Origin of the sequence: Pseudomonas sp. NFIX28, from assembly GCF_900107395.1 — a bacterium.
Classification (GTDB): Bacteria; Pseudomonadota; Gammaproteobacteria; order Pseudomonadales; family Pseudomonadaceae; genus Aquipseudomonas.
Map to the genome: position 1 here is coordinate 10,029 of NZ_FNPW01000020.1, position 54,593 is coordinate 64,621.

General features: G+C 63.9%; 57 protein-coding genes and 2 tRNA genes (1 of these 59 only partly in view). 17 read left to right on the top strand and 42 right to left on the bottom strand.

Annotated features, from left to right (window positions below):
• Nucleotides 1–177: 177 nt before the first annotated feature.
• The 3 genes from BLV20_RS27720 to BLV20_RS27730 all read right to left on the bottom strand — a co-directional run bounded on the left by BLV20_RS27720 (nucleotide 178) and on the right by BLV20_RS27730 (nucleotide 3,763).
• Complete coding sequence (locus BLV20_RS27720) at nucleotides 178–675, bottom strand: GNAT family N-acetyltransferase (protein WP_092305649.1); 498 nt, start codon at nucleotides 673–675, stop codon at nucleotides 178–180.
• A gap of 175 nt (nucleotides 676–850) precedes the next feature.
• Nucleotides 851–2,689, bottom strand: coding sequence for a gamma-glutamyltransferase (ggt, locus tag BLV20_RS27725; RefSeq protein ID WP_092305567.1), 1,839 nt, complete (start codon nucleotides 2,687–2,689; stop codon nucleotides 851–853).
• A gap of 111 nt (nucleotides 2,690–2,800) precedes the next feature.
• Nucleotides 2,801–3,763, bottom strand: a complete 963-nt coding sequence (locus BLV20_RS27730; RefSeq protein ID WP_092305568.1) for a GlxA family transcriptional regulator — start codon at nucleotides 3,761–3,763, stop codon at nucleotides 2,801–2,803.
• Between the two features lie 96 nt (nucleotides 3,764–3,859).
• Here BLV20_RS27730 and BLV20_RS27735 point away from each other — a divergent pair, with 96 nt between their 5' ends.
• Nucleotides 3,860–4,318, top strand: a complete 459-nt coding sequence (locus BLV20_RS27735; RefSeq protein WP_092305569.1) for a tautomerase family protein — start codon at nucleotides 3,860–3,862, stop codon at nucleotides 4,316–4,318.
• A 65-nt stretch (nucleotides 4,319–4,383) separates the two neighbouring features.
• Here the strand turns inward: BLV20_RS27735 and BLV20_RS27740 are convergent.
• From BLV20_RS27740 to BLV20_RS27765, 6 genes are all read right to left on the bottom strand, one after another.
• A tRNA-Met gene (locus BLV20_RS27740) sits at nucleotides 4,384–4,460 on the bottom strand.
• 78 nt (nucleotides 4,461–4,538) lie between these two features.
• Nucleotides 4,539–6,002, bottom strand: a complete 1,464-nt coding sequence (locus BLV20_RS27745) for an amidase (protein WP_092305570.1) — start codon at nucleotides 6,000–6,002, stop codon at nucleotides 4,539–4,541.
• 60 nt (nucleotides 6,003–6,062) lie between these two features.
• Nucleotides 6,063–7,097: an ABC transporter substrate-binding protein gene (locus tag BLV20_RS27750; RefSeq protein WP_092305571.1), complete on the bottom strand. Its 1,035-nt coding sequence runs from the start codon at nucleotides 7,095–7,097 to the stop codon at nucleotides 6,063–6,065.
• A 27-nt stretch (nucleotides 7,098–7,124) separates the two neighbouring features.
• The gene (locus BLV20_RS27755; protein ID WP_175540275.1) at nucleotides 7,125–7,934 is read right to left on the bottom strand and encodes an ABC transporter permease; all 810 of its coding nucleotides are present in this window, start codon (nucleotides 7,932–7,934) and stop codon (nucleotides 7,125–7,127) included.
• On the bottom strand, nucleotides 7,931–8,851 hold the full coding sequence (locus BLV20_RS27760; protein ID WP_092305573.1) for an ABC transporter permease: 921 nt from the start codon (nucleotides 8,849–8,851) through the stop codon (nucleotides 7,931–7,933). The genes BLV20_RS27755 and BLV20_RS27760 overlap by 4 nt, the downstream gene beginning before the upstream one ends.
• Nucleotides 8,852–8,866: 15 nt before the next feature.
• Entirely contained in the window at nucleotides 8,867–9,985 is a 1,119-nt protein-coding gene (locus tag BLV20_RS27765; RefSeq protein WP_092305574.1) for an ABC transporter ATP-binding protein, read from the bottom strand.
• Nucleotides 9,986–10,224: 239 nt separating this feature from the next.
• On the opposite strand from BLV20_RS27765, the gene BLV20_RS27770 reads away from it, so the two are divergent.
• Both BLV20_RS27770 and BLV20_RS27775 read left to right on the top strand, forming a co-directional pair.
• Nucleotides 10,225–11,130, top strand: coding sequence for a LysR substrate-binding domain-containing protein (locus BLV20_RS27770; protein WP_092305575.1), 906 nt, complete (start codon nucleotides 10,225–10,227; stop codon nucleotides 11,128–11,130).
• 224 nt (nucleotides 11,131–11,354) lie between these two features.
• Nucleotides 11,355–12,572 (top strand): MFS transporter, encoded by a 1,218-nt coding sequence (locus BLV20_RS27775; protein WP_092305576.1) that lies wholly within the window; start codon nucleotides 11,355–11,357, stop codon nucleotides 12,570–12,572.
• A gap of 76 nt (nucleotides 12,573–12,648) precedes the next feature.
• On the opposite strand, the gene BLV20_RS27780 is transcribed toward BLV20_RS27775, so the two are convergent.
• On the bottom strand, nucleotides 12,649–12,927 hold the full coding sequence (locus BLV20_RS27780; protein WP_092305577.1) for a Rho-binding antiterminator: 279 nt from the start codon (nucleotides 12,925–12,927) through the stop codon (nucleotides 12,649–12,651).
• Nucleotides 12,928–12,997: 70 nt separating this feature from the next.
• Nucleotides 12,998–13,228: a thioredoxin domain-containing protein gene (locus BLV20_RS27785; RefSeq protein ID WP_092305578.1), complete on the bottom strand. Its 231-nt coding sequence runs from the start codon at nucleotides 13,226–13,228 to the stop codon at nucleotides 12,998–13,000.
• 125 nt (nucleotides 13,229–13,353) lie between these two features.
• Between BLV20_RS27785 and BLV20_RS27790 the strand changes: the two genes are divergently transcribed.
• Nucleotides 13,354–13,914 (top strand): MarR family winged helix-turn-helix transcriptional regulator, encoded by a 561-nt coding sequence (locus BLV20_RS27790; protein WP_092305579.1) that lies wholly within the window; start codon nucleotides 13,354–13,356, stop codon nucleotides 13,912–13,914.
• A 4-nt stretch (nucleotides 13,915–13,918) separates the two neighbouring features.
• Nucleotides 13,919–14,635 carry an MOSC domain-containing protein gene (locus BLV20_RS27795; protein WP_092305580.1) on the top strand — a complete coding sequence of 239 codons (717 nt, stop codon included), beginning with the start codon at nucleotides 13,919–13,921 and terminating at the stop codon, nucleotides 14,633–14,635.
• Nucleotides 14,636–14,660: 25 nt separating this feature from the next.
• Here BLV20_RS27795 and gspM read toward each other — a convergent pair whose 3' ends face one another.
• From gspM to BLV20_RS27910, 23 genes are all read right to left on the bottom strand, one after another.
• Complete coding sequence (gene gspM / locus BLV20_RS27800) at nucleotides 14,661–15,131, bottom strand: type II secretion system protein GspM (RefSeq protein WP_092305581.1); 471 nt, start codon at nucleotides 15,129–15,131, stop codon at nucleotides 14,661–14,663.
• On the bottom strand, nucleotides 15,128–16,216 hold the full coding sequence (gene gspL, locus BLV20_RS27805; RefSeq protein ID WP_092305582.1) for a type II secretion system protein GspL: 1,089 nt from the start codon (nucleotides 16,214–16,216) through the stop codon (nucleotides 15,128–15,130). The genes gspM and gspL overlap by 4 nt, the downstream gene beginning before the upstream one ends.
• A 4-nt stretch (nucleotides 16,217–16,220) precedes the next feature.
• Nucleotides 16,221–17,093 carry a type II secretion system minor pseudopilin GspK gene (gspK, locus tag BLV20_RS27810; protein WP_092305583.1) on the bottom strand — a complete coding sequence of 291 codons (873 nt, stop codon included), beginning with the start codon at nucleotides 17,091–17,093 and terminating at the stop codon, nucleotides 16,221–16,223.
• Nucleotides 17,086–17,688, bottom strand: a complete 603-nt coding sequence (gene gspJ / locus BLV20_RS27815; RefSeq protein ID WP_092305584.1) for a type II secretion system minor pseudopilin GspJ — start codon at nucleotides 17,686–17,688, stop codon at nucleotides 17,086–17,088. The genes gspK and gspJ overlap by 8 nt, the downstream gene beginning before the upstream one ends.
• Nucleotides 17,685–18,059 (bottom strand): type II secretion system minor pseudopilin GspI, encoded by a 375-nt coding sequence (gene gspI / locus BLV20_RS27820; RefSeq protein WP_092305585.1) that lies wholly within the window; start codon nucleotides 18,057–18,059, stop codon nucleotides 17,685–17,687. The genes gspJ and gspI overlap by 4 nt, the downstream gene beginning before the upstream one ends.
• Entirely contained in the window at nucleotides 18,043–18,513 is a 471-nt protein-coding gene (gene gspH / locus BLV20_RS27825; RefSeq protein WP_092305586.1) for a type II secretion system minor pseudopilin GspH, read from the bottom strand. The genes gspI and gspH overlap by 17 nt, the downstream gene beginning before the upstream one ends.
• Nucleotide 18,514: 1 nt before the next feature.
• Nucleotides 18,515–18,949, bottom strand: coding sequence for a type II secretion system major pseudopilin GspG (gspG, locus tag BLV20_RS27830; protein WP_092305587.1), 435 nt, complete (start codon nucleotides 18,947–18,949; stop codon nucleotides 18,515–18,517).
• A 12-nt stretch (nucleotides 18,950–18,961) separates the two neighbouring features.
• Nucleotides 18,962–20,176: a type II secretion system inner membrane protein GspF gene (gspF, locus tag BLV20_RS27835; protein ID WP_092305588.1), complete on the bottom strand. Its 1,215-nt coding sequence runs from the start codon at nucleotides 20,174–20,176 to the stop codon at nucleotides 18,962–18,964.
• Between the two features lie 2 nt (nucleotides 20,177–20,178).
• The gene (gene gspE / locus BLV20_RS27840; RefSeq protein ID WP_092305589.1) at nucleotides 20,179–21,663 is read right to left on the bottom strand and encodes a type II secretion system ATPase GspE; all 1,485 of its coding nucleotides are present in this window, start codon (nucleotides 21,661–21,663) and stop codon (nucleotides 20,179–20,181) included.
• Nucleotides 21,660–23,564 carry a type II secretion system secretin GspD gene (gene gspD / locus BLV20_RS27845; protein ID WP_092305590.1) on the bottom strand — a complete coding sequence of 635 codons (1,905 nt, stop codon included), beginning with the start codon at nucleotides 23,562–23,564 and terminating at the stop codon, nucleotides 21,660–21,662. Before gspD ends, gspE begins: the two co-directional genes overlap by 4 nt.
• Nucleotides 23,561–24,112 carry a type II secretion system protein N gene (locus BLV20_RS27850; protein WP_092305591.1) on the bottom strand — a complete coding sequence of 184 codons (552 nt, stop codon included), beginning with the start codon at nucleotides 24,110–24,112 and terminating at the stop codon, nucleotides 23,561–23,563. The genes gspD and BLV20_RS27850 overlap by 4 nt, the downstream gene beginning before the upstream one ends.
• On the bottom strand, nucleotides 24,109–24,630 hold the full coding sequence (locus BLV20_RS27855; RefSeq protein WP_092305592.1) for a cytochrome b: 522 nt from the start codon (nucleotides 24,628–24,630) through the stop codon (nucleotides 24,109–24,111). The genes BLV20_RS27850 and BLV20_RS27855 overlap by 4 nt, the downstream gene beginning before the upstream one ends.
• Before the next feature lie 63 nt (nucleotides 24,631–24,693).
• Nucleotides 24,694–26,184, bottom strand: coding sequence for an N-acetylglucosamine-binding protein GbpA (gene gbpA / locus BLV20_RS27860; RefSeq protein ID WP_092305593.1), 1,491 nt, complete (start codon nucleotides 26,182–26,184; stop codon nucleotides 24,694–24,696).
• A 256-nt stretch (nucleotides 26,185–26,440) separates the two neighbouring features.
• Nucleotides 26,441–30,043, bottom strand: coding sequence for an ATP-binding protein (locus BLV20_RS27865; protein ID WP_092305594.1), 3,603 nt, complete (start codon nucleotides 30,041–30,043; stop codon nucleotides 26,441–26,443).
• A gap of 4 nt (nucleotides 30,044–30,047) precedes the next feature.
• On the bottom strand, nucleotides 30,048–30,674 hold the full coding sequence (locus BLV20_RS27870; RefSeq protein WP_092305595.1) for a response regulator: 627 nt from the start codon (nucleotides 30,672–30,674) through the stop codon (nucleotides 30,048–30,050).
• Between the two features lie 281 nt (nucleotides 30,675–30,955).
• Nucleotides 30,956–32,056 (bottom strand): redox-regulated ATPase YchF, encoded by a 1,101-nt coding sequence (gene ychF / locus BLV20_RS27875; protein ID WP_092305596.1) that lies wholly within the window; start codon nucleotides 32,054–32,056, stop codon nucleotides 30,956–30,958.
• Nucleotides 32,057–32,078: 22 nt separating this feature from the next.
• Entirely contained in the window at nucleotides 32,079–32,663 is a 585-nt protein-coding gene (gene pth, locus BLV20_RS27880; RefSeq protein WP_007928340.1) for an aminoacyl-tRNA hydrolase, read from the bottom strand.
• 168 nt (nucleotides 32,664–32,831) lie between these two features.
• Nucleotides 32,832–33,431 (bottom strand): 50S ribosomal protein L25/general stress protein Ctc, encoded by a 600-nt coding sequence (locus tag BLV20_RS27885; protein WP_092305597.1) that lies wholly within the window; start codon nucleotides 33,429–33,431, stop codon nucleotides 32,832–32,834.
• 140 nt (nucleotides 33,432–33,571) lie between these two features.
• Nucleotides 33,572–34,513, bottom strand: coding sequence for a ribose-phosphate pyrophosphokinase (locus BLV20_RS27890; protein WP_003171603.1), 942 nt, complete (start codon nucleotides 34,511–34,513; stop codon nucleotides 33,572–33,574).
• Nucleotides 34,514–34,561: 48 nt separating this feature from the next.
• Nucleotides 34,562–34,636: transfer RNA gene (locus BLV20_RS27895), tRNA-Gln, on the bottom strand.
• A 37-nt stretch (nucleotides 34,637–34,673) separates the two neighbouring features.
• Nucleotides 34,674–35,525, bottom strand: coding sequence for a 4-(cytidine 5'-diphospho)-2-C-methyl-D-erythritol kinase (gene ispE, locus BLV20_RS27900; protein WP_092305598.1), 852 nt, complete (start codon nucleotides 35,523–35,525; stop codon nucleotides 34,674–34,676).
• Between the two features lie 2 nt (nucleotides 35,526–35,527).
• Nucleotides 35,528–36,145 carry a lipoprotein insertase outer membrane protein LolB gene (gene lolB / locus BLV20_RS27905; protein ID WP_092305599.1) on the bottom strand — a complete coding sequence of 206 codons (618 nt, stop codon included), beginning with the start codon at nucleotides 36,143–36,145 and terminating at the stop codon, nucleotides 35,528–35,530.
• A 4-nt stretch (nucleotides 36,146–36,149) separates the two neighbouring features.
• Nucleotides 36,150–37,874 (bottom strand): tetratricopeptide repeat protein, encoded by a 1,725-nt coding sequence (locus BLV20_RS27910; RefSeq protein ID WP_092305600.1) that lies wholly within the window; start codon nucleotides 37,872–37,874, stop codon nucleotides 36,150–36,152.
• A 182-nt stretch (nucleotides 37,875–38,056) separates the two neighbouring features.
• Between BLV20_RS27910 and hemA the strand changes: the two genes are divergently transcribed.
• The 6 genes from hemA (at nucleotide 38,057) to BLV20_RS27940 (ending at nucleotide 43,427) form a co-directional block, all read left to right on the top strand.
• On the top strand, nucleotides 38,057–39,343 hold the full coding sequence (gene hemA / locus BLV20_RS27915; RefSeq protein WP_092305601.1) for a glutamyl-tRNA reductase: 1,287 nt from the start codon (nucleotides 38,057–38,059) through the stop codon (nucleotides 39,341–39,343).
• Complete coding sequence (gene prfA / locus BLV20_RS27920; protein WP_007928353.1) at nucleotides 39,340–40,422, top strand: peptide chain release factor 1; 1,083 nt, start codon at nucleotides 39,340–39,342, stop codon at nucleotides 40,420–40,422. The genes hemA and prfA overlap by 4 nt, the downstream gene beginning before the upstream one ends.
• Nucleotides 40,423–40,427: 5 nt before the next feature.
• Nucleotides 40,428–41,258, top strand: coding sequence for a peptide chain release factor N(5)-glutamine methyltransferase (prmC, locus tag BLV20_RS27925; protein ID WP_092305602.1), 831 nt, complete (start codon nucleotides 40,428–40,430; stop codon nucleotides 41,256–41,258).
• Nucleotides 41,252–42,007 (top strand): molybdopterin-synthase adenylyltransferase MoeB, encoded by a 756-nt coding sequence (locus BLV20_RS27930; protein ID WP_092305603.1) that lies wholly within the window; start codon nucleotides 41,252–41,254, stop codon nucleotides 42,005–42,007. Before prmC ends, BLV20_RS27930 begins: the two co-directional genes overlap by 7 nt.
• The gene (gene murI / locus BLV20_RS27935) at nucleotides 42,000–42,791 is read left to right on the top strand and encodes a glutamate racemase (RefSeq protein ID WP_092305604.1); all 792 of its coding nucleotides are present in this window, start codon (nucleotides 42,000–42,002) and stop codon (nucleotides 42,789–42,791) included. The genes BLV20_RS27930 and murI overlap by 8 nt, the downstream gene beginning before the upstream one ends.
• A 117-nt stretch (nucleotides 42,792–42,908) precedes the next feature.
• Entirely contained in the window at nucleotides 42,909–43,427 is a 519-nt protein-coding gene (locus tag BLV20_RS27940; protein ID WP_092305605.1) for an acyloxyacyl hydrolase, read from the top strand.
• A gap of 7 nt (nucleotides 43,428–43,434) precedes the next feature.
• Here the strand turns inward: BLV20_RS27940 and BLV20_RS27945 are convergent, their stop codons facing one another.
• The 6 genes from BLV20_RS27945 to BLV20_RS27965 form a co-directional block, all read right to left on the bottom strand.
• Nucleotides 43,435–43,740 carry a YkgJ family cysteine cluster protein gene (locus tag BLV20_RS27945; protein ID WP_092305606.1) on the bottom strand — a complete coding sequence of 102 codons (306 nt, stop codon included), beginning with the start codon at nucleotides 43,738–43,740 and terminating at the stop codon, nucleotides 43,435–43,437.
• Nucleotides 43,741–43,803: 63 nt separating this feature from the next.
• On the bottom strand, nucleotides 43,804–45,249 hold the full coding sequence (phrB, locus tag BLV20_RS27950) for a deoxyribodipyrimidine photo-lyase (protein WP_092305607.1): 1,446 nt from the start codon (nucleotides 45,247–45,249) through the stop codon (nucleotides 43,804–43,806).
• 13 nt (nucleotides 45,250–45,262) lie between these two features.
• A complete protein-coding gene (locus tag BLV20_RS27955) occupies nucleotides 45,263–46,198 on the bottom strand; it encodes a MerR family transcriptional regulator (protein ID WP_092305608.1) in 936 nt (311 codons plus the stop codon).
• Between the two features lie 10 nt (nucleotides 46,199–46,208).
• Nucleotides 46,209–47,177, bottom strand: a complete 969-nt coding sequence (locus BLV20_RS27960) for a DUF523 and DUF1722 domain-containing protein (protein WP_092305609.1) — start codon at nucleotides 47,175–47,177, stop codon at nucleotides 46,209–46,211.
• A 64-nt stretch (nucleotides 47,178–47,241) separates the two neighbouring features.
• Nucleotides 47,242–47,460: a hypothetical protein gene (locus tag BLV20_RS31195; protein ID WP_139192754.1), complete on the bottom strand. Its 219-nt coding sequence runs from the start codon at nucleotides 47,458–47,460 to the stop codon at nucleotides 47,242–47,244.
• Between the two features lie 20 nt (nucleotides 47,461–47,480).
• Nucleotides 47,481–48,464 (bottom strand): NAD(P)/FAD-dependent oxidoreductase, encoded by a 984-nt coding sequence (locus tag BLV20_RS27965; RefSeq protein WP_092305610.1) that lies wholly within the window; start codon nucleotides 48,462–48,464, stop codon nucleotides 47,481–47,483.
• Between the two features lie 197 nt (nucleotides 48,465–48,661).
• On the opposite strand from BLV20_RS27965, the gene BLV20_RS27970 reads away from it, so the two are divergent.
• A complete protein-coding gene (locus tag BLV20_RS27970; RefSeq protein WP_092305611.1) occupies nucleotides 48,662–49,564 on the top strand; it encodes a TIGR01777 family oxidoreductase in 903 nt (300 codons plus the stop codon).
• Between the two features lie 13 nt (nucleotides 49,565–49,577).
• On the top strand, nucleotides 49,578–50,594 hold the full coding sequence (gene hemH, locus BLV20_RS27975) for a ferrochelatase (protein WP_092305612.1): 1,017 nt from the start codon (nucleotides 49,578–49,580) through the stop codon (nucleotides 50,592–50,594).
• Nucleotides 50,595–50,681: 87 nt separating this feature from the next.
• Here hemH and BLV20_RS27980 read toward each other — a convergent pair whose 3' ends face one another.
• Complete coding sequence (locus BLV20_RS27980; protein ID WP_092305613.1) at nucleotides 50,682–51,956, bottom strand: uracil-xanthine permease family protein; 1,275 nt, start codon at nucleotides 51,954–51,956, stop codon at nucleotides 50,682–50,684.
• Between the two features lie 2 nt (nucleotides 51,957–51,958).
• A complete protein-coding gene (gene upp, locus BLV20_RS27985; protein WP_075121638.1) occupies nucleotides 51,959–52,597 on the bottom strand; it encodes a uracil phosphoribosyltransferase in 639 nt (212 codons plus the stop codon).
• Between the two features lie 166 nt (nucleotides 52,598–52,763).
• On the opposite strand from upp, the gene BLV20_RS27990 reads away from it, so the two are divergent.
• From BLV20_RS27990 to BLV20_RS28005, 4 genes are all read left to right on the top strand, one after another.
• Nucleotides 52,764–53,321: a hypoxanthine-guanine phosphoribosyltransferase gene (locus BLV20_RS27990; RefSeq protein ID WP_092305614.1), complete on the top strand. Its 558-nt coding sequence runs from the start codon at nucleotides 52,764–52,766 to the stop codon at nucleotides 53,319–53,321.
• A gap of 3 nt (nucleotides 53,322–53,324) precedes the next feature.
• Nucleotides 53,325–53,798, top strand: a complete 474-nt coding sequence (locus tag BLV20_RS27995) for a WbuC family cupin fold metalloprotein (protein WP_092305615.1) — start codon at nucleotides 53,325–53,327, stop codon at nucleotides 53,796–53,798.
• 84 nt (nucleotides 53,799–53,882) lie between these two features.
• Entirely contained in the window at nucleotides 53,883–54,368 is a 486-nt protein-coding gene (locus BLV20_RS28000) for a hypothetical protein (RefSeq protein ID WP_092305616.1), read from the top strand.
• A gap of 63 nt (nucleotides 54,369–54,431) precedes the next feature.
• Nucleotides 54,432–54,593, top strand: partial view of a PA4642 family protein gene (locus tag BLV20_RS28005; RefSeq protein ID WP_092305617.1) — the 5' portion only. Its footprint extends 126 nt past the window's final position; only the first 162 of its 288 coding nucleotides appear in the window; it begins with the start codon at nucleotides 54,432–54,434; its stop codon lies off the right edge, out of view.

Genomic DNA, 54,593 nt, shown 5'->3' on the forward strand with positions numbered 1-54,593 from the left:
CTTCGGCAGCGGCTACCCAAAAGGCCTAACGCATTAGCCGAAAGCCAATTGGCCCCTGTAGCCGCTGCCGAAGGCTGCGATAGGACCGAAGGTCCTCCAGCGGTCGCAAGATCCCTGCGCCCCCTGCGGGGTCGTTCGCAGCCTCGCGGGCTCGGCAGCGGCTACAGGAATCCGTGTTCAGGCGCCTTCCAGCACCTTGGCCATTTCCGCGGTGGCCGCCCAACCCAAGCCGGCATACACCGGCTTGCCCACCTCGGTCGCATGCAGCACGGCGAAGCTCAGCCCGCGCTGGATGAATTCGGCTTCTGCGAGCTTCATCAGGGCCGAGGCCAGCCCCCGGCGCCGGTAGGCGGGTTCGACGTATACGTTGAGCACATAACCGCGCTGGTCCTGGGTCGGATGGGCCGGGTGGGGCGGCCATTCGATGCTCATCAGGCCAATGGCCGCCACCGGTTGCTCGCCGTCCAGCAGGGCAAAGCCGTAGTAGCGGCCATCGGCCAAGCGCTCGCGCAGCCAGGGGCGGAAGTGTTCGGTCATCGCTTGCAGGGCCGCGGGGTCGCCTCCCGCTTCGAGGAACATCGCCTCGCGGTGCCGGCAGACCCGTTCGAGGTCGTCGGCCACCAGCCGGCGCACCGCCAGGCCTGAAAAATCGATACCACCGGGAATCTGCTTCATCGCCTGCACCTCGGCCAAAAAACCTGATGCTAGAAGCGATCAAAGGACGGCGTCAGACACAGAGGGCAGGAAAAATCGGCATACAGCATTGGTCACGCCGGCCCGTGCTGTTGTGGCGCGAAAAATAAAAAGGGCCCACCTCGCGGCAAGCCCTTTGAGTTTTCCCGGGTTGGCCTCAATCCCCCAGCGCGGCCCCTTCACGCCGTGGATCGGCGCCACCGGCCCAGGAGGTTTTACCCTGGGCATCGCGTACCCGCACGATTGCCTGGGTGCCGCTGGTCATGTCGATGTCGGTCACCTCGTGCCCCTTGGCTTTCAGCGCTGCTTTCAACCCTGGGGTGAACTGGCCTTGCTCCAGTTCGGTCGGGCCGTTGCGGCTGCCGAAGTTGGGCAGGCTGATGGCGGCTTGCGGGTCGAGGTTCCAGTCGAGCATGCCGATCACCGACTTGGCCACGTACTCGATGATCTGCGAGCCGCCCGGCGAGCCGACGGTGGCCAGCAGTTCACCACTGTTGCGGTCGAAGACCAGGGTCGGCGCCATGGATGAGCGCGGCCGCTTGCCCGGCTGCACGCGGTTGGCCACCGGCTGGCCGTTCTCTTCGGGAACGAAGGAGAAGTCGGTCATCTGGTTATTGAGCATGAAGCCCTGGACCATCAGGTGCGAGCCGAAGGCGGCTTCCACGGTGGTGGTCATGGACACGGCGCCGCCCTGGTCATCCACCGCCACCACTTGCGAGGTGGAGATGCGCATCGGCGAGCGGTCCGGGGCATAGGCCACCTGGATGCCCTGGGGCTTGCCGGGCTCGGCCTTGACCATGCTGCGTTCGCCGATCAAGGCGGCGCGCTGGGCCAGGTATTGCGGGGCGACCAGGCCGGCGATGGGTACCGGGGCGAAGTCCGAGTCCGCCACGTACAGCGCGCGGTCGGCATAGGCCAGGCGCTCGGCCTCGGCGATCAGGTGCACGGCTTCGGGTGCCGGTTCCAGGCCGGCCGGCAAATCGGTCTTGAGCGGTTTCAACGGCGGCAGCGCATAACGCGGGTCGCGGGCTTCGAGCGCTTGCAGGGTGCCGAGGATCTGCGCCACGGCGATGCCGCCCGACGAAGGCGGCGGCATGCCGCAGACCTGCCAGCGCTTGTAGTCGGTGCACAGCGGTTCGCGCTCCTTGGCGCGGTAGCCTTGCAGGTCGTTGAGCGACAGGCTGCCCGGGTTGGCATGGCCTTGCACCTTGGCGACGATTTCCCGGGCGACCGGGCCTTGGTACAAGGCGTTCGGGCCCTCTTTGGCGATGCGTTCGAGCACGGCGGCCAGCTGCGGGTTTTTCAGCAGGGTGCCGACGGCTTTCGGCGTGCCATCGGCATTGAGGAAGTAGGCGGCCATGTCCGGCGATTTCGCCAGGTATGGGTCGGCGACGATCATGCCGTGCAGGCGCGGGGAGATCGGGAAGCCCTGGTCGGCCAGGCGGATTGCCGGCTCGAACAGCTGCGCCCATGGCAGGCGGCCGTGTTTTTCATGGGCCAGTTCCAGGGCCCGCAGCACGCCAGGGGTGCCCACCGAGCGCCCGCCGATCTGCGCCTGGGGAAACGGCATCGGTTTGCCGTCGGCCTGCAGGAACAGCTTTTCGGTGGCCCCGGCCGGTGCGGTTTCGCGACCGTCATACGTGCGCACTGCCTTGCCGTCCCAGAGCACGATCAAGGCACCGCCGCCGATGCCCGACGACTGCGGCTCCACCAGGGTCAGCACCGCTTGCATGGCAATCGCCGCGTCGATGGCCGAACCGCCCTTGCGCAGCATCTCGCGCCCGGCTTCGGCCGCCAACGGGTTGGCCGCGGCCGCCATATGCCGGTCGGCGTGCTGCACTTGCAGGTCGGTGCGATAGCCCGAGGCGATTTCCGGGGCGGGGGGCAGGGCGGTGTGGGAAGGGGCGGAAGCGTTGCAGGCGGCGAGGCTTAAGGCCACGGCGAGCAGCGAGAAACTGGCAAGCCGGCGGTGACGCGGATTGAGGGTCGAGAACACGCGTTGAACTCCGTTCACTGGGTTAATGAGGTGTCGTCCGTGGGGAGGAATTTACAGCAGCATGGCCCGCCGTGTGAGGAATTGGCGTCGACGACACGGCTCATGACGCCTTCAGCGAAACTGCCTGGGCGTGCCGCCCAGGGTTTTACGCATCAACCGTCGGAGGGCCGTGGCATCGCTGTAGCCGACCTGCTCGGCAATCTGCTCGATGCTCAGCCGACTGTTTTCGATCAGCATGCGCGCCTTGCCCAGCCTCACGCCCTGGATCAGTTTCAGCGGGCTTTGACCGGTGGCGGCCTTGATCCGCCTGGCCAGGGTCCGTTCCGACAGGCCGAACTCGGCCGCCAGTTCGCCCACACTCGGCAGGGCCTGCAATGAGGATTCGATACGGCCCGTGAGGCGGGACACCAATTCATCCCCGCTGCTCATCAACGCGGGGACGATAAAGAACGCCTGGGATTGCCGCCGGTCGATGAGCAAGACCCTGGCCACGGCATCCGCCAGGGATGCCCCGAAGCGCAGGCGCAGCAGGTGAAGCATCAGGTCGGTCTGGGCCAGCGCCGCCCCGGCGGTGATGATCGATTGGTCGGCAATGACCATCCGATGGCTGTCGACCCGGCACTGCGGTTCCAGTTTTTGCAATTGCGGGGCGAGCCACCAGGAGGTGGTCGCTTTCTTGCCGCGCAGCAGCCCCGCGGCTTGCAGCAGAAATACCGCCGAGCAGGAGGCGGCAATGGTTCCCCCCTCGCTTGCCTGTAGCTGCAAGGCACGAATCGCACGCTCGGCGTCCAGTTGCTGCAGGCGGGAGGCCAGCGTGGTGGCGTTGTCCAGGCCCAGGCCGGGCACTATCCATATCGACTCGTCCGGTTCAGGTGAGTCGGGCAGGGCGACTGCCTGCAGGGAAATGCCCTGGCCCAGCGTCACGGGCCCCGGGATGCTGCTGTAGATCCGCCAACGCGGTTCGGCGCAGCCTGTCCGACTGGCGATGGCGGCGGCGCTGGCCAGCACATCCAGCGTCAGGGCGACGCTGGCGCAAAAGGCCCCTGGCAGGACCAGGACGGTGAAATCGTGCATTGTCTGAATAAGCTCGAAACAAGTCTAAATGGACTCTTCTAGGTTCTGGCCAATCGCGGCTCAATACAAGCCTCATTCATTACCAGGAAAGTATTCATGCCCAATATTCTCGTCGACTTGCCGAAGGGGGCTTTGACGGCTGAACAGCGCAGGGCCTTGGTCGATGGCCTCAACCAGGCCGCCGCCGAGGCCGAGCAGATTCCCGCGCAGTTGCAAAAACGGGCGCTGTGCTGGGTGTTGATCAATGAGGTCGAGGCGGGTCACTGGACCTGCGGCGCCGTCGATATGACCTCGCAGATTCTGCCTTGCCGGGCGGTGGTCTATGTCCCGGCCGGGGTGCTGGATGAGTCCGCGAGAGCGGATTATGTCCGGCTGGTGCATCAGGCCTTCGAGCGAGCCAAGCCCGCCGAGGACAAGCGCCAGCTGATGACGTCGGTGATCGTCCAGGATGTGGCGGACGGGACCTGGGGCGCCAATGGCGCGATCTGGCGCTTGCCGCAATTTGCCGCGGCGGCGGGCTTTGCGCACCTTCAGGGAGTGGCGGCGGCGGTTTGAGCGGCAATGGCTTTTGTGCGGGCATAAAAAAACGGCTTACCTTGCGGTAAGCCGTTTTTAGTACTTGGTGGCTACACAGGGACTTGAACCCCGGACCCCAGCATTATGAATGCTATGCTCTAACCAACTGAGCTATGTAGCCAAGTGGCGCGCATTATTCGCGTAGAACGGTAAGGCGTCAAGCGCTTTTTATAAAAAAATTATCTACGCTATCAACCGTTTATCCAATTCCCCCCTCTAGCAACGGCGATGGGCAGCGCTGGAACCAGCGGCTGGCCTGTTCGTAGGCGTGGGCCAGTTGCAGGACGGCGAAGTCGGCCTGGTGTTTGCCGATGATTTGCAGGCCCATGGGCAGGCCGTTTTCATTGAAGCCGGCCTGGACGCTGGCCACCGGGCAGCCGGACAGGGTGCCGGGGATCACCACTTCCATCCAGCGATGGTAGGTGTCCATGGCCACGCCGTTGATGCTGTGGGGCCAGGCCAGGGTCTTGTCGAAGGGGAAGACCTGGGCGCTGGGCAGCAGCAGATAGTCGAACTCCTCGAACAGCCGCAAGATCGCCCGGTACCAGTTGCTGCGTTGTACCGAGGCGGCAAACACTTCGCTGGCCGAGAGCTTCAGGCCGTTTTCCACTTCCCAGCAGGCTTCCGGTTTCAATTGCGCACGCTTTTGCGGGTCGGCGTAGGCCGCGCCCAGGGAGCCGGCGACCATCCAGTGGCGCAAGGTGCGCCAGCTGTCCCACAGTTGCGGCATGGCGAAGTCGGGCTGCGCCGGGTCGATGCGGCAGCCGAGGCTTTCGAAATCGGCAAAGGTCGCTTCGCACAGCGCGAGCACGCCTGGCTCCATCGGCAGGTAGCCGTTGAAATCCCCCAGCCAACCCAGGCGGGTGCCCTTGAAGTCGCGCTGCAGCGCAGCGCTGAAGGCCGCGCCGGTTTCGGCGATCGACAGCGGCGCCCGGGCATCGGCGCCAGCCTGCACCGACAGCAGTAACGCGGTGTCGCGCACGCTGCGGCCCATGGGGCCTTCATAGCCCAGCTGGTCGAAGAACAGGTCGTTGCTGTCGTCGAAGGGCACGCGGCCCTGGGACGGGCGGAAACCGATGATGTTGTTGAACGCCGCCGGGTTGCGCAGCGAACCCATCATGTCGCTGCCGTCGGCCACCGGCACCAGGTGCATGGCCAGGGCCGCGGCGGCGCCACCGCTGCTGCCGCCGGCGGTCTTGCTGGCATCGAAGGCGCAGGCGGTGGCGCCGAATAGCGGGTTGTAGCTTTGCGAGCCGAGGCCGAATTCCGGGGTGTTGCTTTTGCCGATGATGATCGCCCCGGCGGCCTTGATCCGCTCGACCATGATGCCGTCGCGAGTGGGCAGCAAATCCTTGCACAGCGGCGAGCCGAAGGTGGTGCGGATGCCCTGGGTCAGGGACAGGTCCTTGATCGCATGGGGCAGGCCGTGCATCCAGCCGCGGTATTGCCCGCGCGCCAGTTCGGCATCGCGCGCGTCGGCCTGGGCCAGCAGTTGCTCGGCCGGTTGCAGGCTGACCAGGGCATTGACCCTGGGGTTGAACCGCTCGATATGGGCAAGGTAAGTCTGCATCACCTCCCGGCACGAGACGTGGCGCAGGCGGATGCGTTCGGCGAGCTCGTGGGCCTGCAGCAGGACCAGTTCGCTGATGGTATTGGATGTCATGGCAGGGCTGCCCTTAAACGGCTGGAAAAGCGCCCCGCGAGATGGGCGGGGCGGTACGGGTCAACGCATCAGGTTGGTCCACAGGCGGTCGGCCAGGCGGATCGCGCCTTCGCCGCAGGTCTGGCTGAACACCACCTTGGTGCCTTCGGGAATATGCAGTTCCGGTGCGTCCTTGAGGCCGGCGTCGAGGAAGCTTTCCACGCCCTTGACCGGGCTCTGGTGCTTGAGGAAGTTCTGGGTCATCGCGGCGTTTTCAGGCTGGCTGAGGAAGGCGATGAAGGCCTTGGCATTTGCCGGGTTCTTGCTGCCCTTGGGGATGACCATGTTGTCGACCCAGGCCAGCACGCCTTCCTTGGGATAAAGGTATTTCAGGCTGGGTTTCATTTCCCGGGCGCGCATCGACGAGCCGCCCCAGAACATCGACATGTCGATCTCGCCCGAGGCCAGGTTCTCGCGGATCGAGCCGGCCTTGGAGCTGTAGGTCTTGACGAAGGGTTTCTGCGCCTTGAGCAGGTTCAGTACCTGCTGCATCTGCTTGGGGTCCTCGCTGCACAGCGGGATGCCCAGGTACAGGCTGGCCATGTCGATCACATCGCTGACCGAGTCGAACATATTGATCCGCCCCTGGAGCTCGGCCGGCGGCTGGTAGAGCACCTGGTAGCTGTCGGCCGGGCCCTTGTAGCGCTCGCCGTCGAGCACCACGCTGGTGGTGCCCCAGATAAAGGGCACGGAGTAGGCGCCTTCCGGGTCCCAGGTGGGCTTTTTCAGGTTGTCGACGAGGCCGGCGTAGTAAGGCTCCCTGGCCGGGTCGAAGCGCTCCAGCAGCTGTTCCTTGACCAGGATCGGGACGAACTGGTGCGAAGGGATCGCCACGTCATAGCCGGTGCCGCCCTGTTTCAGCTTGGCCAGCAGGGTTTCGTTGGAGTCGTAGGAATCCACCGTGACCTCGATGCCGGTCTGCTGCTGGAACTTGGCGAGAATCTGTGGCGAGAAGTAGCCGCTCCAGCTCACCACATTGAGTTTCTCGGCGGCGTGCACGCCCAGTGGCAGGCTCAGCAGCAATGACGTACCGAGGCTTGCGATCAACTTGCTCATGTCTTTTCCCCAAGGTCAGTGGAAGGTTCAAGCGTGTTTTTTGCCCAGCAGGTAAGAGAGGCTGACGAACAGCACCGAGACGCCCAGGATCAGGGTCGAGACGGCGTTAACGTCGGGTGTCACGCCCATGCGCAACAGGCCGAAAATGAAGATCGGCAAAGTGGTGGTGCCGGCCTGGGAGACCATCATCGAAATCACGAAGTTATCCAGCGAGACGATGAAGGCCAGCATCAGCCCGGAGACGATCCCCGGCGTCAGCAGCGGCAGGGTGACTTTGCGCAAGGTGCGCCACGGGCCCGAGTAGAGGTCGGCCGCGGCCTGCTCCAGGGACAGGTCCATGTCGTTGAGCCGCGCGCGGATCGGCAGGTAGGCGAACGGAATGCAGAACACCGTATGGGCGATGATCAGGTTGCCGTAGCCCAGCGACAGGCCAATGGTGGAGAACAGCGCCAAGGTCGCTACGCCGACCACGATTTCCGGCAGCACCAGCGGCAGCATGATGGCGCCCATGGACAGTTGCAGGCCCTTGAACTTCGCCCCGCGGGAAGTCCCCAGCGCCGCCAGGGTCGCGATAGCGGTGGCGATCATGCTGGCGCACACGGCGATCAGCAGGCTGTTGCCGGCCGCCGAACGCAGCGCCTGGTTGGCGAAGGCAGCGCGGTACCAGTCGAGGCTGAAACCGCTCCAGACCGTGGCCGACTGGTTGGCGTTGAAGGAGAACACCACCAGCACCAGGATCGGCGCGTAGAGGTACAGGTAGAACAGAAAACTGAAGCCGCCGAAGCCAGGAAAGTCCTGGACGCCGAGGCCGTTTCGCTTGAACAGGCGCAGCATCACACACCTCCCAGGGCAACGCGCTGGCGCTGGGCGCGCAGGGCATACAGCGTCAGGACCAGCATCACCGCGGCCATCAGCACCAGCGACAGCGCGGCGCCGAACGGCCAGTTACGCGCATCGCTGAACTGCCGGAAGATCAGGTTGCCGAGCATCATCCGGGTCCCGCCGCCCAGCAGTTCCGGGGCGATCATCGCCCCCAGGCACGGCACGAAGGTGAGGATGGCGCCGGCCAGGATGCCCGGCCTGGCAAGCGGCAGCACCACCTTGCGCAAGGTGCGGATGCGCCCGGCATACAGGTCCTGGGCGGCTTCGAGCAGGCGGGTGTCGATTTTTTCCAGGGTCGCGTAGATCGGCAGCACCACGAAGGGCGCATAGGTGTAGACCAGGCCCAGCAGCACCGCGCCGTCGGTGTAGAGCATTTGCAGCGGCTCGTGGATCAGCCCCAGGCCCATCAGGCTGTTGTTGACCACGCCGCTGCTGCGCAGCAACAGAATCCAGGCGTAGGTGCGGATCAGCAGGTTGGCCCAGAACGGCACGGTGATCAGGAAGATCAGCAGGCCGCGGCGCTGTGGCGGTTGCATGGCCAGCCACACCGCCACCGGGAAACCGATCAGCAGGGTGATGACCGTGGTCAGCCCGGCGATGCCGATGGAGCGCAGGGCAATGACCAGGTAGGAGTCGGCGAAGGCCAGGCTGTCGTCCAGTTGCCGCTCGAACAACAGGGAAATGTAGGCGTCGCCGCTGAAGACCGGGTCGACCCCGCCATAAGGGTTGGCCTGCATCAGCGAGTAGCCGATGACGATCAGGATCGGCACGACCAGAAACAGGGCGATGGCCAGCAGCGCCGGGCTGACGCCGAGGAAGCTGTGCAAGGCCTTGCGCCGTTCCAGGGTGTTGGATAGCGATGATGTGTGCATGACGAACCCTCGTGCTCAATCCAGCAGGACGCTGGCGCTGCCGCGGTCGAACAGCAGGCCGGCCTGGCTGCCCACTGGGAAGCGCTGGCTCTGCTCGACGCTGTTGGGCGTGCGCACCGTCAGGCGCGAGCCGTCGCTGAGGCTGACCTGGTATTGCAGGTCGGTGCCCAGGTAGATCTGCGCTTCGATTCGGCACGCCAGGGCGCCTTCGCTGCCGGGTGGCAGCAGGTGCAGGCGTTCGGGACGCACCGACAGGGCCACGGTGGCGCCGACGCTGACGTCGCTGCAGGGCTGGGCGGGCAACGGATGCCCGGCGGGCCCGGCGAACCAGGCGAGGCCGGCTTCGACGCGGGTCACGCTGGCGTCGATGAAGTTGGTTTCACCGATGAAGTCGGCGACGAAGCGGTTGCGCGGGCGTTCGTAGATATCTTCGGGGCGGCCGACCTGCTGCACCTCGCCTTCCGACAGCACGGCGATGCGGTCGGACATGGTCAGGGCTTCTTCCTGGTCGTGGGTGACGAAGATAAAGGTGATGCCGGTCCTGGCCTGGATGCTTTTCAGTTCTTCGCGCATGGCCTGGCGCAGCTTGAGGTCCAGGGCCGACAGCGGTTCGTCGAGCAGCAGCACCTTGGGGTGGGGCGCCAGGGCGCGGGCCAGGGCCACACGCTGTTGCTGGCCACCGGAGAGTTGCGCCGGCTTGCGTGTGGCGAAGCGTTCCATTTGCACCAGGGCGAGCATTTCCCGCACCCGCTCGGCGATCTGCGCCTTGTCCAGCACCTTGCCCATGGGCTGCGACTCCAGGCCGAAGGCCAGGTTCTCGGCGATGCTCATGTGCGGAAACAGCGCGTAATGCTGGAATACCGTGTTGACCGGGCGCTGGAAGGGCGGGCGATCGGCGATGTTTTCGCCGTAGAGCAGGATCTCGCCCTGGGTCGGAAATTCGAACCCGGCGATCATCCGCAGCAAGGTGGTCTTGCCGCAGCCGGAGGGGCCGAGCAGGGTGAAGAATTCGTTGTCGCGGATGTCCAGGTCGATGCTTTTCAGCGCCACCGGCCCGGTGTGCGGATCGCCATAGACTTTGCGGACGGCGCGGATGGACACAGCCAGCGTTTGCAGCGAATGCAGGGCATTCATGCGTAACCTCCGATTCCCCCATCGCCCGTGGCAAGCGTCTGCAAGACGTCGTGCGGCCAGGCCATGGATATTATTTTTCTGGGCAGGATCGAGATGTGTTCGGGTGTGCGGCGAGCCGGTTTCACGGGCTCTTTATTGTTCTGCTGAAGGCGATTATCAGTGAGGGGTTGCGGGGGCGAAACTTCAATTTTAACATAGCAGCTGTTAAATAATTTAATAGCTAAAGGCGTTCCCCAGCCATGCCCGAGCACCGTTTGCCGCCGCTCAATGCGGTGCGTGCCTTTGATGCCGCCGCCCGCCTGGGCAGCTATGTCGAAGCCTCGAAAGCCCTGCACGTGACCCAGCCGGCGATTGGTCGCCATGTGAAGTTGCTGGAGCAATGGCTGGGCACGCCGCTGTTCGAGCGCACCTCGCGCGGCGTCACCCTGACCCCGGCCGGCGAGAAGTACCACCGCAAGATCGCCGCGGCCCTGCAACTGATCATCGAGGCCGGCAAGGACGTGCAGCCCAAGGCCGCCGAACGCTGGCTGCGGATCATGGTGGTACCGGGCTTCGCCAAGCGCTGGCTGACCCCGAGGCTGGAAGCCATGCGGCATTTGCGCCCGGGGCTCAAGTTCGCCATCGAGCCCAACTCGACCTTTACCGAAGTGGACGCCAAGACCGCCGACCTGGGCATCGCCTATGGCCTGGACGGGCAATACGCCGGCTCGCGGGCAACGCTGATCTGCCCCCGGGTGTTTCCGATCTGCAGCCCGCAATACCTGGCCAGCATCGAGCCTGTCCGCAGGCCCGGCGACCTGGTGAAGCATGAGTTGATCCACTTCGACGACGGCGAGTGGTGGAACATGTGGTTTGCCGCCAACGGCCTGGATATCCACCTCACCAGCGACCTGATCTACGTGAACAACGACCATGCGCTGTCGGTGGCCGAAAGCGGGCAGGGCATCGCCCTGGCCAACGAGGTGCTGGTACGCGACGAACTCAAGGCGGGCAGGCTGGTGCGGGTGCTGGAGGATCAGGTGAAGCTGGAAAGCTATCGGGTGCTGACCCCCTCGGAAGAGCTTTCGGCGGATGTGCAGTGGTTTATCCAGTGGTTGAAAACCGAGCTGGAAGCGGATTTCCCAGAGGCGGTGATCGGCCGGTGAGCGGGAGCTTCGCCAGCGCGTTCACCTGCAACCTTGCGACGGCTGCGGCTACAGCCCAGCGGTTAGCGGCGCCGGCGATCCACACCATTTCGATGCCGATGGTCAGTGCCTGCCCAGATAAATATTCAGGTCGTTAGCAAGCTAAGGGGATAGCCTGGGCGCACCGAAAAGTGGCACATTGGCCAACCTGCGATTGCGCACCCATCTGCTGTACGGAAACTCTCATGGCTATCAGCAACGTTCAGTCCGCCTCCGCGGCGACTTCCGCGCCCCCGCAAAGCAGCCCCCTGGTGCTGCGCATCATCGGCGCGGTGGCGCTGGCGCATTTGATCAATGACCTGATCCAGGCGGTGCTGCCGGCGATCTACCCGATGCTCAAGGACAGCTACGGCCTGACCTTCACCCAGGTCGGCCTGATTACCCTGACCTTCCAGCTCACGGCCTCGCTGCTGCAACCCTGGGTCGGCTATTACACCGACCGCCATCCCAAGCCGTATCTGCTGCCGGTGGGCATGATCTGCACCCTGGTCGGCATTCTGATGATGTCCCAGGTCGGCAGCTTTGCCTTGATCCTGCTGGCGGCGGGGCTGATTGGTGTCGGCTCCTCGACCTTCCACCCGGAAGCTTCGCGGGTGGCGCGGCTGGCCTCCGGCGGGCGTTACGGCCTGGCGCAATCGACCTTCCAGGTCGGCGGCAACGCCGGCACGGCCTTCGGCCCGCTGTTGGCGGCGGCCATCATCATTCCCTTCGGCCAGGGCAATGTGGCCTGGTTCGGCCTGTTGGCGGTCTTCGCCGTGGCGCTGCTTTACGCCATCAGCCGCTGGTACGCCAACCACCTCAAGCTGTTCAAGCTCAAGCAGGGCCAGGCGGCGACGCATGGCCTGTCCAAGGCGCGGGTGCTCAGCGCCCTGGTGGTGCTGGGGCTGCTGGTGTTCTCCAAGTATTTCTACATGGCCAGCCTGACCAGCTACTTCACCTTCTACCTGATCGAGAAGTTCGACCTGTCGGTGGCCAGTTCGCAACTGCACCTGTTCCTGTTCCTCGGCGCGGTCGCGGCCGGGACCTTCTTCGGCGGGCCGATCGGCGACAAGATCGGGCGCAAGGCGGTGATCTGGTTCTCGATCCTCGGCGTGGCGCCGTTCACCTTGCTGCTGCCCCATGTCGACCTGTTCTGGACCAGCGTGCTCAGCGTGGTGATCGGTTTCATCCTGGCGTCGGCGTTCTCGGCCATCGTGGTCTACGCCCAGGAACTGGTGCCGGGCAACGTCGGCATGATCGCCGGGGTGTTCTTCGGCCTGATGTTCGGCTTCGGCGGGATCGGCGCGGCGTTGCTAGGCCACCTGGCGGACATCCACGGCATCGAGTACGTGTATTTCCTGTGCTCGTTCCTGCCGCTGTTGGGCCTGCTGGCGATCTTCCTGCCGCGGACCCGCAAAGCCTGACCGCTAACCCTGGACGAAAGGGCGCCGACAGCGATGTCGGCGCTTTTTTTTGCCCCTGGCAAACACCTTCGCCAAGTCAGATCGGGCAATGCTGCCCGGCCAGCAGGATGCGCCCGAAGCTGCGGTTGGCATCCAGCGGGGTAATCGCCAGCAACTGGTCGAGGCGTATTTCGAGCGGGCCGGCCGCCCCCTCCAGGCAGAAGAATTCCTCGCCGCCGGCGCTGGTGCGGGTGGTTTTGCCGAATGCCTCGAAGGAGCAGCCATCGACCTGTTCGACGAGCAGCCGGTAGCCATGCATGCAGGCGATTTCCAGGTAATCGTGCAGGTCGCAGTCCAGGGGTTTATAGGCGTTCATGGGTTCGTCTTGCTCCGTTGAGAAGGGCGCGCCAGCGCTTCATTGAGACTGCGCTGGCGAGCGGGGCGGTTTATTTGAGGTCGGCCAGGGCCGCACCGAAATTCAGGTGCAGGACCTTGTCGGCGACCACCAGGGCCGGCACCGACTTGACGCCGGCGGCTTCAGCCTCGGCGACTCGGCCGGGCGCCTGGCCGAGGTGGACGATTTCCACTTTGACATTCGGGTCCAGCAGCCCCAGCAGGGTCTGTTCCGTTTCGACGCAAACCGGGCAACCGGCGTGGTAATAACGAGCGTGTGTCATGGGCTGAGCCTCCAATAATAAGTGTCGGATCGATACTGTATCTAGATTTTCACCGGATCTGGCCTTTGTCAATATAGTTTTTATTCGATACTATTTATCGCCTGTATTGATCCGGGAATGCCCCTGTGTTGTTCGATTTGCTTGAAAGGCTTGCCAGCCTGACCCGCGTCTGGTTTCGCGAGCACCCGCTGCTGGCGGATCTCCAGCCGATCCAGTTGAGCGCGCTGCTGTACCTGGCGCGCTGCAACGGCTATTCCAATACACCGCTGGCGGTGGCCGATTACCTGGGCCTGACCAAGGGCACGGTGTCGCAGTCGCTCAAGGCGCTGGAGGCCAAGGGCCTGATCAGCAAAAGCCCGGACGCCCGGGACAAGCGCAGCGTGCACCTGCTGCTGACCGAGCAGGCCAGGACCCTGCTGGCGGCGGTGATGCCGCCGGCGTTCCTCGACCTCGCCGCGCAACGCATGGGCGGCCAAGCCAAGGAGCTGGAGCATTTGCTGGGCGAACTGCTGCGTAACGTGCAGCGCACCCAGGACGTGCCGGGCTTCGGCCTGTGCAAGACTTGCCGCTTCCACCAGCAGGTCGCGGGCGGGCCTTTCTGTGGCTTGACCCAGGAGCCGCTGGCGCCTGCCGACATTGAATTGATCTGCCGGGAACATCAGTTCGCCGATGAAACCATGGAGTAAGGTAATGACCCCCGAACGTATCACCCTCGATGCCCTGTTGACCGGCCGCGCCGTGGCCTACACCCGCCCGGGCTCGATGAGCGCGATCGCCAAGGCCCCGCGCACCGGCAGCCTGGAAGTCGGTCCGCTGGGCCTGCTCGAAGACGAGCAAGGCGACCTGCGGGTGCATGGCGGCACCGAGAAAGCCATTCATCACTATCCCCGCGAGCATTACGCCGCCTGGGCCGCCGAGCTGGGGCCGCACGCCATGCTGGAACAGCCGGGAGCCTTCGGCGAGAACTTCAGCAGCCACGGCTGGACCGAGCGCAACGTCTGCCTGGGCGACCGTGTGCGGGTTGGCAGCGTGTTGCTGGAGGTGTCCCAGGGGCGCATGCCGTGCTGGAAACTCAATGACCGCTTTGCCGTGAAAGACATGGCGCTGCGGGTCCAGCAGAGCGGGCGTACCGGCTGGTATTACCGGGTGCTGGAGGCGGGCCGGGTGAGCGCCGGGGATGCATTGCAGCAGGTCGAGCGACCGTTCGAGCACTGGCCGCTGTCGCGCTTGAGCGCGGTGTTGTTTTCCCGCGACGTGCAGCTGGAGGAGATTCGCTTGTGCCTGGAGCTGCCGCTGGTGCCTTCCTGGCGCCGCACCCTGGAGCGGCGAGTCGAGCAGGCGGCGGTCGAGAGTTGGGATTCGCGCCTGCTGGGCACGCCACGTGTCGACGGCGAGGCCGCGCGCTGAGCGGCCCGTCGCGCGGCCGCCGCGATCAATACGACGCCAGGGTCAGGCGCACCTGGACCATGGCCTGAGGGTCGACCTCCAGCTGTAGCGACACCAGGTTGACGCCCTGGTTTTCCACTTCGTCCAGCCAAGTCAGCAAGTCTTGCAGCGAGCCGCCCAACGTGAGGTTGAGGCGGCCCGATTCTTCGCTGTCCATGCGTTCGATGATCAGGTTGGCCGCGGCCGTGCTGGCGGTGATCAGGCTGGCCAGGGTCCGGCTGTTGGCCTGCGGGCTGCGGGCAGGGTTGGACGAGGGCAACTTGAGCAGATCGGCCTGCAACTGCAACGCCTCCTGGAACTGCTGTTCAGCCTGCTGCAGGGCCTGGCGCTGAGGTGCCCAGAGCAGGGTCCAGAACAGCGTCACGGCCAGGAACAGGGCGAGCAACTGCAAGGCCAGGCGATCGCGGGGCGGTAGCTGCTGCCAGCGGTGCGAGTAGCGATTGAAAAGAGCGTTCATGGTTTATCCGTGATTTTCAGGCGGGCACTGACCCCGTCCGCGGCGAGCACGGCCGAGTCGGCCTGCACGTTCGCGCCCTGCTGCGCGAGGGCTTCGCGCAAGCGTTCGAGGGTGGAGAAGTCCGGCGCGTTGACTTGCAGGGTCCAGCCTTGCGCTTGCTGGAAGTCCAGCCGATGGATCCGCGTGGCGCCGCCGTCGCTGCCGGTCCATTGGCTGGCCAGGTGGTCGAGGCGGCGCGCCAGGCTTTGCTGTGGCTGGCCAACGTGCTGGGCACGGGCCTGGACCTGGCGGGCGAGGTCGATAACCCGCGGCTCGTCGGGGAAACGTTGGCGCCAGAGTTCCAGGCTGGCCTCGGTCACCTGGGCGGTCTTGTGCTGTAGCAGCCAGCGGTGGCCCGCGTCCTGAGCCACTTGAGCGCCGCAGGCGATGCCCAGGATCGCCAGCAACGCCCGCCAGGGCATGCGCGACGGGCTGCGCAGGGCGAATGCGCCCTGGCGCAAATCGATGGCCCGCGCGCTGCCCTGGGCCAACAGCGGCCAGGGTGTGTCCTCGCTGCGTTGCAGGTTGTCGGGCAGCAGCGGGGCCAGCTCTTCGAGGGCCTGGTCGTCGAGCGCCAGGCGCTGCTGGCAGGCCCCGCCGATCAGCCAGCGGTCGTGGCAACGCAGGGCCAGCGCCTGGTTGTCCGGCAGGCAGTCGGCATCGACATGAATGCGTTCGACCGTCAGGCCATGGTGGGCCAGCCGTTCCAGCAGCTGCTCCAGCCACTGCCGTTGCAGGACGAACAGGCGGCAGTGCCGACGCGCCTGCAATGGCCCGCGGGCCAGGTGCAACTGCTCGGGATCGTCCAGCAGCCGTTCTTCCAGCACCGAGTGGATGGCTTGCTGCAACCAGCGGCCGCTGCGTGGCGGTACGTCGAAGCGGTGGTGGCTGGTGATTTCCGCTGGCAGCAGCAGGGTCAGGCGCTGGCCGGCCAGCACCGCCGCCTGTTGCAGCGTGCCGTGCAGCGGCTCGCCGTCGGTTCGCCACCAGGTGACGGGCGAGTCGTCGTCCGCCTTCACTGTGGTGAGGTAAAGCCAGGCTTGCATGGGGTTACTCCAAAAAACGGGAAGGGGCGGCGAGGGTGCGCTGCAGTACGCTGACCTGGCCGTCCGGCTCGATGCGCAGGCGGCTGATCAGGCGCAGTTGGCGCTCGCCCAGTTCGACATCCAGCACCGCCTGGAAATACCGGCTGCTGACATCGAGCCCCTGGCTGTTGATTTCGTGCTGCTTCAACCCGGGAGAGTCGAGAAATTCCTGCACCGTCTTGTAGCCCTCGGCGGGACGCGCCTGTACCAGGGCGACGGCCTGGGCCAGGTCGAGCTTGCCCAGGCTGGCCAGTTGTTCGGCGGGGGCGGTGTTGAGGTTCAGCGCCCCTGGCGTGGTCCTGACCCAGGGCCGCAGGCGTTCCATGACCGCTGTGTCGACAGCTTCCAGGCGCATCAGCTCGCTGCTGTCGTTCCAGGCCAGCGGCTTGCCATCGAAACCACGCACCGGCGGCAGGCGCGTGGGGTCGTGGGGCGGCAGACCGAGCACATGCAGCAGGCGTTGATAGCGTGCGCGGCTGATGCGGTCGTTGGGCGTGCGCAGGGTGCCGAGGTTGAAGCGCGCGCTGAGGTCCTGCAGCTGGATGTGGATGCGCCCGCCGTCGATGTCGAAGGTCGGCGTGTCGAGTGCCCAGCGCTGGCCCAGGTGCACGCGCTTGGGCTCCGGCTCATCGCGCCAGTCGTCGCGCAGTTGGCCGCGGGCCCAGGCTTCGCCGCTGAGCGCCAGTTGCCACAGTTGCCGCTGCAGCATCTGGTTGGAACTGCCGATCAGGCTCAGGCGCTGGCGGGCCAGCATGTCGCTGACGATCAGGGTCGCCAGGGAGGTGATCAACAGCACGCTGATCAGCGCGATGCCCCGTTGTTTGCGCGCCTTAACCATGGTCCAGCCCCTTGAAGCCCGGCAGCAGGATCACCCGCCGCAGGCCGGGATAACCGGGGGCGTCGAGCTCCAGTTCAATGGCCTGGGGCAGGCTCAGCGGTGCCTGGCCGACGGGCCAGTTGGCGTGGGCCTTGCCCTGGTCGTCGATGTAGCGCAGGCGTTCGAGCTGGACGCCATCGAGCAGCATCTGTTGTGCGGCGGTGCCGGACAGGGCGGGGCCGTCCGCCGGGCTGCGGTATTCGCGCAGCCATTGGTTGTCGCTCCAGCGATAGGTGACCAGCAGCAAGTCGTTGCGCGCCTGCTGCAATGGGTTGCTCCAGCCGCCGCGAACCAGCTGGATTCGTCCGGCCTCGCCGATCAGCGCCTGGCGCGCCGAACTGCCGTTGACCGGGTAGGCGATGGCCTGGGCCAGGTCGCGTTCGAAGATGCCCACCGCGCGTTGCAGGCGCCGCAGTTGCAGTTCGTGCTGATGAATCCGCTGGTCGGTGTGGATCATGCGTTCGAGCAGTTGATAGCAGGCCAGGCCGAGCAGGCTGAACAGGGCCATGGCGATCAGCACTTCGAGCAGGGTGAAGCCCTGTTGCCGGCGTTTCATGGGCGGGCCTCCAGGTAGCCCGCCAGGCGCGCGCGTTGGCGCGGCAGGGGCGTATCGGTGGAGACTTCGAGCACGATCTTCAGCAGGCGCGGGTCGGGCGCGGCGGTGGTTTCGCTGGTCAGCAGCCAGTCGCGCCCGGCGAAGCGGATCGGCTCCAGGCGTTGGTTTTGCGCCTGGCGCATGCCGGCGCGCAGTTCGTTCAGGCGGTTGTCCGCCAGCCATTGCGCCAGGGTGCGTTCGCTGAGGCCGCCGTTGTTGCCGATCAGGTGTTCGGTGGCGCTGTAGAGCGACAACGACAGCACGGCGAAGATGGCCAGGGCGACCATCACTTCCAGCAGGGTGAAGCCCGCCTGTTCATTGCACCGGCGCAATACGCACCTCCTCGACACCGTCGCTGGACAGCGACAGCAGCGGCTGCTGGCGATATTCGAGCAGCAGGCGCAAGGGCGAGATCTGGTCGTTGGCCAGCACCCAGAGCTGTGGCTCCTGGCCTTGATCCTGGCCGCGGGGCTCCTGCAGGTTCAGGCGCAGTTCGCCGGGCAGCCGGTGTGGCTTGAAGCGTTTGTTGGCTTGCCATTGGCCGTCGCGGCCGAGGCTCAGCACCGCGTAGCGGTCCGGCTCCAGGCGCAGGCCGTGATTGAGATTGTTCAGCACCGCGTCTTCGCGCAGCAGGCCAATGAGGTGCTGCAGGCGCTCGGCTTCGCGCCGGGCCTTTTGCCCGCCCGAGTCGCTTTGGACCAGCCCCGCAAGGCTGGCCAGCAAGCCGATGATGACCAAGACCACCAACAGCTCCAGCAGGGTGAAACCCGCCATTGGCTTGCGCACTTCAAGGTTCCCAGTTGCCGATATCGGCGTTGGTCCCGTCGCCGCCGTTGCGGCCGTCGGCGCCGAAGGAGTACAGGTCGTAGGCCGAGCCTTCGCGGCCCGGGGCGAGGAACTGGTAAGGGTTGCCCCAGGGGTCTTTGGGCAGGCGCTTGAGGTAGCCGTCGGGGTTCCAGTTGAGGGCCGTCGGCTGGCCCGCCGGCTTTTTCACCAGGGCTTCCAGGCCCTGCTGGGTCGAGGGGTAGTGGTGATTGTCGAGCTTGTAGATTTCCAAAGCGGTGGCCACGGCCTTGATGTCGCTGCGGGCGGCGGTGACCTTGGCCTGGTCCGGACGGCTCATGATCTGCGGGACCACCAGGGCGGCCAGGACCCCGAGAATCACCACGACCACCATGATCTCGATCAGGGTGAAGCCGCGTTGGCGGGAAGGATTGCGCATGTTATGTGCTCCTCAGGTGATGAGTTGGTTGAGGTTGAGGATGGGCATCAGGATCGCCAGGACAATCACCAGCACGCTGGCGCCCATGAACACCAGCATGGCCGGCTCGAACAGCCCGACCAGCATGGCGATGCCGTTGGACAGCTGGGTCTGCTGCTGGTGGGCCGCGCGTTCGAGCATGCTGTCCAGCTCCCCCGAGCGTTCGCCGCTGGCGATCATGTACAGCATCATCGGCGGGAAATCGCCGCTCTGTTCCAGGGCCCGGGTCAGGCCGCTACCTTCGCGCACGGCACGCGCCACGTCTTTCATACGAGTACGAATCTGTTGGTTGGCGACCACTTCGGCGGAGATTTCCAGAGCATCAACAAGTGGCACGCCACTGCGCCCGAGAATCGCCAGGGTGCTGACAAAACGGGTGCTGTTGCTGGCCTGGATGACCCGGCCGATCACTGGCAGGCGCAGCTGGGCCTGGTGCCAGCGCAGGGCCAGGGCGGGCTTGCGCAAGGCCACGCGCAGGCCGGCGGCGAGGCTGCCGAGCATCAGCAGCAGGAACAGGCCGTAGTCCCGGACGAAGTCGCTGGTGGCGATCAGGCCGCGGGTCAGCACCGGCAGTTGCTGGCCGCTGTCGATGAACACCTTGACCACATCCGGCACCACGAAACTGAGCAGGAAGCCGACGATGCCCAAGGCAGCCAGCAGCAGGATGCTCGGGTACAGCATGGCCAGTTGCAGTTGCTGGCGGGCGGCGTGCCGGGCTTCGGTGTAGTCGGCCAGTTGCATCAGCACCTGGGCCAGGTGGCCGGCGCGTTCGCCGGCGGCCACCGTGGCCCGGTACAGGGCGGTGAAGGCGCGCGGGTATTCGCCCATGGCGCGGGCCAGGTCATGGCCTTCCAGCACCCGTGCGCGGATCGCCAGCATCATGCTTTGCTGCGCGCGCTTGCTGCATTGCGCGGCGACGGCGGCCAGCACTTCTTCCAGCGGCAGAGAAGCCTGGACCAGCGTCGCCAACTGGCGGGTCAGCAAGGCCAGTTGCGCCGGGCTGAGGCGCTGGCCGTTGCTCAGCGCCGCGCCGCAGCGGTCCTTTTGCCCGCGGGCCGGCTTGACCTGCAGGGCGATCAGGTTGCGTTCGCGCAGCAGCTGGCGCACCTGCCGGGCGCTGTCGGCTTCCTGCACGCCGCGGGTCTTGCGCCCGGCGTTGCACATGGCGAGGTATTCGTAGGCGGCCATGGTCAGTGCTCCCGGGTGACGCGTAGCAGTTCTTCGACGCTGGTGACGCCTTGCAGCACCTTGTCCCGGCCGTCGGCGAACAGGCTGTGGGCATGCTGGCGCGCGTACTGGGTCAAGGCGGCCTCGCCAGCCCCTTCATGGATCAGCTGGCGCAGCGGCTCGTCGAACAGCACCAGCTCGTAGATGCCTTGGCGGCCGCGATAGCCGCTGTTCTGGCAGGCCGGGCAGCCAACCGGGTGATACAGCAACGGGGCCTGCTGCGGGTCGAGGTTCAAGTGGTGGCAGGCCGCGGCGTCGGCGGGCGCGGCGCGCTTGCAATCGCTGCAGAGCACCCGCACCAGACGCTGGGCGACCACCCCCAGCAGTGAGGTGCACAGCAGGAAGGGCTCGATGCCCATGTCCAGCAGGCGGGTGACGGCGCCGATGGCGCTGTTGGTGTGCAACGTGGACAGCACCAGGTGGCCGGTGAGGGAGGCTTGTACGGCGATGTCGGCGGTTTCCCGGTCACGGATTTCGCCGACCATGACCACGTCCGGGTCCTGGCGCAGGATGGCGCGCAGGCCACGGGCGAAAGTCATGTCGACCTTGGTGTTGACCTGGGTCTGGCCGATGCCGGCCAGGTGGTATTCCACCGGGTCCTCGATGGTCAGGATGTTGCGGGTCTGGTTGTTCAGGCTGCTGAGCCCGGCATACAGCGTGGTGGTCTTGCCGGAGCCGGTGGGGCCGGTGACCAGCAGGATGCCGTGGGGGCGTAGCAGGGCGTCTTCGAGCTTGCCGCGGATCGCCTCGGCCATGCCCAGCCGCCCCAGGTCCAGGCGCCCGGCCTGTTTGTCGAGCAGGCGCATGACCACCCGCTCGCCGTAGGCCGAAGGTAGGGTGGAGACGCGCACGTCCACTTCATGGCCGCCGATGCGCAGGGCGATGCGGCCGTCCTGGGGGATGCGTTTCTCGGCGATGTCGAGCTTGGACATGACCTTGATCCGCGACACCAGCAGGCCCGCCAGTTCGCGGCGCGGGCGCAGCACTTCGCGCAGCAGGCCGTCGACCCGCAGGCGCACGGACAGGTGCTGCTCGAAGGTTTCCAGGTGGATATCCGAAGCCTTGACCTTGACCGCCTCGCCGAGGATCGCGTTGATCAGGCGAATGATCGGCGCATCGTCTTCCTGCTCCAGCAGGTCGGTGATCTGCGGCAGTTGTTCGGCGAGGCTGGCCAGGTCGTCCTGGCCGGCGATCTGGTCGCCCAGGCCTTCGGCCATTTGCATGGCGTCGTCGCGCCCGTCGCGGTATTGCCCGGCCAGCCGCTCGGCGAACTGCTCGGCAGCGAGAATCCGCTGGCCCTGCAGCGGGCCATGGCAACGGCGGACTTCGGCAAGGATTTCCACCGGTGTGTCGGCCCGGCAATACAGCCGCAAGCCGTTTTCCCGGGACTCCAGCAAGACCCCATGACGCTTGGCGAAGCCAAAGGGCAGGCGCGCAACCGGGGTCATCGGCGTGGCTCGCTGGCGCGCATGTCGATGGTCCCCTCCTGCGGGGCGGCATCGAACAGGTGGCGCGAGTCGGCCGGCAGGGCCAGGCCGCTGCGGCTGTCGCCGTTGGCGCGCAGCTGGCGCAGGTCGTTGTATTTACGCTGGCTGATGTTGACGGCATCGGCGCTGCCCCGTACCAGGGTCGGCCGCAGGAAGACCATCAGGTTGGTCTTTTCGGTGACGTCCTTGGTGCTGCTGAACAGCCAGCCGATCAGGGGGATGCTGCCCAGCACCGGCACCTTGCTGACCTGGGTCTTGACGTTGTCCTTGATCAGGCCGCCGAGCACGATGATCTGCCCGTCGTCGGCAAGAATGGTGCTTTTCACCGAGCGCTTGTTGGTGATCACGTCGCTGGTGGTGATGCCGGGTGGGGCGCTGGCCAGCTCCGAGCTTTCCTGCTCGACCTTCAGGCGCAGGGTGTTGCCCTCGTTGATGTGCGGCGTCACCTTGAGGGTCACGCCGACGTCCTGGCGCTCCACGGTGGTGAAGGGGTTGCTGGCGCCGGCGGTGTCGGTGGTGTAGGAGCCGGTCTGGAAGGGCACGTTCTGGCCGACGAGGATTTCCGCCGCTTCGTTGTCCAGGGTCAGCAGGCTCGGGGTGGACAGCAGGTTGTTCTTGGAGTCGCTGGACAGGGCCGTGACCAGCGCGGCGAAGTTGCTGGTACCGATGCCGATGATGGCGCCGTCCGGCAGGGTGATGTTCTTGTCGCTGCCCGAGCCCTTGCTCAGCAACGTACCGATCGACAGGCCGGTGCCGCTGAAGTTGGTGCCGCCGACGACGTTGCCGGCGCGCGCGGCCCATTGCACGCCGAGGGCTTCGTTGATGTCGCCGCTGACTTCGACGATGGCCGCTTCCACCAGCACCTGGGCCCGTGGCTGGTCGAGCTGGGTGATGACTTTGTTGAGCATGCTCAGTTGCGCCGGGTCGGCCATCAGCACCAGGGCATTCTGGCTTTCGTCGGCGCTCACCAGTATCGAGCTGCCGCCCTTGCTTTCGCCGCCCCCGCGGTTGCTGTCTTCCAGGCGCTTGCCGATGCCGTTGAGCAGCTTCGCCAGCTGCTTGGCATCGCTGTGGTGCAGGCGCACCACCCGCGCGCTGTCGTTGGCGTTGCTCGGCACGTCGATGGCCTTGACCAGGTCGGCCATGCGTTGCCGGGCCTGGGCGGAGCCCGCGAGGATCACCCGGTTGCTGCGGGCGTCGCCCACGGCCTTGGCGTCGCTGGGGCCGTTGCCCGTCTGGCTGATGCTTTCGTTCAGGGTGCGGGCCACATCGCTGGCCCAGGCGTGCTTGAGGGCCACGGTGCTGAACGAGCGATTGCCGGCCTGGTCCAGTTCGCTGACCACCTGGCGGATGCGCTCGACGTTGCTGGCGCTGTCGGACACCACCAGCGCGTTGGAGCTGGCCGAAGGCGCGACATAGGCTTCGTCGCTCACCAGTGGGCGGACCACTCCGGAGATTTCCGCAGCGTTGGCGTTACGCAGGTCCAGCACGCGGGTCACGAACTCATCGCCCGATTGTTCGCTGGATTTGGTCTTGGCTTCCACCGCCGGCACGATCAGCACCCGGTCGCCCTGGTCCAGGGCGACGAAACCCTGGCTGCGCAGCACGCTGAGGAACAGCGAGTAGATACCGTCCTTGTCCAGTGCCTTGGACGATTGCACGCTGACCTTGCCTTGCAGGCGGGCATCGACCACCAGGGTCTTGCCGGTGATTTCCCCGACTTCGCTGGCCAGGTCGCGCAGTTCGGCGTCCTGCATGTTCAGCGTCCACAGGCGCTGGGTGGTGAGGGCGGCGTTACCGGGCAGGGCGTTCAGCAGGAGGCCGAGGCTGAGCACGGCGCCGGCAATCTGGGACAGTTTCATAATGGGTTCTCTATCGCTTGCAGAAGGGCCGTGGCTTTTGGGTCGGCGACCTGCGCAGGGGTTGTCTGGGGGCTGAGCAGGCGCAGTTGGCGCCCGGGCAGCAGCAGGTGCTGTTCACGGCCGTTGCGCAGCACCACCACCTGATCGGCGCTGACGCTTTTAAGCAGCGTGCCGTCGGGCAGGCGATCGCCCGGGGAGTAGAAGGCGCGGCTGTCGGCGTACTGGATCAGGGCCCTGGATTGCCCGGGCTGGCTGCCCAGCAGGCTGGCGACCAGGACCAGCGGCAGGCTGGCCTGCGCGCTGTCGAATTCGACCGGCACGGCGCCGAAGACCCGGGCGATGTTGCGATCGTCCAGGGGCGCGGGCAGCAGCTTTTCGGCGCTGATATTGGGGACCGCAGTCGGCAACGGCTGGCCTGCGACCACTTGCCGGTAGGTCCAGCTGTCGAGGCCCAGCCAGGCCAGCCAGAGGCCCAGGGCGACCAGGCTGGCGGGAAGCAGGCCGCGCTGCCCGAGCCCGCGCGGGCGCCATGAGGAGAGGTTCTTCATGGGCGTTTCGGCAGCATGCGTCTGAGCACGCCATGCCCGCGCCATTGGTGGAAGAGCACCGCGGCGATATGGCCGGCCACCAGCAGGGCCAGGGCCAGGCAGCTGTAGTGGTGGAGCTCTTCGAAAACGCTGATGGCGGCCGGGTCCTGCAAGGGTTGCGGGAGCTGCAGGCCGAACAGGTCGATCGGGCGCGACATCATCAGCACGCCGCTGAACAGCGCGGTGCCCAGGGTGATCAGTAAGGCGGCGTGGCCGGTTTGCGCCAGCCTTCGCTCGAGCGCGCTCTGGTGGGCAGGCGCCGGCGGGGCGGGATGACGCACCAGGTAGAACAGCCGCACGACGAACAGCGGCACCAGCACGCTGGTCAGCGAGACATTGATAAAGGCAATGGCCTGCTGGACCGAAGGCGGTGGCTGCAACAGGACGCTGGCATAGCCGCTGATCGTGGCCCACAGCACAACGGCGGCGAACAGCCAGTGCAGCAGCCTGCGCGGTCTTGAGTAATGAGGGTGATTCATGGCGATTCCCAAGGTCCGCAACGCGGTGCCAAGGCACCACGCTGCGGTTGGTCAGGTTATGGATTACTTGCGAATCCAGGCGTCCTTCCAGTTGCTGCCAACGCCTGGCTCGTACTGAGTAGCGCTGGTGTTCCACTGGATGCAGTAGCCGCTGTAGGGGAACGGCTTGCACTCATAGACGTTGCCGTCCTTGGCCAGCACCTTGGTGCCGGCCTTGTAGCCGGTCAGGCCCTGGGGGAAGACGTAGTCGTAGTCGCCGCCGCCCACGTCCTCGGTTTTCAGGGTGATGCGCTGGCTTTGTTGCAGCTGCTCGCCTTTTTCCGGCTTGGCCACGACCACCACGTCATAGTCGCCTTCGCTGACGTTGCGCAGCGGGATGGAGAAGTGCGGGGTGTTGTTGCCGGCTGCCGCCTGCTGGTGGGCGATGCTTTCGCCTTTGCCGTTGAACACGGTGGAGGCGATGGTGTACGTGCCGCCCTGGGCGATGGCGTTGAAGTGCAGGTCGGTGGCGTTGTCCTTGAGGATGTACTCGGCCTGCAGGCCGGAAAGCTTCAGCTCGCCAGGAATGCTCGGCTGTTCTTTCTGGATTTCCACGCGCACCACGTCGCTGTTGTTCTTGGCGTACATGGTGTTCTTGCCGTAGTTGGGCACGACTTCGTTATTGGCGTTGAGCTCGCCCATCACATAGCCGGCATTGGCCTTGTTGACTTGCTGCGCCAACAGGAATGGCCAGGTGTTGGCCTGGGCCTGTTCCGCGGTATCGATGCTCAGGCGGGTCTGGCGGTTCGGCTGCTCGCCGGCGTTGGTGAACACGCGGGTGCTGACCTTGTCGCCGATATGCAGGGGCTCGGGCTGGACGGCGCCGAGGATCTTCCAGTCAGGAATCGGCGCGCCATCGTTGTCGATGTTGACGTCGATGGCCTGGTAGAAGGTGGCGGCGGTGTCGGCGATCTTCCAGGTCGCCAGGATCACGTGGTAACCGCTGCGATCGGCCGGAATGTTGACGTTGTGCTTGGTCCGGCCACCCGCTGGAGGACGCGCGCCGCCAGCGTTTTCATTGAGCAGCGGGGTCATCTCGAAGGCGTCGCGGGTCAGCGGCTGGTTCGGGTTCCAGTCTTTCTTGGTGATGTAGAACTGGTAGTAGGCGCTGGCATGCCCGGCGGAGTAGTACCAGGTAAATTCATTCATGCCCGGCTTGATGGTGGTTTTCTGCCAACGGGTTGCGGTCTGCTCGTTGAGCTGGGAGAAGCTGGTGATGCCGCCGGCCGGGATGGTGCCGTTCGCCGGGCCGCATTTGGTGAAGTCGCCCGAGCAGTAATCCTTGGGGTAGTGATGCTGGACCGATGGCGAGTACTCGACACTTTGCGGTTCGTAAGTGACGGGGCCGCAATCGCGGTTGAGGTTGCCGCCGTTCGCGGAACACATGAAGGCACGGGACTTCGGACTTTCGATATAGCCGTGGGCGACGGCTTGTTGGCTGGCCAGCGAAGCCAGGCCGAGGGTGATGGCCAGCGGCAGCTTGCGCATCATGTTGGCGCGGTTGATATGAAGCATCGAATCACCTTGATTTAAGTATATGAGTTGGACTTCCTTGAACTCTTCGATGCCGGCCGCTGCAGGGCGCGACCAGGGTTGCCCGTGCCTGGCAGTGCCCGGTAACGAAGGGAACCTAGGATGCCGAGCACGCTTGTGGGCTTGTATGAGACGAGTACGAAAGGCGCGACGAGGGAATGGAACAAGATGTTTCCGGGCGGCGGCTTGGGCGCCGCCCGGGGGCGAGGAGGCCTTGCGCAGGGCTGCCCGGAGCGGGTCAGCCGTGGCGTTCGATGTCGCGCAGCATGCGTTCGATGACCGACAGCACGTTTTCGCGCTGGCCATCCATATCCTGCGTGCCCTGGCGGGCCGCGGCCTGCAGGTCGAGGCAGGCCCGCATCAATGCCGGCGAGTCGACCGTGCAGGCCAGGCCGCTGACCCGGTGGACCCACTGTTCGAGGAAGTCCTGCGTGTCGGGCAGCGGGGCGCTCAGCAGCTCGCGCTCCTGTTCCAGGTTGCGGCGCAGTTCCTGGAGCAAGCGTTGCTTGAGCTGCGGATCGTTCTGCAAGCCCTCCAGCCGGGACAGGTCGAAGGTCGCCGGGGGAGCCTCAGCGTCCGCTGGTTCGTGCGCCGGGGGGAGCACTGGCGAGGGTTCGTCTTGGGCAGCAAGGCCGAGCGACTGCAGCCCGCCGAGTATTTCCCGCAGACGCTCGAGGACGATGGGCTTGATCATCAGGTCGTCCATGCCGGCGGCCTGGCAACGTTGCTTTTCATCCGCCAGGGCACGGGCGGTGTAGCCGATGATCGGCAGCCGTTGCAGGCCGCGCGCCTGTTCCGCGGCCCGGATGTGGCGGGTCAGGGCGTAGCCGTCCATTTCCGGCATGTTGCAATCGGTGATCAGCACATCGAAGTGCCCCTGTTCCCACGCCTGCAGGGCCGCCTTGCCGCCGCTGACGTAGGTGCCTCGATGGCCGAGCCTGAGCAATTGCTGTTCGAGCACCAGGCCGTTGGTGGACACGTCGTCGACGATCAGCACGTTCAACGCGGTGACCGCTGGCGCAGGACCTGCAACGGCTTGCTGCGCGTCGTCCTCGACGACCGGTTGCCAGGGCAGGAGCAGTTCGAAGCTGATCCGGCAACCCAGGCCCGGAGCGCTGTCGAGCCGGATGTTGCCGCCCATGAGTTCGACCAGTTGTTTGCAGATGCTCAGGCCCAGGCCGGAGCCGCCGTGGCGATGGGCGATCTCGGCATAGGCTTGCTGGTACGGCGCGAAGATCTGCGGCTGGAGTTCCTCGGCGATACCGATGCCGGTGTCGTCGACATGAAAGATCAGCCGGCTTTGGTGCGGGGCCGAGTCGAGCTCCTGGACTTTCAGTTCGACCCGGCCATGAGCGGTGAACTTCAGGGCGTTGGACAGCAGGTTATGGAGGATTTGCGTCAGGCGCATGGCGTCCACCCGATAGCGCCGCCGTGGGTCCAGGCTGTGCTCCAGGTTCAGCTGCAGGTGCTTTTCCCGGGCCTGGACGGCGAACAGCTCAAGGCAGTTCTCCAGCAGGGGGGCGAGTGCGGTGGGGCTGGGCGCCAGCTCCATCTGGCCGGTTTCGACCTTGTCCAGATCGAGAATATTGCCGATGAGGTCGATCATCGATTGCGCCGATTGCTGGGCGATGCTGAGGTTTTGCGAGGGCGCGGACGAGCCGCTGGTTTCCAGCTCCAGCAGGCCGACCATGGCGTTCAGCGGGGTGCGCAGCTCATGGCTCATGGTCGCGAGGAACTGGCTTTTCGCCGCGCTGGCGTCGAGCGCCTGTTGCTGGGCTTCGAGCAGTTTGTTTTCCAGGTGCTTGCGCACGCTGATGTCGATCCAGCCGCCCAGCAGGCCCTGCTGTTTGCCAAGCGCGGTGTAGAAGGGCACCAGCCATTGGTAGATATGGTGGGTCTGGCCGTCGACCTCGATCACGCTGTCGAGGAACTGCGACTGGCGGTTATCCAGCAGCCGCTGGTGCTGTTCCTCCAGCTCCTGGGCCAGCGCGGGCGGAGCGATGCCTTGCTCCTGGGGCGTGGTGCCGCGGATCTCGTCCAGGGATTGGCCGAAGAACTGCTCATAGGCGTGGTTGCAGGTGCTCAGGCGTCCTTGCAGGTCGCGCACGTAAAGGGGAATGGGCAAGCCGTTGAGCAGGGCGAACTGGAAGGCCAGTTGGTCCTTGAGCTGATTCTGCGCGGTGCGCCGCTTGCGGATCTGAATCCGCAGGCGCCAGTTCCAGTACAAGGACAGCACCACCAGCAGCACCACCAGCGTAGCGGTCTGCCATACCCAGCTGGGCAGGTAGTCCCAGAGCGAGCCCTTGGTCGCGGGCCCCGCCAGAATGCTCAGGTGGTCCTGGTTGCCGTCCGAGTTCTTCAGCGAGTACAGCAGCTTGTTGAGGATGCTCAGCAGTTCTGGGTGCTTGGCCGATACGGCGAACACCAGCGGCTCGGGCTGGGCCTGGAACTGCTTGCCGGCGCGCAGCCTCGGATTGGTCATTCGCCGGGCATCGGCGGCGCTGTTCAGCATGGCGTCGACCATGCCCTGTTCGACCAGTTGCACGGCCTGGGTGTAGCGGTCGGTGAGCACCAACTCGATCGTCGGGTAGCGGCTGCTCAGCAGCGACTGCAGCGGGTGCCCGGCCTGCAGCGCCAGGCGCCTGCCGCCCAGGGCCGCCAGCGAACTGGGGGAACTGGCGCCCTTGCGGGTAATGAAGGCCCAGTACTCGGTGCCGAAGCCATCGCTGAACAGCAGGCTCTTTTGCAGGGACGGGGTTTGCGCCAGGGACAGGGCGATCTGGGCTTCGCCGTTTTCCAGGCGGCGCCGGTCGATTTCCGGTGACTGGCTATCGATGATGTTCAGTTGCAGCTGATAGTCGTCGGCCAGGCTGCGCAGCACATTGAATGCCAGCCCGGCCCATTGGCCGTCGGCCTTGCGGTACAGGTAGTTGGGGATTTCGCGGGCGATCAGGTTTAGCGCAGGAAGGCGCTTGAGCCAGCGGTCTTCCTTGCTGTTGAGGGCAAAGGAGTCGGTCGGCGCAAACAGCCAGGGCGAACGCTCCCAGCGCTGCAATATCTCTTGTTTGCGCTCCTGGGAAACGGTCTTCAACGAGGCGTTGATCAGGGTGATCAACTGCTCTTCATGCCCGCGCGCGGCGAAGCTGAAGCCCATGGCCGGCAGGTTGCCGACGTATTTGTTCTGCAACTTGAGGTTGTTCAGGCTGCGCAGGTAGAAGTTGGTGCGCAACTGATCGCCGATCAGCGCGTCGGCCTCGCCGTCGGCCAGGCGTTGCAGGCCTTGGACAATGCTGGTGATCACGATCAGCTCGGCCTTGGGGTAGGCCTTGCCGATCGTTTCTGGCTGCACATAGTAGGCAGGGACCAGCACGCGCTTGCCCGCGAGGTCCGGGGGCAGGTCCTTGTCGGAGATGCGGCCGACGATGATCGGCTCGTTGTCCAGGTAGGGCGTGCTGTAGACGAACCCGGGCTGCTTTCTTTCATACTCGGTGGCGCGGGGAATCAGGTCGACGTCACCGCTTGTCAGGGCGGCGATGGCGGCGTCCACCGAGGGGTAGGGCACGTGCTGGATCGGCAGTTCGAGAAACTGGCTGATGTGTTTCAGGTAGTCGTTGGTGATCTGGTTGAGGACATCGTTGCCAGGCGGATCGAGTTGCTTGTTGGAAGCGCTCACCGAGGCCACCCGCAGCGGGCGATGCGGTAGCGTCTGACGCATGGCCATCAGGGCGGCCAGGGACAGTGGCTCAGGCTCGGGCTCGGCGGCGCCCAGGACGGCAACACTGGTCAGCAAGAGCGTGATCCAGACGATCAGGCGTGTCAGGCCCGTTAGAGGGTTAGGCATAATCTCAGGCCAGCCCGACTTCCTGGATGTACAGGTAAAGGCTGGCATTGTTATCCAGGCCCAGTTTGCGCATCGCGCTGCTTTTCTGGCTGCTAATGGTCTGCTTGGAGCGATTGAGGTGCAGGGCTATTTCATTGACCGACAGTCCGGCGCCGTACAGGCGCAGGACTTCGGCTTCGCGCGGGGACAGTTGCTCGACCTCGGTCGTGGGCTGCCCGGGGTCGAGCAGATGCCGGATCGACGGGGATATGAAGGGTTTGGCCAGGCTGGCGCGAGTCGCCATCTGCAGGTCGCCCTGGACCCCGCGTTTACTGATCAGCCCCTGCACGCCCAGTTTCAGGATCGAGGCCAGCAGTGCCGGGTTATTGAGCATGGTCACCACGATGACCGCGACCGCGGGGTGGCGGCGGCGCAATTGCTCGATCAGGCGGATGCCGTCGGCCTGTTGGCTGTGGGGCATCATCAGGTCGGTGATGACCAGGTCGCAGGGCTGTTCGGCCAATAGCTGGAAAAGCCCCTCGACGTCCTGGGCTTCGCCAACGATCTGCAACGTACTGTCGCTGCTGAGAGACGCTCGTATGCCGATAAGTGTCAGCAGATGATCATCGACGACTATTACTTTCCTTTGCATCTGGGGCGGGTTCCTGTCCGTGCATAGCGTGAGCGAGTGCATAGAGTTAAGCAGAACGCGTGCAAGTATCTGCCGGCGTCAGCGGTGCGCAGGTTACTCCTGTCGCGTGACGCGATGAAGTATCCGCAACTGGCGGGCAAGACAGGCGTTGGCCAGGCATGCAGATGTCCGGGAAAGTGTTGGCAGGTAGGTGAAGCGAGAGGGCGCGGCAGCCAGCAGGGGAGGAGTCCCGTCGGCGAGCCCGTGGCTCGAGTTTCGAGCCACGGGGCATTTCGGTCAGGTCAGACGTTGAAGCGGAAGTGCATCACGTCGCCGTCCTTGACGATGTAGTCCTTGCCTTCCAGGCGCCATTTGCCGGCTTCCTTGGCACCGGCTTCACCCTTGAACTGGATGAAGTCGTTGTAGGCGATCACTTCGGCGCGGATGAAGCCTTTCTCGAAGTCGGTGTGGATCACCGCGGCGGCCTGCGGAGCGGTAGCGCCGACGCGGACGGTCCAGGCGCGCACTTCCTTTACACCCGCGGTGAAATAGGTCTGCAGGTGCAGCATTTCGTAGCCGGCGCGGATCACGCGGTTCAGGCCAGGTTCTTCGAGGCCCAGAGCTTCGAGGAACATGTCTTTCTCTTCGCCGTCTTCAAGTTCGGCGATTTCCGCTTCGATCTTGTTGCAGACCGGCACCACCACGGCGCCTTCTTCTTCGGCGATGGCCTTGACCACGTCAAGGTGCGGGTTGTTTTCGAAACCGTCTTCAGCAACGTTGGCGATGTACATGACCGGCTTGGTGGTCAGCAGGTGGAAGCCTTTGATCACTGCTTTTTCGTCGGTGCTCATGTTCTTCATCAGGCTGCGCGCTGGCTTGCCTTCGGTGAAGTGCGCGATCAGTTGCTCGAGCAGGGCTTTCTGCGCCACGGCGTCCTTGTCACCGCCCTTGGCGTTGCGCGCGACTTTCTGCAGTTGCTTTTCGCAGCTGTCCAGGTCGGCGAAGATCAGTTCCAGGTCGATGATCTCGATGTCGCGTTTCGGGTCGACGCTGTTGGACACGTGGATCACGTTGTCGTCTTCGAAGCAGCGGACCACGTGGGCGATGGCATCGGTTTCGCGGATGTTGGCCAGGAACTTGTTACCCAGGCCTTCACCTTTCGAGGCGCCCGCCACCAGGCCGGCGATGTCGACGAACTCCATGGTGGTCGGCAACACGCGCTCGGGCACCACGATGGCTGCCAGGGCGTCCAGACGCGGATCCGGCATCGGCACGATGCCGCTGTTCGGCTCGATGGTGCAGAAGGGGAAGTTCTCGGCCGCGATACCGGATTTGGTCAGGGCGTTGAACAGGGTGGACTTGCCGACGTTAGGCAGGCCGACGATGCCGCAGTTGAATCCCATGGTGTTTCCCCTCGGATAAGAGTCAGGCCTTCTGGCTGTGCAGGTTTTTCATCGCACGGTTCCATTCACCGGCGAAGATATCCGGCAGCACGCCGAGGGCAAAATCGATGCTGGCATCGAGCTTTTCCTGTTCGGCGCGTGGCGCGCGACCCAGGACGAAGTTCGAGACCATGCTGGCGACGCCTGGGTGGCCGATGCCAAGCCGCAAGCGGTGAAAGGTATTTTGGTTGCCCAGTTGCGCGATGATGTCGCGCAACCCGTTGTGCCCGCCATGCCCGCCGCCCTGTTTGAGCTTGGCGACGCCGGGTGGCAGGTCGAGTTCGTCATGCGCCACCAGGATTTCTTCGGGCTTGATGCGGAAGAAACCGGCCAATGCCGCCACGGCCTGGCCGCTGCGGTTCATGTAGGTGGTGGGTATCAGCAGACGAATGTCCTGACCCTGGTGCGAGAAGCGCCCGGTCAGGCCGAAATATTTGCGATCGGCCACAAGGCTGACGCCTTGTTTCTCGGCGATGCGCTCAACAAAAAGGGCCCCTGCGTTATGCCGGGTCTGTTCGTATTCGGCGCCTGGATTACCCAGGCCAACGATCAGTTTGATGGCAGTCACGATAGGGGCCCTTCCTTGGAGTTGTGGATAACATCGCCGCGACTGGAGTGTGCGGCGAAAGTGGACGACAAGTGCTCATTTACCATTATGTAAACTCCGCGTTCCCGCCCGCTTTCTCGCTACGTACCAGTCCGCGATGTTTCCGGTAACTCCGGCAAGCAGAGTGAATTACTCTGCAGCGCCTTCTGCAGCTTCTGGAGCAACACGTGGAGCGTGAACGTTGGCAACAGCCAGGTCGTTACCGTGAGCCAGAGCAACGAACTCAACGCCTTTAGGGGCCTTGATGTTCGACAGGTGAACGATGGTGCCGATTTCAGCGTCGCCCAGGTCGACTTCGATGAACTCAGGCAGGTCTTTCGGCAGGCAGGACACTTCGATTTCGGAGATAACGTGCGAAATCTCGCCGCCTTTCTTGACCGGAGCAGCTTCGTTGACGAAGTGCACTGGAACGATAGCGGTCAGTTTCTGACCAGCAACAACGCGTACGAAGTCAGCGTGCATCACGTGGCCTTTGGCCGGGTGACGTTGCAGCGCCTTGATCACGACGTTTTGCTTGGTGCCGCCAACGTTCAGTTCGATAACGTGGCTGAAAGCAGCTTCGTTTTCGAGCAGTTTGGCAACTTCTTTGGCCAGCATGCTGATGGATTCAGGGGCTTTGTCGCCACCGTAAACTACAGCTGGAACCAGGCTTGCGAGACGACGCAGGCGGCGGCTCGCACCTTTCCCCAGGTCGGAACGCAGTTCAGCATTCAGAGTAAAATCGTTCATGTTGTATCTCCAAAATAACCACACTCGCCCCAGCGTTTGCGACCAGCGCTAAAGGCGATATGGGCAAAAAAGCCCCGCCCCAACAGGAATGCTGGGGCGGGGCGCTTTTCGTCATCGAGATGTAAGGCTAGGGCAGGGCCTTAGCGGAACATCGCGCTGATCGATTCTTCGTTGCTGATGCGGCGAACCGCTTCGGCAACAACCGGTGCGATATCCAGTTGACGGATACGCGCACAGGCCTGTGCTGCAGCGGACAGCGGGATGGTGTTAGTCACCACCAGCTCGTCCAGCACGGAATTTTCAATGTTCTCGATTGCTCGACCCGACAGCACAGGGTGTGTGCAGTAGGCAAAGACCTTGGCAGCGCCATGCTCTTTCAGGGCCTTGGCCGCGTGGCACAGGGTGCCGGCGGTATCGACCATGTCGTCAACCAGGATACAGGTACGGCCTTCAACGTCACCGATGATATGCATCACTTCAGAGTGATTGGCTTTCTCGCGGCGCTTGTCGATGATCCCGAGATCCACGCCCAGGGATTTGGCAACGGCACGTGCACGCACGACGCCACCAATGTCCGGGGAGACAATCATCAGGTTCTCGAAACGTTGATCTTCGATGTCATCCACCAGGACCGGGGAGCCGTAGATGTTATCTACCGGAATATCGAAGAAGCCCTGAATCTGGTCAGCATGCAAATCAACCGTGAGAACACGGTCGATGCCGACTACGGTAAGCATGTCAGCGACGACTTTCGCGCTGATAGCCACACGTGCGGAACGCGGACGGCGATCCTGACGGGCATAACCAAAGTAAGGAATTACAGCAGTGATTCGAGTCGCTGAGGAACGGCGGAAGGCATCAGCCATCACGACGAGTTCCATCAGGTTATCGTTGGTCGGAGCGCAGGTCGGCTGAATAATGAAGACGTCTTTACCGCGGACATTTTCATTGATCTCAGCGGTAATTTCGCCGTCGGAAAATTTTCCAACAGAGATGTCACCGAGAGGGATATGCAGCTGACGTACGACACGCCGAGCCAGATCGGGGTTAGCGTTCCCCGTAAAGACCATCATCTTGGACACGCGCAGTACCTGAAGGCTGAGGGTATACCTGGATGAGTATAAGGAAAATGGCAGGGGCGGCTGGATTCGAACCAACGCATGGCAGGATCAAAACCTGCTGCCTTACCGCTTGGCGACGCCCCTGTATCTGTTGCATCAAGTGCCTGGCACTTGGTTCCTTTTAGAGCAGACTTTGCAGCTTGCGATGCAACATCGAAATGTTGCTTCCTTTTGCTACAAACCCTGTAAGGGTCTCTGTAAGAAGGGCCGAGACTTTATCAGCTTCAGCTTTGCTTGGGAAGCCCCCAAACACACAACTTCCAGTTCCGGTCAGTTTTGCTTCGGTAAATTTACCTAACAAATTCAATGCGTTACGTACATCTGGATAACGCCTTGCAACCACCGGCAAGCAGTCATTTCTGCTGTTTCCCTTGGGAACGGGGCGCACTTTAATGGGCGGAGTGTCACGTGTCAACAGCGGATCTGAAAAAATTTCTGCTGTACTTACAGAGACTTGCGGCACCAGCACGAGATACCACGGCTCCTCGGGATCAACCGGGGTAAGTTTTTCCCCCACGCCCTCGGCGAAAGCCGCGTGCCCGCGCACGAAAACCGGTACGTCGGCGCCCAGCGAAAGGCCCAGGGTGGCCAGGCGATCTTCGTCCCAGCCCAATTGCCAGAGATGATTCAGGCCCAACAGGGTGGTCGCCGCGTTGGAGCTGCCGCCGCCAATGCCGCCACCCATGGGCAGGACTTTTTCGATCCAGATATCGATGCCCAGCGGGCAAGCGGATTGTTCCTGGAGTTTTTTCGCCGCTCGCACGATCAGGTTGCTGTCGTGGGGAACGCCGGCGAATTCCGTATGCAGGCGAATGACGCCGTCGTCGCGAACGGCGAAGGTGATCTCATCGCCGTAATCGAGAAATTGAAAGATCGTCTGCAATTCGTGATAGCCGTCTGCACGGCGACCGAGAATGTGCAGCATCAAATTGAGTTTCGCAGGAGAGGGCAGGGTCAGTTGTGGCGCGCTCATGCTCACTGCCCCAGCTTGCGTGGTTGCCATTCCTTGATCACCAGCGTGACGTCAAGGTCGCGGCCATGCAGCTTGATCCGCTCGGGCAGCCAGTAACCGCTCTGTTGTGCATAACTCAGGTATTCGACCTGCCAGTTGTCCTGTTCGAGATTGGACAGGCGGCTGTCGCCGTCCAGGGTCAGGCGACTCTTGCTGTCGGGGGCGGGCAGCCCGCGCACCCACCAGGCCAGATGCGAGACCGGCAGGTTCCAGCCCAGCTGTTCTTCGAGCAGGGCTTCCGGAGTCGGGGCTTCGTAACGTCCCTGGTTGGCGACTTCCAGCGCGACCTTGCCGGGACGTCCGGTCAGGCGGGCGGCGCCGCGACCCAGCGGGCCGGACAGGCGGATATCGTAGTAATCCTGGCGCTGCAGCCAGAACAGCGTGCCGCTGCCCGAATCCTTGGGCGCGCGAATGCCGATCTTGCCGTTGATCTGCCAGCCGTCGAGGCCGGCCAACTGCTGTTTGTGTTCGCGCCATAGCGCGGGGCTGCCGTGACCCTCGACAGATTCGCGGCTAGTGAGAGCCGAACAGCCGGCGAGCAGAGCGATAAAGCTGAAAACGATAAGGTGGCGCAAAAACATAGTCTTAGAGAGTCTCTGATCCGGTCAGGCGTTTGATGGTGCTGCGCAGGATTGGGCTGTCGGGCTGGTCCTTGAGGAACTTGCTCCAGATCTGCCTGGCTTCACGTTGCTTGCCGTTGGCCCAGAGCACTTCGCCCAGGTGCGCGGCGACTTCCTGGTCGGGGAAGCGTTCCAGTGCCTGGCGCAGCAGGCGTTCGGCTTCCGCCAGGTTACCCAGGCGATAATTCACCCAGCCGAGGCTATCGAGTACCGCCGGATCGTCCGGGGTCAGCTGATGGGCCTGTTCGATCAGGGCCTTGGCTTCGGCGTAGCGCGTGGTGCGGTCCGACAGGGTGTAGCCGAGGGCGTTCAGCGCCATGGCGTTGTCCGGCTCGCGCTTGATGATCAGGCGCAGGTCCTTTTCCATCTGGGCCAGGTCGTTGCGCTTCTCGGCCTGCATAGCGCGGGTATAGAGCAGGTTCACGTCGTCCGGATATTGCTGCAGCGCCTGCTGGAGAATTTTCCAGGCCTTGTCCCCCTGTTTGTTGGCGGACAGGGTTTCGGCTTCGATCAGGTATAGCTGGATGGCGTAGTCCGGTTGGGTATCGCGGGCGGCAGCCAGGCGTTTTTCGGCTTCGGCGGTGCGGCCGTTGTTCATCAGGATGTCGGCCTGGCGCAATTGCGCCGGCAGATAGTCGTTGCCCGGTCCGACCTGGCCGTATTCGGCCAGCGCGCCCTGTGGATCGTTAAGCTCTTCGGCGATGCGCCCCAGGTTCAGGTGGGCCGAATCGACGTGGCTTTCCCGGGCGATCAGGTCTTCCAGGTAGCCCTTGGCCTCTTCCCAGTCCTTGGCTTCCAGGCAGACCAGCGCCAGGGAGTAACGCAGCTCGTCGTCTTCCGGATATTGCTGGACCAGGCTGGAGAACTGGGCCTTGGCATCGTCCATGCGATCCTGCTCGACCAGCATGCGTGCGTAAGTCAGGCGCAGGCGCTTGTCGTCCGGGTATTTGCGAATGCTTTTTTCCAGCAGCGGCAGGGCTTCGTCGGCGCGGCTGAGGCTTTGCAGCAGGCGGGCACGCAGGAGGATCGGCGCGATTTCGCCTTCTTCCGGTGGGTTCTGCTCCAGCAGCTTCAGGGCTTCGCGGTTGTCGCCGTCCTGTTGCAGCAGCAGTGCCTTGCCGAATATCAGCTGGCCGTTGTTCGGGTGTTTTTGCAGCAGGCGGTCGAAGCTTTTCATCAGACCGTTGCGGGTGTCCTGGTCGGTATCGGCGGCCGACAAGGCGAGGAAGTCGAAATGGGTATCGCCCTTGCCCTGCAGGACTTTCTCCATATAGACCATGGATTCGTCGTAACGCCCGGTGCGGGCCAGCTGGATGGCGGCGGCGCGCTGGGCTTCCAGGTCATCCGGAGCGTTTTTTGCCCAGATCAGCGCAGTGTCCAGCGCGGCCTGGTCGGCGCCCAGGTATTCGGCGATGCGGAACGCTCGTTCGGAAATGCCCGGGTCCTGGGTATTGATGGCCTGGGTGACATAGTTGTCCAGGGCAATGTCGAAACGATTGCGTTGGCCAGCCAGCTCCGCGCTCAGCAGGCTGAAGACCGTGTCTTCGCTGAACGAAGAGTAAACCTTGGGCTTTTCAGGAGCCGGGGTGCTGTCTTCGACCGGCGGTGTACCGTCCGGTGAAACGGGTGCCAAAGCCTGGCAGCCGCTGAGGAAGACAAAAGCAAGGAGCAACGCGGAAGATCTATTCATATAGGAAGAAGGACGACTAACCTGCGGTCGGATCATCATGACACAAGCCTTCGGCCAAACATAACCGAGACTCAGCGGATGCCTTACAGAGGCAGTCTATTGGGACAATAGTCGGCAGTGGTTGTTCTGAATCTTTCGAAGTAGGACAATTGTCGGCTTCTCGACATCATCAGCGACCTTGAATGGCCTTCCTCGCACTCGGTATTAACCACAAGACTGCTTCAGTAGACGTCCGCGAGCGCGTGGCCTTTACCCCTGAGCAGTTGGTTGAGGCCTTGCAGCAGCTCTGCCGCCTCACCGACAGCCGCGAAGCTGCGATCCTCTCCACCTGCAATCGCAGTGAACTCTATATAGAACAGGATCACCTTTCGGCGGATATCGTGCTGCGCTGGCTGGCCGAGTACCACCATCTGAGCCTTGAGGACCTGCGCGCCAGTGCCTATGTGCACGAAGACGATGCGGCCGTTCGTCACATGATGCGTGTCGCTTCGGGGCTGGATTCGCTGGTGCTGGGCGAGCCGCAGATCCTCGGGCAGATGAAATCCGCCTACGCCGTGGCGCGTGAGGCCGGAACCATAGGCCCGCTGCTGGGGCGGCTGTTCCAGGCCACTTTCAGCGCTGCCAAGCAAGTACGCACCGACACCGCCATCGGTGAGAACCCGGTTTCCGTGGCTTTTGCCGCGGTGAGCCTGGCGAAACAGATTTTCAGCGATCTGCAGCGCAGCCAGGCGCTGCTGATCGGCGCCGGCGAAACCATTACCCTGGTCGCCCGCCACCTGCATGACCTGGGGGTCAAGCGCATCGTGGTCGCCAACCGCACGCTGGAGCGCGCCAGCACCCTGGCCGAACAGTTTGGAGCCCATGCCGTGCTGCTTTCGGATATTCCTCAGGAGTTGGTGCACAGCGATATCGTCATCAGTTCCACCGCCAGCCAGTTGCCGATCCTCGGCAAGGGTGCGGTGGAAAGCGCGCTGAAGCTGCGCAAGCACAAGCCGATTTTCATGGTGGATATTGCCGTTCCGCGGGATATCGAGCCAGAAGTCGGCGAATTGGACGACGTTTACCTCTATACCGTCGACGATCTCCACGAAGTGGTCGCCGAAAACCTCAAGAGCCGTCAAGGCGCGGCGCAGGCGGCGGAAGAGCTGGTGAACATCGGCGCCGAAGATTTCATGGTGCGCCTGCGCGAGCTGGCTGCGGTGGATGTGCTCAAGGCGTATCGTCAGCAGAGCGAACGCCTGCGCGATGAAGAACTGCAAAAGGCCCTGCGCATGCTGAGCAACGGCAGCAGCGCCGAAGACGTCCTGATGCAACTGGCTCGCGGCCTGACAAACAAATTGCTGCATGCGCCCAGCGTCCAGTTGAAAAAACTGACCGCTGAAGGCCGCCTGGATGCGCTGGCCATGGCCCAGGAACTCTTTGCCCTCGGTGAGGGCGCTTCGGACTCTTCGGATAAAAAACCGCAATGAAAGCGTCACTGCTCAATAAGCTGGATGTGCTCCAGGACCGTTTCGAGGAATTGACCGCGTTGCTTGGCGACGGCGAGGTCATATCCGATCAGGCCAAGTTCCGCGCCTATTCCAAGGAGTACGCGGAAGTCGAGCCGATCGTCGAGACCTATAAACAGGTGCTCAAGGTCCAGGCCGACCTCGAGGGCGCGCAGGCGCTGCTCAAGGACAGCGATCCGGACATGCGCGAAATGGCGGTGGAAGAAGTCCGCGAAGCCAAGGAGCAACTGGTCGAGCTGGAAAGCACGCTGCAACGCATGCTGCTGCCCAAGGACCCGAACGACGGGCGCAACGTGTTCCTGGAAATCCGCGCCGGCACCGGTGGCGACGAAGCGGCGATCTTCTCCGGCGACCTGTTCCGCATGTATTCGCGCTATGCCGAGCGGCGTGGCTGGCGGCTGGAGATCCTTTCGGAAAACGAGGGCGAGCACGGCGGCTATAAAGAAGTCATCGCCCGGGTCGAAGGCGAGAACGTCTACGGCAAGCTGAAATTCGAATCCGGCGCCCACCGCGTGCAGCGGGTGCCGGCCACCGAATCCCAAGGCCGCATCCACACCTCGGCCTGCACCGTGGCGGTGCTGCCCGAGCCGGATGAGCAAGAAGCCATCGAGATCAACCCGGCGGACCTGCGAATCGACACCTATCGCTCCTCGGGCGCCGGTGGCCAGCACGTCAACAAGACCGACTCGGCGATCCGCATTACGCACATTCCGTCGGGAATCGTGGTCGAGTGCCAGGAAGAGCGTTCCCAGCACAAGAACCGTGCGCGCGCCATGTCCTGGCTGTCGGCAAAGCTCAACGACCAGCAGACCAGTGCCGCGGCCAATGCGATCGCCAGCGAGCGCAAGCTGCTGGTGGGTTCGGGCGACCGCTCCGAGCGCATCCGCACCTACAACTTTCCCCAGGGCCGGGTGACCGATCACCGCGTCAACCTGACCCTCTATTCCCTCGATGAAATCCTCGCCGGTGGCGTCGAGGCGGTGATCGAACCGCTTCTGGCCGAATACCAGGCCGATCAACTAGCCGCACTGGGCGAGTAAACATAATGACCATCATCGCCAGCCTGCTGCGCGCCGCCCAATTGCCCGACTCGCCAACGGCCCGCCTGGATGCCGAGTTGCTGCTGGCGGCTGCCCTGGGCAAGCCGCGCAGCTTCCTGCACACCTGGCCCGAGCGAATCGTGCCCAGCGACGCGGCGTTGACCTTCGCCAGTTACCTGCAGCGGCGCCGTTCGGGCGAGCCTGTGGCTTATATTCTTGGCCAGCAGGGGTTCTGGAAACTCGACCTGGAAGTGGCGCCACACACGCTGATCCCGCGTCCCGACACTGAGTTGCTGGTGGAGGCGGCGCTGGAACTGCTGCCCGCCACCCCGGCCAAGGTGCTCGACCTGGGCACCGGCAGCGGCGCCATCGCCCTGGCCCTGGCCAGCGAGCGCCCGGCGTGGCGGGTCACCGCGGTCGACCGGGTGCTGGAAGCCGTGGCCCTGGCCGAGCGCAACCGCCAGCGCCTGCAACTGGACAACGTCACGGTGTTGAGCAGCCATTGGTTCAGCGCCCTCCCAGGCGAGCGTTATCGACTGATTATCAGCAACCCGCCCTATATCGCCGCCGCCGACCCGCACCTGGCGGCCGGCGATGTGCGTTTCGAGCCGGAGAGCGCCCTGGTCGCGGGCAAGGACGGGCTGGACGATCTGCGCCTGATCATCGCGCAGGCGCCAGAGCACCTCGAGGCTGGCGGCTGGTTGATGCTCGAGCATGGCTACGATCAGGCGCCGGCCGTGCGCGATCTGTTGCTGACCCAGGGCTTTGCCGAGGTGCACAGTCGCGTCGACCTGGGCGGTCACGAACGCATCAGCTTAGGAAGCCTGTCGTGCTGAACGATCAGGAATTGCTGCGCTACAGCCGGCAGATTCTGTTGCAGCACGTCGACATCGACGGTCAGTTGCGACTCAAGGCCAGCCGCGTATTGATCGTCGGCCTGGGTGGCTTGGGCGCTCCGGTGGCGCTGTACTTGGCCGCCGCGGGCGTCGGCGAGCTGCACCTGGCCGACTTCGATACGGTCGACCTGACCAACCTGCAACGCCAGATCATTCACGACACCGACAGCGTCGGCCTGAGCAAGGTCGATTCGGCGATGCGTCGCCTGTCCGCGATCAATCCCGAGATCCAGCTGGTGCCGCATCGCGCCGCACTGGATATCGACTCCCTGGCGGCGGCCGTCGCTGCCGTGGACCTGGTGCTCGACTGCACCGACAACTTCTCGACCCGCGAGGCGGTGAACGCCGCCTGCGTCGCCGGCGGCAAGCCGCTGGTCAGTGGCGCGGCGATTCGCCTGGAAGGGCAACTGTCGGTGTTCGACCCACGGCGCCCCGAAAGCCCGTGCTACCACTGTTTATATGGGCACGGCAGCGAAGCCGAGCTGACTTGCAGCGAAGCCGGTGTGGTCGGGCCGCTGGTGGGCCTGGTGGGCAGCCTGCAGGCGCTCGAGGCGTTGAAGCTGCTGGTGGGGTTCGGTGAGTCGTTGGTGGGCCGCCTGTTGTTGATCGATGCCCTGGGCACGCGCTTTCGTGAACTGCGGGTCAAGCGCGACCCGGGCTGCAGCGTCTGTGGAGGCCCGCATGCGTGAAGCGCCGATCGGCGTCTTCGATTCCGGCGTCGGCGGCCTGTCGGTGCTGGCGGAGATCCAGCAGCGCCTGCCCCATGAATCGCTGCTGTATGTGGCCGATTGCGGCAATATTCCCTACGGCGAGAAAACCCCCGAATTTATCCGTCAACGTTGCAGCCTGGTCGCCGGATTTTTCCGCGAGCAGGGTGCCAAGGCGCTGGTGCTGGCCTGCAACACCGCGACCGTGGCCGCTGTCGCCGACCTGCGTCGGGATTACCCGGACTGGCCTATCATCGGCATGGAGCCTGCGGTCAAGCCGGCTGCCGCCGCCACCCGCAGTGGCGTGGTCGGCGTGCTGGCCACCACCGGCACCTTGCAGAGTGCCAAATTCGCCGCCTTGCTCGATCGTTTCGCCACCGACATCAAGGTGATTACCCGGCCATGCCCGGGCCTGGTGGAACGGATCGAAGCCGGTGACCTGCACAGCCCCGCCTTGCGCCAACTGCTGCAGGGGTATGTCGAGCCGCTGCTGGCGGCCGGCTGTGACACCATCATCCTTGGCTGCACCCACTATCCGTTTCTCAAGCCGCTGCTCAAGTCGATGATCCCTGCGGACATCAGTCTGATCGATACCGGGGCCGCGGTTGCTCGCCAGCTGGAGCGCCTGCTGGGCGAACGCGAGTTGCTGGCTGCGGGGCCGGCACGCCAGGCCCGGTTCTGGACAAGTGGCGATCTGTGTCACTTCAGACATATTCTGCCGTTGCTCTGGAATGAGGCGGGAGCGGTGCAAAGCTTCGTTCTATAAGAAAATCGCGCAGAAACGGTGATTTAAGCTGAACTTCTGCTCAAGCACAGATTTCTATTAACCTGTTTGCGGAATCTGACAACACCATACAAATCGTTTTTGAAAAGGATGTTCCTGATGAGACGAGTGTTCTGTTTGGCTGCGCTTGCGGCCGCACTGTTGGGGCAAAGTATTTCGGCACAGGCGGCTGGCGTCGAGTTTTCGGTGGGGCAGACCAGCGACTCGACCCAGACCTATCGCCTGGGCATGCAATTCGATTGGGACAAAAGCTGGCTGCAAAGTGATGTCGGTCGCCTGACCGGCTACTGGAGCGGCGCCTACACCTTCTGGGACGGCGACGAAAAGTCCAGCAACCACAGCCTGTCGTTCTCACCGGTCCTGGTGTATGAATTCGCCGGGCAGAACGTCAAGCCTTACATCGAGGCGGGGATTGGCGTGGCGGTGTTCGCCAACACCGAGGTGGAAGACAACAAGCTTGGTTCGGCCTTCCAGTTCGAGGACCGCATCGGTTTCGGCCTGCGCTTCAACGGCGGGCATGAAGTCGGTATTCGCGCCACGCACTATTCCAACGCCGGCATCGCGACGCCCAACGACGGCGTGGAAAGCTACGCGCTGCATTACACCATGCCGTTGTGAGGCGCTTTCAGCGATACGCCGAGGCAATGCCGCGGCGTTCGTTGAGGCAGTCCACTTCGCCCATCTCGAACTCCCGACAGATTAGCGGCCGTTGTTCGTAGATGCTGCACATCATGCTGTTGCGATCCAGCGCGGCACACCAGCCGTCGTCCAGCCGCAGCATGACTTCGCCTCCCCAATCGTCAGTGTCGATAAAACGTTCGGGCACGCCGGTCTCGGTGATCAACATCACTTCCAATTGGCAGCAGCAAGCGGCGCAGGTCGAGCAGGTGACCGCCGCTTCGGCGATCTGGGTGACAGGAATAGTGGTCATAGGCGCGCAGTGTAAGGCAGTGGCCGCAGGCTGTGTGAAACCCCTGACGGGCGCCTGTCGTTCCTAATCCCGGTACTCCTCGGCAACTCCCCGCGACGGCAGGTTCTTGAAGGCCGCCAAGGCCCGTTCGCGCGACATCGACAGATCGACCATCGGTGGCGGGTAATCGGCCACGCCGAACAGGCCGCCCATGGCGGCAGGGTTGTGGATATCTTTTTCATTCAGCCCCGCCAGCTCCGGTAGCCAGTGCCGGATGAAGGTCCCCTGGCTGTCGAACCGCTGCGACTGGCTCAACGGATTGAAGATACGAAAATAGGGCGCCGAATCGGTGCCGGTGGACGAGCTCCACTGCCAGCCGCCGTTGTTCGCCGCCAGGTCGCCGTCGATCAGGTGGCGCATGAAAAAACGCTCGCCATGGCGCCAGTCGATCAGCAGGTTCTTGGTCAGGAACATCGCCACCACCATCCGCAGGCGGTTGTGCATCCAGCCGGTTTCCAGCAACTGGCGCATGGCCGCGTCGATGATCGGCAGGCCGGTACGGGCCTGCTGCCAGGCCGCCAGCTCTTCGGGGGCGTCGCGCCAGGCCACGGCTTCGGTTTCCGGGCGGAAGGCCCGATGGCGGGACACCCGTGGGTAACCCACCAGGATGTGTTTGTAGAACTCGCGCCAGAGCAGTTCGTTGATCCAGGTGACCGCGCCGGGGCTGCCGCTGGCGAACTCGCCGCGGTTGTTTTGCAGTGCGGCGTGCAGGCACTGGCGCGGCGACAGCACGCCGGCGGCGAGGTAGGGCGAAAGCTGGCTGGTGCCGGGCCTGGCCGGCAAGTCTCGCTCGGCCTGGTAATGCTCGAGGTGCGCCTCGGCAAAATGTGCCAGGCGTTGTTGCGCCACCTGTTCGCCAGCTGGCCAGAGCGCTTGCAGCTGCGCTGCGGGTGTCGGGAAGCCTTCGACCTGCCGTGGCACCGCGTCGGCTTTTATGCCCAGGGCGGCTTGCGCGCCGGGCGCTGCCAGCCGCTGCGGCAGGGCGCTGTGCAGCCGGTTGTAGCAGACCTTGCGAAACTGGCTGAAGACCTGGAAGTAGCCGCCACTCTTGGTCAGTACGCTGCCGGGCCGGAACAGCAGTTGGTCGAGGTAACTGTGGAAGCCCACGCCCTGGCTTTTCAGCAGGCTGGCCACCGCCGTATCGCGGCGAGTTTCGTGAATGCCGTATTCCTCGTTGACGTGCAGCGCCTCGATCGCCAGTTCCCGGCACAGCCGCAGCAGCACCTGGGGGGCCTGCTCCCATTCGGGCGCCTCGCGGATCAGCAGCGGGATGTTCAGCCGGGCCAGGTCGCCGCTCAGTTGCTGCAGGTTGCGCAGCCAGAAATCGACCTTGCACGGCGCATCGTCATGCGCCTGCCATTGCCGCGGGCTCAGCAGGTACACGGCCACCGTCGGCCCGCGTTGGGCCGCGGCGCTCAGCGCGGTGTTGTCATGCAGACGCAGGTCGCTGCGTAGCCAGATCAGTTGCATGGGGATTCCTGCATTAAAGAAGTCCTAGCCCGGTGAGGGCCTGGTGCGCCGAGAGCGGGTCCGCGGCGAGGTGCAGATCGGCGATCCTGGTGGCGCAGTTGACCAGCTCGGCGTGGTGGATGCTCACCGCCGGACCGACGATGAAGGCCGGGCAGGCGAGGCCGCTGAGCAAGCGTGGCAGTTTTCGCAGGTTGATCGACTTGCTCGAATACAACAGCACGCCCCGCGCTTGCAGGCGTTCGGCGGCCAGCGCCAGTTCGCCGGGCGGCAGTGGCCAGTCGAAGACTTCCACCGGGCAATCGGTATTGCTGATCAGCCAGGCGCAGAGCCACAGGTGCGGTTCCAGCGGCAGGTCCGAGTGATTGATCAGCAGCAGCGGGGCGCCTTGCAGCTGGCGGTTGTTGTGATAAACCCGCACGGCGAACTTGCTGCGCAGCCAGGAATGAAAAAACACCCGTTCCATCTGCATGCCGAAGTGGCTCTGCCAGCGTTGCTCCAGTTCGCCCAGCAGCGGCAGCAGCAAGTGCTCGCACAAGGTCCGGGGCGGGTAGAGCGCCATGGCCTGGTTGAAGGTTTCGTCGACCTGGCGCTCGGCCAGTTGGCTGATGGCCTGGACCAGGCCCTGGCGCTGCAGGTGCCAGTCGTTGCGGGCCGGTTCGCTGAGGGCGGGCTCGGCGTCCAGCAGGTGCTTGACCTGGCTGACCGTCACGCCGCGGTCGAGCCAGGTCAGGACTTTCAGGATGCGTTGCACATGTTCGCCCGAAAACAGCCGGTGGCCCTTGGCGGTGCGCTGCGGCACGATCAGCCCATAGCGGCGCTCCCAGGCGCGCAAGGTGACGGCATTGACCCCGGTCTGGCGGGTCACCTCGCGAATTGGCAACCAGCCTTCTGCCGAGGGATGGCCGCTGGCGCCGTCGGATGCCGGCGGGTCGAGTCTCGATTCGTTCATGGCTCGCGGCTCAAAGCGCATTGCGCAGGCTGAGGCTTTCCGGATGGGGCTGCAGGTACACCTGTTGCGCGATGTAGGGATCGGGGTGCAGGCGCAGGTGATGCTTGAGCAGGGTCAGCGGCACCACCAGCGGCACGATGCCGTGGCGGTACTGGCTGATGAGGTGCTGCATTTCCTGTTTGTCTTCGCTGCTGATGGCCTGCTTGAGATAGCCGCTGATATGTTGCAGTACGTTGCTGTGGGTGCCGCGGGTGGCGCACTTTTTCAGGGCCGCCATCAACTGACTGAAATAGCGTGGGCCGACCTGCGCCGGGTCGCTCTGGCCCATGCTGCCCAGCAGGGTTCCAAGGGCCTTGTATTGCACCGGGTTGTGGGCCATCAGCAAATATTTGTAGCGTGCGTGGAAGTCAGTCAGGCGGCGTCGGGTCAGGCCTTGTGCGAGCAGGTCCCGCCAGGCGCTGTAGGCGAATACCCGGGTCAGGAAATTTTCCCGCAGCACCGGATCGTTGAGCCGGCCGTCTTCTTCCACCGGCAGGTCGGGATGGCGGCTGCAGAAAGCCTGCGCGTGAATACCGCGCCCACTGAGTTCGGCGGGGCGGCCCTTGTCCTGGTAGACCTTGACCCGCTCCAGGCCGCAGGACGGGGATTTCTGCATGAAGATGTAGCCGCAGAGGCCGTCCAGTTCATTGGCCATGCGCTGGCCGTAGTCCGCCAGGGCCTGGGTGACGTCCAGCGTCGGATCGACGCTGCCGACGGCCCGCGGTTGTTGCGGATCGCCCACCAGGCGAATGGGTTCGCGGGGCGTGCCCAGGCCGATCGCAACTTCCGGGCACAGCGGGACAAACTCGAAAAACTCGGCGAGGGCCTGGCTGCACAGGCGCGATTCCTTGTGCCCGCCGTTGTAGCGCACGGATTCGCCCAGCAGGCAGGCGCTGATGGCGATTTTCGGTTTGCCGGCCTGGGTCGGATAGTCGGGCATAGGAAGGGCTCCGGGTATTCATGTACGAAAAATCGATCTTGTACAACTTTGCTTCATCATAAGATCAAAGGTGTGCAAGTAAAATATTTTGTATAAGTTTTTGCCGAAGGGCTTTTCTGCCGATGCCCTGCTCATTTTTCGGTTGCAGGATGATCTCCGCCTGGCTGCTGGCGGATTCTTCCACGCGTGGTTTTTTCTCTTCGAGCAACAGCCCGATAAGCAGAGAGGGTGTCTTGGTTGTTGAGCGGGGAAGGCAGGCTGCTGTCCATTGCGACAGCAGCAAAGTTACGCGGGGTGATGCGCTTACAGGTGTTCGTGCAACCGGCGTGCGGCCTCTTGTCCGCTGATCCAGGCGCCTTCGACGCGACCGGACAGGCACCAGTCGCCACAGGCGTAGAGCCCCAGGTCGACATCCGCCAGGGCGCCCCATTCATGGCTGCTGGCCGGGCGGGCATAGAGCCAGCGATGGGCGAGGCTGAAGGTCGGGGCGGGCATGGCGCTGTGCAGCAGTTCGGCGAAGGCGCCGTGCAGTTGTTCGATCACCGCCTCTTTCGGCAGGTCGATGTGCTGGCGGCTCCAGGAACTGCTCGCATGCAGGACCCAGGTATCGAGGCTGCTGTCGCGCCCTGGTTTGCTGCGGTTGCGGGCCAGCCAATCCAGCGGGCTGTCCTGTACGAAGCAGCCTTCCATCGGGGTTTCCAGCGGGGTATCGAATGCCAGGGCGACGGCCCAGGTCGGGTCCATCTTCACCCCGGCGGCGGCCCCCGCGAGTTTCGGCGCGGCGGCCAGCAGGGCGGTTGCCTGGGGAGCCGGCGTGGCGATGATCACGTGGCTGAACGGACCGTGGGTGAAACCCTCGGCATCCTGCAAGTGCCAATGCTGCTCGCCCCGGTAGACCTCGGTGATGCGGCAGGCGAAGTGCACTTCCGTTTCGCCCAGCAGGCCGCGGGTGATGGCGCTCATGCGCGGGGTGCCGACCCAGCGGGTCTGTTCGTCCGGCGATGGGGTGAGCTGGCCGCCGTGGAAGTTGTACAGCTGCGGCGCCCATTCGGCGGCCCAGCCGTTGACCTGCCAGCGCTGTACTTCAGTGACGAAGCGCCGGTCGCGTGCGGTGAAATACTGTGCGCCCATGTCCAGCGCGCCAGCGTCGCTGCGCTTGCTGGACATGCGCCCGCCGCTGCCGCGGCTTTTATCGAAAAGTTGCACGACATGCCCAGCGTCTCGCAGCGCCTGGGCGGCGGAGAGTCCGGCGATGCCGGTACCGATGATTGCGATGGGTACGGTCATTGGGGAGGCCTCGTTTACCTTTCTGTGCAGATTACGCCTTCATTAAATCTGTACAATATTTTTATTTGGTATAACTTTCGGCGTTATCGGATTTACAGGGTGTCCTATTGTTAAACAAGAGCCTGCCCGATTGAAAAGATCCCTGCATATAAAAATAGACTAGGGATCCAGGTAAAACGCCACGCGAGGAAGATGTCATGCACATATTGCTGACCGGCGGTACTGGTTTGATAGGACGTCAGCTTTGCCGTCTCTGGCTGACCCAGGGCCATCAGTTGACGGTATGGAGTCGTCGACCTGCCGAGGTGGCCAAATTGTGTGGCGCTCAAGTGCGTGGCATTGGCCGCCTGGACGAACTCGCAGAAGAGCCGGTCGACGCCATCATTAACCTGGCGGGCGCGCCGATTGCCGATCGACCCTGGACCCACAAGCGCAAGGCGCTGCTCTGGAGCAGTCGCATTACCCTGACGGAAAAACTGCTGGCCTGGCTGGAAAGCCGGCGGCAGAAACCCCAGGTGCTGATCTCCGGCTCGGCCGTGGGCTGGTATGGCGACGGCGGGGAGCGCGAGCTGAACGAGGAGTCACCCCCGGTCAGTGAGGATTTTGCCAGCCAGTTATGTATCGCCTGGGAAGAGACCGCGCAGCGTGCCGAGGCCATGGGCCTGCGCGTGGTGTTGATTCGCACGGGCCTGGTGCTGTCTGCCGAGGGCGGCTTTTTGTCGCGCTTGCTGCTGCCTTTCAAGCTGGGGCTGGGCGGGCCGATAGGCAACGGTCGGCAGTGGATGCCGTGGATTCATATCAAGGATCAAATCGCCCTGATTGATTTTCTTCTGCACCGCAGCGATGCCAGCGGTCCTTATAATGCCTGCGCGCCCAAGCCGGTGCGCAATCGCGAGTTCGCCAAGACCCTGGGCAGCGTCTTGCATCGGCCAGCGGTAGTGCCGGTGCCGGCCTTTGTGTTGCGCGTGGGCCTGGGGGAATTGTCGTTGTTGTTGCTGGGTGGTCAACGCGCGGTACCCGCGCGGTTGCTGGCCGCCGGATTCACTTTCCAGTTCACTGATTTGCGCGCGGCCCTGGACGACTTGTCCAGCCGCCTCTGAAATAGGACGTTGCATGACCGATCACGCGTTGCTCCTGGTCAACCTGGGTTCGCCGGCCTCCACCTCGGTGGCGGATGTGCGCAGTTACCTCAATCAATTCCTGATGGACCCTTATGTGATCGACCTGCCCTGGCCGGTCCGGCGGCTTTTGGTGTCGCTGATTCTGATCAAGCGTCCGGAGCAGTCGGCGCATGCCTACGCCTCGATCTGGTGGGAGCAGGGTTCGCCGCTGGTGGTGCTCAGCCGCCGCCTGCAGGAAGCCATGACGCGCGAGTGGAAGCACGGTCCGGTGGAGCTGGCGATGCGTTATGGCGAGCCGTCCATCGAATCGGCGTTGCTGCGTCTGGTGGCCCAGGGGAACAAGAAGATCACCCTGGCGCCGCTGTATCCCCAATTCGCCGACAGCACCGTGACCACGGTGGTGGAGGAGGCTCGGCGAGTGATCCGCGACAAGCAGCTGGATGTGCAGCTGTCGGTATTGCAGCCGTTCTACGATCAGCCGGAATACCTCGACGCGCTGGTGGCCAGCGCCCGGGAGCACCTGCAACAGGATTTCGATCATCTGCTGCTGAGCTTCCATGGCTTGCCCGAGCGGCACCTGCAAAAGCTCAATCCCGGCCACAGCCTGGAAGGCGATTGCTGCCGCGACGCGACTCCCGAGGTGGCCGCCACCTGTTATCGCGGCCAGTGCCTGAGCACGGCGCGGGCATTCGCCGAGCGCATGGGGCTGACGGACGGCAAGTGGTCGGTGTCGTTCCAGTCTCGTCTGGGGCGTGCCAAGTGGATCGAGCCCTACACCGAGGCGCGCCTGGATGAGCTGGCGGGGCAGGGCGTGAAGAAAGTCCTGGTGATGTGCCCGGCATTCGTCGCCGATTGCATCGAGACCCTGGAGGAAATTGGCGATCGCGGTCGCGAGCAGTTCCGCGAAGCGGGAGGGGAGGAGTTGGTGCTGGTGCCGTGCCTGAACGACGACCCGCAATGGGCCAAGGCATTGAATGCCTTGTGCGAGCGCGCGCCTTTGGCGTTGTAAAAGCATCGCGGGCAAGCCTCGCTCCTACGGCAACACCGTCTGTAGGAGCGAGGCTTGCCCGCGATAGATTTCCGTTTGACGCCGATCTTAGATCAGCGGTTCCTCAGCCTTCTTGTTCTTCCAGCCATCGTTGCCCGGCAGGATCAGGTTCAGCGCAATGGCGACGATGGCGCACAGGGCGATTCCTTTCAGGCCGAAGTCGTCCGGGCCGGTACCGGTACCGATCAACACCCCGCCAATCCCGAACACCAGGGTTACCGAGACGATCACCAGATTGCGCGCTTCGCCCAGGTCGATCTTGTGGCGGATCAGGGTGTTCATGCCCACCGCGGCGATCGAGCCGAACAACAGGCAGAGAATCCCGCCCATCACCGGTACCGGGATGCTTTGCAGCAGCGCACCGAACTTGCCGATAAACGCCAGGCTGATGGCAAAGATCGCCGCCCAGGTCATGATTTTCGGGTTGTAGTTCTTGGTCAGCATCACCGCGCCGGTCACTTCGGCGTAGGTGGTGTTGGGCGGGCCGCCGAACATACCGGCAGCGGTGGTGGCAATGCCGTCACCGAGCAGGGTGCGATGCAGGCCGGGCTTCTTCAGGTAGTCGCGACCGGTCACGCTGCCGACCGCGATCACCCCGCCGATATGCTCGATGGCAGGGGCCAGGGCCACGGGAACGATGAACAGGATCGCCTGCCAGTTGAACTCCGGCGCGGTGAAGTGCGGCAGGGCCAGCCAGGGCGCCGCGGCGATCTTCGCGGTATCGACCACGCCGAAATAGAACGACAGGGCAAAGCCCACCAGCACCCCGGAGATGATCGGCACCAGGCGGAAGATGCCTTTGCCGAACACCGCGACGATCAGGGTGGTCAGCAGCGCAGGCATGGAGATCATCATCGCCGTCTGGTAATGAATCAGCTCGCTGCCATCGCCGGCCTTGCCCATCGCCATGTTGGCGGCGATCGGGGCCATGGCCAGGCCGATGGAAATGATCACCGGGCCGATTACCACCGGCGGCAGCAGCCGGTCGATGAACCCGGTGCCCTTGATCTTCACCGCCAGGCCCAGGAAGGTGTAGACGAAGCCGGCCGCCATTACCCCGCCCATGGTCGCGGCCAGGCCGAACTGGCCCTTGGCGAGAATGATCGGCGTGATGAAGGCAAAACTGGACGCCAGGAACACTGGCACCTGGCGCCCGGTCACGAGCTGGAACAGCAGAGTCCCGAGACCCGCCGTGAACAGCGCCACGTTGGGGTCGAGACCGGTGATCAGCGGCATCAACACCAACGCGCCAAAGGCCACGAAGAGCATCTGCGCGCCAGACAGCACCTGGCGCCAGAGCGGATCGTTGAACTCATCCTGCATGCTCAAGCGTCCTTCTGCTTGGTGCCGAAGATCTTGTCGCCGGCATCGCCCAGGCCCGGGATGATGTAGCCGTGCTCGTTGAGTTTCTGGTCGATGGACGCGGTGTAGATCGTCACGTCCGGATGCGCTTTCTCGACGGCGTCGATGCCTTCGGGAGCAGCCACCAGGACCATGGCGCGGATGTCCTTGCAGCCTGCCTTTTTCAACAGGTCGATGGTCGCGACCATGGAGCTGCCGGTGGCGAGCATCGGGTCGATGATCATCGCCAGGCGCTCGTCGATTTCCGGAACCAGTTTTTCCAGGTAGGTGTGCGCCTGCAGGGTTTCCTCGTTGCGGGCCACGCCCACGGCACTGACCTTGGCGCCCGGGATCAGGCTGAGCACGCCTTCGAGCATGCCGATACCGGCGCGCAGGATAGGCACCACGGTGATCTTCTTGCCGGCGATTTTCTCGACCTGCACGGGGCCGCACCAGCCCGGAATTTCATAGGACTCAAGCGGCAGGTCTTTGGTGGCTTCGTACGTCAGCAGGGCACCGACTTCCTGAGCGAGCTCGCGAAAGTTCTTGGTGCTGATGTCGGCGCGGCGCATAAGGCCAAGTTTGTGTCGGATCAGCGGATGGCGGATCTCACGGATGGGCATAGGGAAAGGCTCCGGCGGCGGGCAAAAAAACCGGCCTAGATTAATCTATCCGAGGGTGTTGTCCTATAGACATCTAAGTACGTTAGTCCAGAAACGCTTGATCTGACCGGGCTGGATGCGTACCTTTGCTCGCTTTTCCGAAACTGCCACCCCCCTGGAGAGCGCCATGTCCGCTGATCTCGAGCATATCCGTCAAATCATGCGCGAGGCTGACTGCCTGTACACCGAAGCTGAGGTCGAGGCGGCCATCGCCCGAGTCGGTGCACAAATCAATGAAGAGCTGGCGGAGCGCAATCCGGTGGTTTTCTGTGTAATGAACGGTGGCCTGATCTTCTCCGGCAAGCTGCTGACCCACCTCAAGTTCCCGCTGGAAGCTTCCTACCTGCACGCCACCCGCTATCGCAACGAAACCAGCGGCGGCGAGCTGTTCTGGAAATCCAAGCCGGAAGTGTCCTTCATCGACCGTGACGTGCTGATTATCGACGACATCCTCGACGAAGGTCATACCCTGGGTGCGATCATCGACTTCTGCAAACACGCCGGCGCCCGTGCAGTGCACACCGCCGTGCTGATCGACAAGGACCACGACCGCAAGGCCCGTCCCGACCTGAAAGCCGATTACGTCGGCCTGCCTTGCGTAGACCGTTACATCTTCGGTTACGGCATGGACTACAAGGGCTACTGGCGTAACGCTGCCGGCATCTTTGCCGTCAAGGGGATGTAAATCATGAAGGGGCCGAGCTTTCTCGATCAGTCGCTGTTTGCCGAACTGGCTGAAAAGGCCTCGGCCAGCCCTCGTGGTCGCCACCACCACAACTTCCATCAGATGCAGGAGCCTTGCCATCGCATGGCGGTCGGGCTGCAGCCATCCACCTACGTCCCGCCTCATCGCCACCTGAGCGACGACAAAGCCGAGACCCTGCTGGTGCTCAAGGGGCGCCTGGGCTTGCTGATTTTCGACGACGCCGGTCAGGTGCTGGAAAAACGTGTACTGCAGGCGGGCGGTGATTGCATGGGCGTCGACCTGCCGGTCGGGGTCTACCACGGCCTGGTGGTGCTTGAGCCCGATAGCCTGATGTTCGAATGCAAGGCCGGGCCTTATCGTCCGGTTGGCGACGGCGAACTGGCCGACTGGGCGCCCCGTGAGGGTGAGCCTGGCGTGGCCCAATACCAGGCCTGGATGCGCGCGCAGTTCGACTGAGCGCCATCCTCGCGCCAAGCGCTGGCCGCGCAAAATCTTTCCTGACCCATGCTAGAGTGCCAGGCCTTGTGTCTGGAGCCTGTCATGAGCCTTTTGATTCGCGGTTGCGCGGCCTGTCTGCTGATCCTGAGCCTGCCCCTGGCTGCCGCCCCGGCGCCCATGCATGCGCAGTTCCTGCCCCCCGATGACCTGGCCCTGCGGCAGGCCGCTCCCGAGCAGCAACAGTTGTTGCAGGTCACCGAATACTCGGTGGTTATCGGCAACCAGCGTCAATCCAACCAGCAACCGATCCCGGTCACCTCGCCGCTGTTGATTCGCCTCAAGGGCAAGCCGCTGAACAAGGGGGCGACCATCAGCCAGGTGCTGGTGAATTTCGACGGCGAGAGCAAAAGCCTGAAAAAACCGCTGTTCGATGACAAGAGCAAGACCCTCACCCTGTTCTATCCGTTGGCCCAGTACCGGGTAGTGATGGACCTGTTGCGCAACGACACGGTGTATTGCCAGTTCCTCAGTTACGCCAACGGCCACATCTGGGCCGACCTGCATACTGGCGCCGTACGCTCGCGTTGAGGCCTGACGCGGCCTGGGGGTAAACTGCCTGCCCCGTGAAATGTCTGCGAGCTGGAGTCGGCAATGCGTAAAGATAAGAAACAAGTGATTGGTGACGAGATCGGCGATGCGCAGATCAAACTGTTCCTCGATTTCGAGCCGGTCGACGCCACTTCGCCGTCCCTGCACAAGCTGATCAAGGCCTACCGTGGCCTGCGTATCGACGATTTCGAGCGCTTTCTGGTG

Excerpts from the sequence above, each read along its gene's own strand:
- gspE (WP_092305589.1), bottom strand. The coding sequence starts at position 21,663 with ATGACCCCGGTTGCGCGCCTGCCCTTTGGCTTCGCCAAGCGTCATGGG.
- BLV20_RS27765 (WP_092305574.1), bottom strand. The coding sequence starts at position 9,985 with ATGAATGCCCTGCATTCGCTGCAAACGCTGGCTGTGTCCATCCGCGCC.
- BLV20_RS27750 (WP_092305571.1), bottom strand. The coding sequence starts at position 7,097 with ATGAGCAAGTTGATCGCAAGCCTCGGTACGTCATTGCTGCTGAGCCTG.
- BLV20_RS27850 (WP_092305591.1), bottom strand. The coding sequence starts at position 24,112 with ATGAAGAACCTCTCCTCATGGCGCCCGCGCGGGCTCGGGCAGCGCGGC.
- hemH (WP_092305612.1), top strand. The coding sequence starts at position 49,578 with ATGACCGATCACGCGTTGCTCCTGGTCAACCTGGGTTCGCCGGCCTCC.
- BLV20_RS27965 (WP_092305610.1), bottom strand. The coding sequence starts at position 48,464 with ATGACCGTACCCATCGCAATCATCGGTACCGGCATCGCCGGACTCTCC.
- BLV20_RS27785 (WP_092305578.1), bottom strand. The coding sequence starts at position 13,228 with ATGACACACGCTCGTTATTACCACGCCGGTTGCCCGGTTTGCGTCGAA.
- gspM (WP_092305581.1), bottom strand. The coding sequence starts at position 15,131 with ATGAACGCTCTTTTCAATCGCTACTCGCACCGCTGGCAGCAGCTACCG.
- BLV20_RS27960 (WP_092305609.1), bottom strand. The coding sequence starts at position 47,177 with ATGCCCGACTATCCGACCCAGGCCGGCAAACCGAAAATCGCCATCAGC.
- gspF (WP_092305588.1), bottom strand. The coding sequence starts at position 20,176 with ATGGCCGCCTACGAATACCTCGCCATGTGCAACGCCGGGCGCAAGACC.
- BLV20_RS27990 (WP_092305614.1), top strand. The coding sequence starts at position 52,764 with ATGTCCGCTGATCTCGAGCATATCCGTCAAATCATGCGCGAGGCTGAC.
- BLV20_RS27745 (WP_092305570.1), bottom strand. The coding sequence starts at position 6,002 with ATGACATCCAATACCATCAGCGAACTGGTCCTGCTGCAGGCCCACGAG.
- BLV20_RS27720 (WP_092305649.1), bottom strand. The coding sequence starts at position 675 with ATGAAGCAGATTCCCGGTGGTATCGATTTTTCAGGCCTGGCGGTGCGC.
- BLV20_RS27795 (WP_092305580.1), top strand. The coding sequence starts at position 13,919 with ATGACCCCCGAACGTATCACCCTCGATGCCCTGTTGACCGGCCGCGCC.
- prmC (WP_092305602.1), top strand. The coding sequence starts at position 40,428 with ATGACCATCATCGCCAGCCTGCTGCGCGCCGCCCAATTGCCCGACTCG.
- gspL (WP_092305582.1), bottom strand. The coding sequence starts at position 16,216 with ATGCAAGCCTGGCTTTACCTCACCACAGTGAAGGCGGACGACGACTCG.
- ispE (WP_092305598.1), bottom strand. The coding sequence starts at position 35,525 with ATGAGCGCGCCACAACTGACCCTGCCCTCTCCTGCGAAACTCAATTTG.
- BLV20_RS27945 (WP_092305606.1), bottom strand. The coding sequence starts at position 43,740 with ATGACCACTATTCCTGTCACCCAGATCGCCGAAGCGGCGGTCACCTGC.
- gspD (WP_092305590.1), bottom strand. The coding sequence starts at position 23,564 with ATGAAACTGTCCCAGATTGCCGGCGCCGTGCTCAGCCTCGGCCTCCTG.
- gspJ (WP_092305584.1), bottom strand. The coding sequence starts at position 17,688 with ATGAAACGCCGGCAACAGGGCTTCACCCTGCTCGAAGTGCTGATCGCC.
- gbpA (WP_092305593.1), bottom strand. The coding sequence starts at position 26,184 with ATGCTTCATATCAACCGCGCCAACATGATGCGCAAGCTGCCGCTGGCC.
- upp (WP_075121638.1), bottom strand. The coding sequence starts at position 52,597 with ATGCCCATCCGTGAGATCCGCCATCCGCTGATCCGACACAAACTTGGC.
- BLV20_RS27940 (WP_092305605.1), top strand. The coding sequence starts at position 42,909 with ATGAGACGAGTGTTCTGTTTGGCTGCGCTTGCGGCCGCACTGTTGGGG.
- BLV20_RS27995 (WP_092305615.1), top strand. The coding sequence starts at position 53,325 with ATGAAGGGGCCGAGCTTTCTCGATCAGTCGCTGTTTGCCGAACTGGCT.
- ychF (WP_092305596.1), bottom strand. The coding sequence starts at position 32,056 with ATGGGATTCAACTGCGGCATCGTCGGCCTGCCTAACGTCGGCAAGTCC.
- murI (WP_092305604.1), top strand. The coding sequence starts at position 42,000 with ATGCGTGAAGCGCCGATCGGCGTCTTCGATTCCGGCGTCGGCGGCCTG.
- BLV20_RS27730 (WP_092305568.1), bottom strand. The coding sequence starts at position 3,763 with ATGCACGATTTCACCGTCCTGGTCCTGCCAGGGGCCTTTTGCGCCAGC.
- prfA (WP_007928353.1), top strand. The coding sequence starts at position 39,340 with ATGAAAGCGTCACTGCTCAATAAGCTGGATGTGCTCCAGGACCGTTTC.
- hemA (WP_092305601.1), top strand. The coding sequence starts at position 38,057 with ATGGCCTTCCTCGCACTCGGTATTAACCACAAGACTGCTTCAGTAGAC.
- BLV20_RS27760 (WP_092305573.1), bottom strand. The coding sequence starts at position 8,851 with ATGCACACATCATCGCTATCCAACACCCTGGAACGGCGCAAGGCCTTG.
- BLV20_RS27910 (WP_092305600.1), bottom strand. The coding sequence starts at position 37,874 with ATGAATAGATCTTCCGCGTTGCTCCTTGCTTTTGTCTTCCTCAGCGGC.
- BLV20_RS27780 (WP_092305577.1), bottom strand. The coding sequence starts at position 12,927 with ATGAACGCCTATAAACCCCTGGACTGCGACCTGCACGATTACCTGGAA.
- BLV20_RS27885 (WP_092305597.1), bottom strand. The coding sequence starts at position 33,431 with ATGAACGATTTTACTCTGAATGCTGAACTGCGTTCCGACCTGGGGAAA.
- BLV20_RS27865 (WP_092305594.1), bottom strand. The coding sequence starts at position 30,043 with ATGCCTAACCCTCTAACGGGCCTGACACGCCTGATCGTCTGGATCACG.
- BLV20_RS27855 (WP_092305592.1), bottom strand. The coding sequence starts at position 24,630 with ATGAATCACCCTCATTACTCAAGACCGCGCAGGCTGCTGCACTGGCTG.
- gspG (WP_092305587.1), bottom strand. The coding sequence starts at position 18,949 with ATGCGCAATCCTTCCCGCCAACGCGGCTTCACCCTGATCGAGATCATG.
- BLV20_RS27735 (WP_092305569.1), top strand. The coding sequence starts at position 3,860 with ATGCCCAATATTCTCGTCGACTTGCCGAAGGGGGCTTTGACGGCTGAA.
- lolB (WP_092305599.1), bottom strand. The coding sequence starts at position 36,145 with ATGTTTTTGCGCCACCTTATCGTTTTCAGCTTTATCGCTCTGCTCGCC.
- BLV20_RS27870 (WP_092305595.1), bottom strand. The coding sequence starts at position 30,674 with ATGCAAAGGAAAGTAATAGTCGTCGATGATCATCTGCTGACACTTATC.
- BLV20_RS27775 (WP_092305576.1), top strand. The coding sequence starts at position 11,355 with ATGGCTATCAGCAACGTTCAGTCCGCCTCCGCGGCGACTTCCGCGCCC.
- gspK (WP_092305583.1), bottom strand. The coding sequence starts at position 17,093 with ATGGTTAAGGCGCGCAAACAACGGGGCATCGCGCTGATCAGCGTGCTG.
- BLV20_RS27770 (WP_092305575.1), top strand. The coding sequence starts at position 10,225 with ATGCCCGAGCACCGTTTGCCGCCGCTCAATGCGGTGCGTGCCTTTGAT.
- BLV20_RS27970 (WP_092305611.1), top strand. The coding sequence starts at position 48,662 with ATGCACATATTGCTGACCGGCGGTACTGGTTTGATAGGACGTCAGCTT.
- BLV20_RS27980 (WP_092305613.1), bottom strand. The coding sequence starts at position 51,956 with ATGCAGGATGAGTTCAACGATCCGCTCTGGCGCCAGGTGCTGTCTGGC.
- BLV20_RS27955 (WP_092305608.1), bottom strand. The coding sequence starts at position 46,198 with ATGAACGAATCGAGACTCGACCCGCCGGCATCCGACGGCGCCAGCGGC.
- phrB (WP_092305607.1), bottom strand. The coding sequence starts at position 45,249 with ATGCAACTGATCTGGCTACGCAGCGACCTGCGTCTGCATGACAACACC.
- BLV20_RS28000 (WP_092305616.1), top strand. The coding sequence starts at position 53,883 with ATGAGCCTTTTGATTCGCGGTTGCGCGGCCTGTCTGCTGATCCTGAGC.